Annotated in this window: 53 protein-coding genes, 1 tRNA gene and 1 pseudogene; 20 read left to right on the plus strand and 35 right to left on the minus strand. The window is 66.4% G+C overall.

Going from position 1 to position 54,433, the window contains the following annotated elements:
- Nucleotides 1-293 precede the first annotated feature (293 nt).
- Entirely contained in the window at nt 294-806 is a 513-nt protein-coding gene (locus tag ACFQ4G_RS02820; protein WP_238208575.1) for a helix-turn-helix domain-containing protein, read from the plus strand.
- 727 nt (nt 807-1,533) lie between these two features.
- Here ACFQ4G_RS02820 and ACFQ4G_RS02825 read toward each other — a convergent pair.
- Both ACFQ4G_RS02825 and ACFQ4G_RS02830 read right to left on the minus strand, forming a co-directional pair.
- Complete coding sequence (locus ACFQ4G_RS02825) at nt 1,534-4,527, minus strand: SdrD B-like domain-containing protein (protein WP_238208576.1); 2,994 nt, start codon at nt 4,525-4,527, stop codon at nt 1,534-1,536.
- 646 nt (nt 4,528-5,173) lie between these two features.
- A tRNA-Glu gene (locus tag ACFQ4G_RS02830) sits at nt 5,174-5,248 on the minus strand.
- A 157-nt stretch (nt 5,249-5,405) separates the two neighbouring features.
- On the opposite strand from ACFQ4G_RS02830, the gene rlmB reads away from it, so the two are divergent.
- Nucleotides 5,406-6,224: a 23S rRNA (guanosine(2251)-2'-O)-methyltransferase RlmB gene (gene rlmB, locus ACFQ4G_RS02835; RefSeq protein WP_238208601.1), complete on the plus strand. Its 819-nt coding sequence runs from the start codon at nt 5,406-5,408 to the stop codon at nt 6,222-6,224.
- Between the two features lie 30 nt (nt 6,225-6,254).
- Nucleotides 6,255-7,319, plus strand: a complete 1,065-nt coding sequence (locus ACFQ4G_RS02840) for a hypothetical protein (protein ID WP_238208577.1) — start codon at nt 6,255-6,257, stop codon at nt 7,317-7,319.
- 27 nt (nt 7,320-7,346) lie between these two features.
- Here ACFQ4G_RS02840 and ACFQ4G_RS02845 read toward each other — a convergent pair whose 3' ends face one another.
- Complete coding sequence (locus tag ACFQ4G_RS02845) at nt 7,347-8,894, minus strand: CYTH and CHAD domain-containing protein (RefSeq protein ID WP_238208578.1); 1,548 nt, start codon at nt 8,892-8,894, stop codon at nt 7,347-7,349.
- Between the two features lie 210 nt (nt 8,895-9,104).
- Between ACFQ4G_RS02845 and ACFQ4G_RS02850 the strand changes: the two genes are divergently transcribed.
- From ACFQ4G_RS02850 to ACFQ4G_RS02860, 3 genes are all read left to right on the plus strand, one after another.
- Nucleotides 9,105-9,851: a TlyA family RNA methyltransferase gene (locus ACFQ4G_RS02850; protein ID WP_238208579.1), complete on the plus strand. Its 747-nt coding sequence runs from the start codon at nt 9,105-9,107 to the stop codon at nt 9,849-9,851.
- 119 nt (nt 9,852-9,970) lie between these two features.
- Nucleotides 9,971-11,173, plus strand: coding sequence for a class I SAM-dependent RNA methyltransferase (locus ACFQ4G_RS02855; RefSeq protein WP_238208602.1), 1,203 nt, complete (start codon nt 9,971-9,973; stop codon nt 11,171-11,173).
- A gap of 155 nt (nt 11,174-11,328) precedes the next feature.
- Nucleotides 11,329-11,484: a hypothetical protein gene (locus ACFQ4G_RS02860; RefSeq protein WP_238208580.1), complete on the plus strand. Its 156-nt coding sequence runs from the start codon at nt 11,329-11,331 to the stop codon at nt 11,482-11,484.
- Between the two features lie 27 nt (nt 11,485-11,511).
- On the opposite strand, the gene ACFQ4G_RS02865 is transcribed toward ACFQ4G_RS02860, so the two are convergent.
- From ACFQ4G_RS02865 to ACFQ4G_RS02890, 6 genes are all read right to left on the minus strand, one after another.
- The gene (locus ACFQ4G_RS02865; RefSeq protein WP_238208581.1) at nt 11,512-12,273 is read right to left on the minus strand and encodes an SOS response-associated peptidase; all 762 of its coding nucleotides are present in this window, start codon (nt 12,271-12,273) and stop codon (nt 11,512-11,514) included.
- Between the two features lie 86 nt (nt 12,274-12,359).
- On the minus strand, nt 12,360-13,364 hold the full coding sequence (locus tag ACFQ4G_RS02870; RefSeq protein WP_238208582.1) for a magnesium transporter CorA family protein: 1,005 nt from the start codon (nt 13,362-13,364) through the stop codon (nt 12,360-12,362).
- Nucleotides 13,365-13,374: 10 nt separating this feature from the next.
- Nucleotides 13,375-14,241, minus strand: coding sequence for an SDR family oxidoreductase (locus tag ACFQ4G_RS02875; RefSeq protein WP_238208583.1), 867 nt, complete (start codon nt 14,239-14,241; stop codon nt 13,375-13,377).
- 10 nt (nt 14,242-14,251) lie between these two features.
- On the minus strand, nt 14,252-15,091 hold the full coding sequence (locus tag ACFQ4G_RS02880; RefSeq protein WP_238208584.1) for an SDR family NAD(P)-dependent oxidoreductase: 840 nt from the start codon (nt 15,089-15,091) through the stop codon (nt 14,252-14,254).
- 11 nt (nt 15,092-15,102) lie between these two features.
- On the minus strand, nt 15,103-15,858 hold the full coding sequence (locus tag ACFQ4G_RS02885) for an enoyl-CoA hydratase-related protein (protein WP_238208585.1): 756 nt from the start codon (nt 15,856-15,858) through the stop codon (nt 15,103-15,105).
- Nucleotides 15,859-15,937: 79 nt separating this feature from the next.
- Complete coding sequence (locus ACFQ4G_RS02890) at nt 15,938-17,704, minus strand: acyl-CoA dehydrogenase (RefSeq protein WP_238208586.1); 1,767 nt, start codon at nt 17,702-17,704, stop codon at nt 15,938-15,940.
- Nucleotides 17,705-17,890: 186 nt separating this feature from the next.
- Between ACFQ4G_RS02890 and ACFQ4G_RS02895 the strand changes: the two genes are divergently transcribed.
- Nucleotides 17,891-18,883, plus strand: a complete 993-nt coding sequence (locus ACFQ4G_RS02895; RefSeq protein ID WP_238208587.1) for an L-threonylcarbamoyladenylate synthase — start codon at nt 17,891-17,893, stop codon at nt 18,881-18,883.
- Between the two features lie 217 nt (nt 18,884-19,100).
- Here ACFQ4G_RS02895 and wrbA read toward each other — a convergent pair whose 3' ends face one another.
- Nucleotides 19,101-19,700, minus strand: coding sequence for an NAD(P)H:quinone oxidoreductase (gene wrbA, locus ACFQ4G_RS02900; RefSeq protein ID WP_238208588.1), 600 nt, complete (start codon nt 19,698-19,700; stop codon nt 19,101-19,103).
- 142 nt (nt 19,701-19,842) lie between these two features.
- Here wrbA and ACFQ4G_RS02905 point away from each other — a divergent pair, with 142 nt between their 5' ends.
- A complete protein-coding gene (locus ACFQ4G_RS02905; protein ID WP_238208589.1) occupies nt 19,843-20,712 on the plus strand; it encodes a LysR family transcriptional regulator in 870 nt (289 codons plus the stop codon).
- Between the two features lie 2 nt (nt 20,713-20,714).
- Here the strand turns inward: ACFQ4G_RS02905 and greA are convergent, their stop codons facing one another.
- The 8 genes and pseudogenes from greA to ACFQ4G_RS02945 form a co-directional block, all read right to left on the minus strand.
- Nucleotides 20,715-21,176 carry a transcription elongation factor GreA gene (gene greA, locus ACFQ4G_RS02910; protein ID WP_238208590.1) on the minus strand — a complete coding sequence of 154 codons (462 nt, stop codon included), beginning with the start codon at nt 21,174-21,176 and terminating at the stop codon, nt 20,715-20,717.
- A gap of 42 nt (nt 21,177-21,218) precedes the next feature.
- A complete protein-coding gene (gene acuI, locus ACFQ4G_RS02915; RefSeq protein WP_238208591.1) occupies nt 21,219-22,205 on the minus strand; it encodes an acrylyl-CoA reductase (NADPH) in 987 nt (328 codons plus the stop codon).
- 112 nt (nt 22,206-22,317) lie between these two features.
- On the minus strand, nt 22,318-22,926 hold the full coding sequence (locus ACFQ4G_RS02920; RefSeq protein WP_238208592.1) for a hypothetical protein: 609 nt from the start codon (nt 22,924-22,926) through the stop codon (nt 22,318-22,320).
- Between the two features lie 207 nt (nt 22,927-23,133).
- Nucleotides 23,134-24,084 carry a cell wall hydrolase gene (locus tag ACFQ4G_RS02925; RefSeq protein WP_238208593.1) on the minus strand — a complete coding sequence of 317 codons (951 nt, stop codon included), beginning with the start codon at nt 24,082-24,084 and terminating at the stop codon, nt 23,134-23,136.
- Nucleotides 24,085-24,285: 201 nt separating this feature from the next.
- Nucleotides 24,286-24,513, minus strand: coding sequence for a hypothetical protein (locus ACFQ4G_RS02930; RefSeq protein ID WP_238208594.1), 228 nt, complete (start codon nt 24,511-24,513; stop codon nt 24,286-24,288).
- 244 nt (nt 24,514-24,757) lie between these two features.
- Nucleotides 24,758-27,436 carry a pyruvate, phosphate dikinase gene (gene ppdK / locus ACFQ4G_RS02935; protein WP_238208595.1) on the minus strand — a complete coding sequence of 893 codons (2,679 nt, stop codon included), beginning with the start codon at nt 27,434-27,436 and terminating at the stop codon, nt 24,758-24,760.
- 368 nt (nt 27,437-27,804) lie between these two features.
- Nucleotides 27,805-28,446 carry a L,D-transpeptidase gene (locus tag ACFQ4G_RS02940; RefSeq protein WP_379039665.1) on the minus strand — a complete coding sequence of 214 codons (642 nt, stop codon included), beginning with the start codon at nt 28,444-28,446 and terminating at the stop codon, nt 27,805-27,807.
- Nucleotides 28,355-28,858: pseudogene (locus ACFQ4G_RS02945) on the minus strand (N-acetylmuramoyl-L-alanine amidase); the annotation flags it as partial. The pseudogene ACFQ4G_RS02945 and the gene ACFQ4G_RS02940, both read right to left, overlap by 92 nt.
- Nucleotides 28,859-28,937: 79 nt before the next feature.
- Here ACFQ4G_RS02945 and ACFQ4G_RS02950 point away from each other — a divergent pair.
- Nucleotides 28,938-29,381 (plus strand): VOC family protein, encoded by a 444-nt coding sequence (locus ACFQ4G_RS02950; protein ID WP_238208597.1) that lies wholly within the window; start codon nt 28,938-28,940, stop codon nt 29,379-29,381.
- Between the two features lie 10 nt (nt 29,382-29,391).
- Here the strand turns inward: ACFQ4G_RS02950 and ACFQ4G_RS02955 are convergent, their stop codons facing one another.
- On the minus strand, nt 29,392-29,835 hold the full coding sequence (locus tag ACFQ4G_RS02955) for a cyclic nucleotide-binding domain-containing protein (protein WP_238208598.1): 444 nt from the start codon (nt 29,833-29,835) through the stop codon (nt 29,392-29,394).
- A gap of 331 nt (nt 29,836-30,166) precedes the next feature.
- Here ACFQ4G_RS02955 and ACFQ4G_RS02960 point away from each other — a divergent pair, with 331 nt between their 5' ends.
- Nucleotides 30,167-30,361, plus strand: a complete 195-nt coding sequence (locus ACFQ4G_RS02960) for a KGG domain-containing protein (RefSeq protein ID WP_026597129.1) — start codon at nt 30,167-30,169, stop codon at nt 30,359-30,361.
- A 159-nt stretch (nt 30,362-30,520) separates the two neighbouring features.
- Here the strand turns inward: ACFQ4G_RS02960 and ACFQ4G_RS02965 are convergent, their stop codons facing one another.
- Nucleotides 30,521-30,817, minus strand: a complete 297-nt coding sequence (locus ACFQ4G_RS02965) for a hypothetical protein (protein ID WP_238208599.1) — start codon at nt 30,815-30,817, stop codon at nt 30,521-30,523.
- 534 nt (nt 30,818-31,351) lie between these two features.
- The gene (locus tag ACFQ4G_RS02970) at nt 31,352-32,152 is read right to left on the minus strand and encodes a response regulator (protein ID WP_019904850.1); all 801 of its coding nucleotides are present in this window, start codon (nt 32,150-32,152) and stop codon (nt 31,352-31,354) included.
- Nucleotides 32,153-32,332: 180 nt separating this feature from the next.
- Between ACFQ4G_RS02970 and ACFQ4G_RS02975 the strand changes: the two genes are divergently transcribed.
- The gene (locus tag ACFQ4G_RS02975) at nt 32,333-32,569 is read left to right on the plus strand and encodes a NepR family anti-sigma factor (RefSeq protein ID WP_379039669.1); all 237 of its coding nucleotides are present in this window, start codon (nt 32,333-32,335) and stop codon (nt 32,567-32,569) included.
- A gap of 147 nt (nt 32,570-32,716) precedes the next feature.
- Here ACFQ4G_RS02975 and ACFQ4G_RS02980 read toward each other — a convergent pair whose 3' ends face one another.
- The 3 genes from ACFQ4G_RS02980 to ACFQ4G_RS02990 all read right to left on the minus strand — a co-directional run bounded on the left by ACFQ4G_RS02980 (nt 32,717) and on the right by ACFQ4G_RS02990 (nt 36,371).
- Nucleotides 32,717-32,893: a DUF1328 domain-containing protein gene (locus ACFQ4G_RS02980; RefSeq protein ID WP_007568853.1), complete on the minus strand. Its 177-nt coding sequence runs from the start codon at nt 32,891-32,893 to the stop codon at nt 32,717-32,719.
- Between the two features lie 565 nt (nt 32,894-33,458).
- A complete protein-coding gene (locus tag ACFQ4G_RS02985) occupies nt 33,459-34,847 on the minus strand; it encodes a carbohydrate porin (protein WP_379039671.1) in 1,389 nt (462 codons plus the stop codon).
- A 177-nt stretch (nt 34,848-35,024) separates the two neighbouring features.
- Nucleotides 35,025-36,371 (minus strand): Nramp family divalent metal transporter, encoded by a 1,347-nt coding sequence (locus tag ACFQ4G_RS02990; protein WP_238203697.1) that lies wholly within the window; start codon nt 36,369-36,371, stop codon nt 35,025-35,027.
- Nucleotides 36,372-36,707: 336 nt separating this feature from the next.
- Between ACFQ4G_RS02990 and ACFQ4G_RS02995 the strand changes: the two genes are divergently transcribed.
- Together ACFQ4G_RS02995 and ACFQ4G_RS03000 are read left to right on the plus strand one after the other, a co-directional pair.
- Entirely contained in the window at nt 36,708-37,715 is a 1,008-nt protein-coding gene (locus ACFQ4G_RS02995; protein ID WP_238203695.1) for a DUF2865 domain-containing protein, read from the plus strand.
- Between the two features lie 86 nt (nt 37,716-37,801).
- Nucleotides 37,802-38,749: an MBL fold metallo-hydrolase gene (locus ACFQ4G_RS03000; RefSeq protein WP_238203694.1), complete on the plus strand. Its 948-nt coding sequence runs from the start codon at nt 37,802-37,804 to the stop codon at nt 38,747-38,749.
- On the opposite strand, the gene ACFQ4G_RS03005 is transcribed toward ACFQ4G_RS03000, so the two are convergent.
- Entirely contained in the window at nt 38,742-39,521 is a 780-nt protein-coding gene (locus ACFQ4G_RS03005) for a DUF1499 domain-containing protein (RefSeq protein WP_238203692.1), read from the minus strand. The two genes, ACFQ4G_RS03000 and ACFQ4G_RS03005, sit on opposite strands and share 8 nt — an antisense overlap.
- A 154-nt stretch (nt 39,522-39,675) precedes the next feature.
- On the opposite strand from ACFQ4G_RS03005, the gene ACFQ4G_RS03010 reads away from it, so the two are divergent.
- On the plus strand, nt 39,676-40,155 hold the full coding sequence (locus ACFQ4G_RS03010; RefSeq protein WP_238203690.1) for a MarR family winged helix-turn-helix transcriptional regulator: 480 nt from the start codon (nt 39,676-39,678) through the stop codon (nt 40,153-40,155).
- Between the two features lie 19 nt (nt 40,156-40,174).
- On the opposite strand, the gene ACFQ4G_RS03015 is transcribed toward ACFQ4G_RS03010, so the two are convergent.
- From ACFQ4G_RS03015 to ACFQ4G_RS03025, 3 genes are all read right to left on the minus strand, one after another.
- Entirely contained in the window at nt 40,175-40,351 is a 177-nt protein-coding gene (locus ACFQ4G_RS03015) for a hypothetical protein (RefSeq protein ID WP_238203688.1), read from the minus strand.
- Between the two features lie 138 nt (nt 40,352-40,489).
- Nucleotides 40,490-41,233, minus strand: coding sequence for an HAD family hydrolase (locus ACFQ4G_RS03020; RefSeq protein WP_238203686.1), 744 nt, complete (start codon nt 41,231-41,233; stop codon nt 40,490-40,492).
- Nucleotides 41,230-41,757, minus strand: a complete 528-nt coding sequence (locus tag ACFQ4G_RS03025) for a hypothetical protein (protein ID WP_238203685.1) — start codon at nt 41,755-41,757, stop codon at nt 41,230-41,232. The genes ACFQ4G_RS03020 and ACFQ4G_RS03025 overlap by 4 nt, the downstream gene beginning before the upstream one ends.
- 126 nt (nt 41,758-41,883) lie before the next feature.
- On the opposite strand from ACFQ4G_RS03025, the gene ACFQ4G_RS03030 reads away from it, so the two are divergent.
- The 3 genes from ACFQ4G_RS03030 (at nt 41,884) to ACFQ4G_RS03040 (ending at nt 44,910) form a co-directional block, all read left to right on the plus strand.
- Nucleotides 41,884-43,269, plus strand: coding sequence for an aminotransferase (locus ACFQ4G_RS03030; protein WP_238203683.1), 1,386 nt, complete (start codon nt 41,884-41,886; stop codon nt 43,267-43,269).
- A 321-nt stretch (nt 43,270-43,590) separates the two neighbouring features.
- Nucleotides 43,591-43,806 carry a hypothetical protein gene (locus ACFQ4G_RS03035; RefSeq protein ID WP_238203681.1) on the plus strand — a complete coding sequence of 72 codons (216 nt, stop codon included), beginning with the start codon at nt 43,591-43,593 and terminating at the stop codon, nt 43,804-43,806.
- A gap of 165 nt (nt 43,807-43,971) precedes the next feature.
- A complete protein-coding gene (locus tag ACFQ4G_RS03040; RefSeq protein ID WP_238203679.1) occupies nt 43,972-44,910 on the plus strand; it encodes a metallophosphoesterase in 939 nt (312 codons plus the stop codon).
- Nucleotides 44,911-45,143: 233 nt separating this feature from the next.
- Here the strand turns inward: ACFQ4G_RS03040 and sfsA are convergent, their stop codons facing one another.
- Nucleotides 45,144-45,860: a DNA/RNA nuclease SfsA gene (gene sfsA / locus ACFQ4G_RS03045; protein WP_238203677.1), complete on the minus strand. Its 717-nt coding sequence runs from the start codon at nt 45,858-45,860 to the stop codon at nt 45,144-45,146.
- Between the two features lie 139 nt (nt 45,861-45,999).
- On the opposite strand from sfsA, the gene ACFQ4G_RS03050 reads away from it, so the two are divergent.
- From ACFQ4G_RS03050 to ACFQ4G_RS03060, 3 genes are all read left to right on the plus strand, one after another.
- Complete coding sequence (locus ACFQ4G_RS03050) at nt 46,000-46,755, plus strand: competence/damage-inducible protein A (RefSeq protein WP_238203675.1); 756 nt, start codon at nt 46,000-46,002, stop codon at nt 46,753-46,755.
- 58 nt (nt 46,756-46,813) lie between these two features.
- Complete coding sequence (locus ACFQ4G_RS03055) at nt 46,814-47,671, plus strand: formate/nitrite transporter family protein (RefSeq protein ID WP_238203673.1); 858 nt, start codon at nt 46,814-46,816, stop codon at nt 47,669-47,671.
- 155 nt (nt 47,672-47,826) lie between these two features.
- A complete protein-coding gene (locus ACFQ4G_RS03060; protein WP_238203671.1) occupies nt 47,827-48,351 on the plus strand; it encodes a hypothetical protein in 525 nt (174 codons plus the stop codon).
- A gap of 25 nt (nt 48,352-48,376) precedes the next feature.
- Here ACFQ4G_RS03060 and ACFQ4G_RS03065 read toward each other — a convergent pair whose 3' ends face one another.
- The 6 genes from ACFQ4G_RS03065 to sucD form a co-directional block, all read right to left on the minus strand.
- Nucleotides 48,377-48,556, minus strand: a complete 180-nt coding sequence (locus ACFQ4G_RS03065) for a hypothetical protein (protein WP_238203670.1) — start codon at nt 48,554-48,556, stop codon at nt 48,377-48,379.
- Nucleotides 48,557-48,630: 74 nt separating this feature from the next.
- A complete protein-coding gene (locus ACFQ4G_RS03070) occupies nt 48,631-49,065 on the minus strand; it encodes a GlcG/HbpS family heme-binding protein (protein ID WP_019904875.1) in 435 nt (144 codons plus the stop codon).
- Nucleotides 49,066-49,118: 53 nt separating this feature from the next.
- A complete protein-coding gene (locus ACFQ4G_RS03075) occupies nt 49,119-49,406 on the minus strand; it encodes a hypothetical protein (protein ID WP_238203668.1) in 288 nt (95 codons plus the stop codon).
- A 71-nt stretch (nt 49,407-49,477) separates the two neighbouring features.
- Complete coding sequence (locus ACFQ4G_RS03080) at nt 49,478-50,452, minus strand: HpcH/HpaI aldolase/citrate lyase family protein (protein WP_238203666.1); 975 nt, start codon at nt 50,450-50,452, stop codon at nt 49,478-49,480.
- 131 nt (nt 50,453-50,583) lie between these two features.
- Nucleotides 50,584-53,343 (minus strand): phosphoenolpyruvate carboxylase, encoded by a 2,760-nt coding sequence (locus tag ACFQ4G_RS03085; RefSeq protein WP_238203664.1) that lies wholly within the window; start codon nt 53,341-53,343, stop codon nt 50,584-50,586.
- Between the two features lie 185 nt (nt 53,344-53,528).
- A complete protein-coding gene (gene sucD / locus ACFQ4G_RS03090; protein ID WP_238203663.1) occupies nt 53,529-54,422 on the minus strand; it encodes a succinate--CoA ligase subunit alpha in 894 nt (297 codons plus the stop codon).
- Nucleotides 54,423-54,433: the final 11 nt, after the last annotated feature.

Genomic DNA, 54,433 nt, shown 5'->3' on the forward strand with positions numbered 1-54,433 from the left:
GCCTCTGGTACCCCATCGTCATCGCCATCGCGACCGCCATCATCGGGGCCCTCTTCCTCCCCGAAACAAAGGATCGCGACATCTTCACCTACGACGAGAACCCAGTCCGCTGAGACCGAGTGCCGGAGCCCCACGCATGTGGGGCTCCGGCTACCGATACACCTGCGTTCCGCATTCCGAGAAAAGTATTCGCTCGTCTAAAGATTATAAAGTCTGAACGTTAAAAGCGATGAATTCAAAATGTTGTGGTTTGTAGCTGCCTATTGACGTTCAAAGATAGAGGAGGCTTCGCGATGAGAAAAGATGATCACGATCACGAACCGCTCCCGGAGCTCTTCCCTCATTGGCGTGACAGGATGAGCGATGATGTCGAGGCATCGGTTTCCCATGCCGACATCGGAACGGATTCGACTGAAACACGCGGATCATACCCTCGGGCAACGATCTACGAACTTCCTGAAAGCCTGCGGCATCAGACGGATGACCGCCTCCTGCATGAGATCATAAAGAACATTCATGAGCTTGCGAGCAGAAGAGAGCTTTCGAACATAACGTTGCTGAACGACACGATAACACCGGAATACATTCGCTCCGCACGAGCGATGCTTGGATGGTCGATATCGGATATCTCGGAGAGAAGTGGGCTTTCCATATCGACGATCAAGCGTGTCGAGGGAGAAGCGCATTGTGTCAAAGAGCAAAGTTATCAGCTCGTCATCAACACTCTGAGGACCGGCGGAATTCGCTTCTTCAAGCTGAACGACGGCACGATCGCTTTGGCAAAGGCCAGACGATATTCCTTATAACAACGATATTATTGTAAAAATTGACGACAAGATCGAGGGAAATTACGGCTCTTAGAGTCTGTTTGATCTGATTGATTTGCAGATTCTCATGCGAAATTAAACCATCCCATCGGACTACGTCATCCTGAGATGCACTTTACAAGAGCAAAGGGCTTTGAGAGAGCCCTCCAGACACCAAAGCGATCCCTGGAAGCCTCCTTCGAGGCCGCTATGCGGCACCTCAGAATGAGGTAAAGCCTTGGAAAAACAACTCAAACAGGCTTTTATAAATTTTGCAGATGAGCCGAAGTCGGACGTGGAGCTGGCTGGGCTGCTTCCGCTCGTGGACGCTGCCACTCGTGGACGCTTCCGCCTTCACGACGCGCGTGGCTTCGGATGCGTGACATGCGGCCTTCGAAGTCCTCCACACGCCGCTCCGCATGGATCAGGCGGTAGCGAGGCTGGTGCTCCGGACGGAAAGCGTCGATGCGGACCGATCATCGTGAGCCTCGGCCTCTGCCTGCCTCGCGAGGGCAGCATGCCGGCCGATCCCTCCCGCACCGTTTCAGGCTCGATCCGTCACACCCCATGCCGGGATCCGCGCAAGGGTGAACTCCGCCTGTCATGGCGCCCGCTTCGCGAGCTTGGGAGCCTTCCGGGAACTTCGCGCGGTTCAATGGCCGCACGCGCCTGGTGGTGGAGCGGAAGCGAGAAGCCTCCGCTCCACCGATTCGGACTGGATACCGTCTCAGATCATCCAGCCATGGGCGGAGCTCAGGTCCACGCCCTCGAGCAGGATGATGGCACCGTCGCGCGTGTTGGTGATGACCGTGCCGTCGAAGTCGGCCGTTTGCGTGTGAGCGGCCTGCCAATCCGAAAGACGCCCGTACACGTTCAGCTTGTCGCCGCCGAGACCGTCGAAATCGTGGATCACGTCGGCGGTCGTCATCGTCGTCCCCGTGTCTCCGGCTCGGAACTGGAACTGGTCGATGCCGTGGCTCGCGGTCATGTGGTCGACACCGGTTCCGCCGGTCACCACCGCTTTCCTCAGGCTGACGTGCGAGAGATCGATCACGTCGTCGCCGCTGCCGGCATTGATCGAGACCACCGTCGTGCTGCCGTCCTGCACGCCGTCTCCATTGTGAATGGCATTGGCCTTCTCGAGCCAGTTGCCGATCCCCGTGCCGGCATTGTCCTTGTTGCCGTTGTAGAACGCGAGCGTATCGTTGCCCTCGCCGGAATTCGCCGAGATGGAGCCGCCGCCGTTGGTCAGCAGGCTGACGACGATCTTGTCGTCCCCGCCGCCGGTCGTGAGAATGCCCTGCTTCAGGTTCTCTACGGTGAGCTGGGAATCACCGGTCGTGTTGAGCAGCGTGACATCGGCCCGGACGAAGTCCTTGAGAGAGAGGGTCTGAGCCGTCTCGGAATTGATGACGACGTTCTTCACGCTGTTCCAGGCGCCCTCGACATCGAACGTGGTGCCATTGTAGGCGTCCTGCGCGCCGTGGACGACGCCGGCGCCCTTGATGACGGCGATGTCGCCGCTCACGAAGCCGGCCATGTCCACCGCCTGCGTCGTATTGCCGTTCAGGAAGGCCACCGCCAGTGACGGTGCACCTGTATCGGCGGAAACGCCGAGACCGCGCGGATCGACCCAGATCGGCATGCCGTTGTCGTCGTAGATCGCGTTGCCGTTGCCGATCTCGTTCTGGTTGATCGCGAGCCGGTCGCCGCCCCAGGCGTAGAACACCTTCCCGTCGGCGGGCACCGCGCGGTCGAAGGTGATCCTGATGTGGGTCTCGTCGACGATCTCCGCCTTGACGCCCTGGGCGTCGGCGGTGGGATCGTCGTAGCCCGAGCGGATGCTCCATCCGATGCCGCGATCGGCCGTCAAGTTCAGCGGCAGCATGTGGTCGGCATTGTCGTGCTCGACCGTCAGCAGGAGCTGGTCTGCGCGGCCCGCGACGGCATCGGCGCGCACCACCTTCGGACCCTCGTCGTCGATGTCGCCCTTCGCGATGGCCATCGGCGAGCCGGGGAGCGCCGAGGCCTTGAACTGCTCGGCGACGGCCTGGGCGATGCGGTTGATCGTCTGCTGCGCATCGGTGATGTTCATATGGATGCCGCCCGGGGTATAGGGCGCATCACCGTTCATGGTGGTGTCGCTGCTCTGGTTCTCCACGAAGGCTGCGTTGAAGAATTTGTCCTCGGTGAGTTGGGTCTGTCCCACCCGGATGGTCTGGTTCAGGATCGGCTGGAGCGGCTGCCCGAAGATCGGGAAGGCGATCGCGTTGACGAAGAGGTAGGGCGTCGTGCTGGCGTCCTGGCCGAGGATACCGCGCACGAGGCCCGCCTCGTAGCGCACGGCGCTCTCCCACATGTCCGTCGTCAGCTCCGTGTTGAGGCCGTCGAACTCGTTGTGCAGGTAGATGATGCCGGTGGGCGCAGCGCGCTGCGCCTCGGACAGCTTGCCGATGGCGCTGAGCAGGCCGAGCTCGACCGGTGTCGCGTTCCAGCCCTTGGTGTAGTCGCCGTCGACCGGGCGCAGCCAGTCCTTGGTCAGCGCGGTGGCCCCCACCTGGGTGTTCGCACCGTCGGGCTGATTGTTCGTGCCGAGGAAGTTGACCTTCTGGTTGATTCCGTCGAAGCCGAGCAGCTTCTCGACCTGCTCCTTCAAGGACGGCAGGAGGCCGTAATTCGTGATGTACTGCGAGTTGGACTGCCCGCGCAGGATGAGGTTGATCTCCTGCGTCTGCGGGGTCGCCTCCGTCTTGTTGAAGACGGCATCGCTGTGGAACCCGACGTCGAGATCATTCTTCACGGAGCCGGCGGCAAAGGTGCCGGTGGCGATCGTAGCGGGGCTCGTGGCCTTCAGGCCATCGGGGGTCGCCACCGTGACCCTGTAATTGCCGGCATCAAGGCCGTTCAAGGCGTAATGGCCCGAGGCGTCGGCGACCGTCGTCTTGATGGCATATCCGGCACTGTTCTGGACCACCACGCTGGCCCCGGCCAGTCCGACCTCACCCGCTCCCTGGATGCCGTCCCCGTTCTTGTCGAGGAACGCGGTGCCGGAGAGGCTGACCGAGGTCGTCGTGTCGCGGAGTGCCTGGTTGAATCCCAGGATGTCATCCGTGGCGCCGATCTTGATCGTCTGCGGATTATAGCCGGTGGCGACCTGGCCGGTCGGAGTGACCATCTGCACCACGTAGCTGCCGGGCTTGAGATTGTAGAAGCTGTAGACGCCGTCGGCGCCGGGCAGGCCCCGATCCGCGTTGCTGCTCGTCGTCTCGTAGAGGAGCTCGCCGGACGTGCTGAGAAGCTGGACCTTGACGCCGTTCATCGCCGTCTCGCCGCCGTCCATGCGGCCGTTGCCGTTGCCGTCCTGGAAGGTGAAGCCCCGCACGTCGTTGTTGAAGAGGTAGAATCCCTCGTCGAGCGTGACGGCCGCGCTCTCTGCGACCTGGACGTCCTTGATCAGGTCGTAGCCGTTGGCCAGCTGCACCCCGGCATTGCCGCGAAACCCGCCGGCCGCGTGGAACTGAACCGAGTAGGTGCCGGCGGCGAGGTTGCCGAAGCTGTAGGCGCCCTGGCCGTCCGTCGCCCGCGTGGCCACGATGGTGCCGTTGGCGTCGATCAGGTCGACCGTGAAGTTGCCGACGCCGCCTTCCCCCGAGTTCTGGATACCGTCCGCGTTCCCGTCGAAGAAGGCTTTTCCTGAGATGCTCGCGTTCGAAACTGCCATGTTCGTCTCTTCCCTATGACGATGACGTCACGATGCGCTCTTGCGGCGCATTCACGACTAAGAACTCGATCAGTTCAGGCGTGAGCTAAAACAGCTCATCTGGAAAAGCATGCGGCTAATGCCTGCCTCATCGGAGTTGCCATCGCCATAGCATTTGATGAACCGAAACATAAGTTCAAAATTCGGTATGGAAGTTACATATCAGGTAGAATATTGCACCGCCTGGACATGCGCGATCTTACGCATAGTACGTATTTCGCGCGCGGCCCGGTTCGGGAGAGGCTCGATGTGTCGGCCAGGTGGATCCTCGGGCATGCGCTGGCGGGGACGGCTCCTGCGCGGCGAAGACGGCGATCCGCCGGACCGGGCACAGCGCAGGTTCACCGATCCGCGACGGAACCGCCTCGACCTCGACCTCACGATCGAGCGGCGCTGCGTCCCACATCCCCGTTCGATCATGACACCCAGACGGGCTGTCCACGAAAGCCGTCAGCGGGCCACGCCCGGCGACTGTCTTAGACCCCGCCGGGGATGCGGATCGCGCAGGAGTGTCGCGAGAGGGATTGCGCCCGCTTTCCGTGCGAGCACGGATCGAAGATCACGGTGATTTCGGGGAGTTCTGCCGCACCAGCTATGTGAAGCGTGATGGCGCGCCCTGCGGGAATCGAACCCGCCTTTTCAGCGTGAAAGGCTGACGTCCTAACCGATAGACGAAGGGCGCGTGTGCTCTGGAGCGAGGGTTCTATAGGCGGCTTCCCCCGGCAGGGCAACCGCCGTTTCGTGGTGTTTGCGGCTTGACGAACGGCATGGCGGTCGCTTTGTCGCTGCTCAGCAGCGATGCGGCGGTCACGCCGTGCCTCGGGACGATGGACAACACCATGAACACGCGACGCGACGGGCCCGGTGGGCCCCGCACGAGCCGGCCCGGCGGCCCCCGCGACCGCTTTCGCAACGGTCCGCCCTCCTCCGGGCCGCGGGGGGCGAGCGGCGACCACGTCGTGCTCTACGGCTGGCACCCGGTGTCGCAGGCGCTGGCCAACGAGGGCCGCGGCCTGCACCGGCTCCTTGCCACCGAGAATGCCCTGGCGCGCCTGACCGAGGAACTCGGACCTCTGCGGATCGACGCCGAGCTGGTGCGCCCCAACGCCATCAACGCCCTGCTGGGGCCGGATGCGGTGCATCAGGGACTCTATCTCGAAGCCGATCCCCTGCCCGGCCCCGAGCTCGACGAGCTTCCGGACGATGCCCTGCTCCTTGCGCTGGACCAGATCACCGACCCGCACAATGTCGGCGCCATCGTCCGCACCGCCGCGGCCTTCGGTGTGGCCGGCATCATCACCACGGCGCGGCATTCGCCCACCGCCACCGGGGTCCTGGCGAAATCGGCCTCGGGTGGGCTCGAACACGTGCCTCTGGTGATCGTGCGCAACCTCTCCGATGCGCTGATCGACCTCGGCAAGCGCGGCTTCACCCGCATCGGCCTCGATTCCGAGGGCGAGACCACCCTCGATGCCGTGGGCCCGCAGCGGCCGGCGGTGATCGTGCTGGGCGCCGAGGGCAAGGGCTTGCGCCAGCGCACGCGCGACAATTGCGACGTGCTAGCGCGCATTCCCTTCAGCGGGGAGATCCGCAGCATCAACGTCTCGAACGCGGCCGCGATCACGCTCTATGCGTTAAGTGCAAGGTCAAAGGATTAGTTTTATTCCTAGTTCTTGATTGAGGTATCAATGACTTTAATTTCATTATTTTCTGGTGAAGATGGATTTGCCTTCCTTGGCGATTCTCTTTTGACATCTAATTCAAAAGATTATTTTGATCATCCTCTTCCTACTACCCCATTACCCAATGAAAACAATAAAGTTGTCGGAAGAGATTTTTATGTAAGCGGGATGGCAAGAAAAATATCACCAATTACTGATGAATTGTGTATAGCGGCTTCGGGTAATATATCTGAAATTGGTCAGATTATAGAAAAATTAGTAAAAATTTCCCGACCAGGACTTTATGGCACGAAAGATCTTGGAGATTTATATATGGAATCTGGATTGGCGGAGAGCAAATTCAGTAGCGTTCTTGCTTCCTCTGGCGACGGGCAAGCGTATTTCATACCGACGAAGATGCATATGCAAGAGCATGGAAAGGGGAGGCGTGTCTTCGTCGGAGGGACAGGTCAAAGTTCATTCAACAAAAATTATCTAAAGTTTTTTAGGAAGAAAAAGACAAATATTATAAAGACAATCAATAATTCCATCTCCATGTGCGCGACGATGATGATAGCGCAAGATAGAACTGGATATGGGCTCGATAAGCGATATGGAGGATTTTTTGAGACTGTATTTAGTGGAGAAAATAAATTTGAGCCAGTAACCAATATCTTGTATATATTTCGCAATTGGTGGTGGGACAAAAACGATAAATATAACTATCTTGCTAAAGAAATATATCATACATCTGGCATATTTCACAATGTTGATGCAATGCTATACGCAACTCACGTCGGAGATAACATTTTCGTAATACGTTGGCTCAGTGGCGATATACGGGTATCAATTATTCCCTCTCTTACTCAGCATAGATTTGTACCGCTGTCCCGGTTTTTTAATAATATTGACCATGTCGTTGAAACACTACTTCACGGAAGTGGTAAATATGCATTTCAAGTTTTTCCTAGCAAAGAACAGCATTCTAATAATTATTCTCTGAAGATAGACGATGTAAATTGTGCAGCGTACATACCTAATAAATTATCAGAAGAGATGATCAAGCAAATAGGTATGTTTCCAAAGATATAACTCCGTAGAAGCCAAATTATTCTTATGTCAGCGCCAGAACGGCGTCACGTCGAGCAGCGCCTCGTGCGCCTCTTCCGCCGCCTTCAGCAGGTCCGTCGTGCGGGCCTCGCCGTCCGCGGCGGTGAGGCCGGCGGCGAACAGCGCCCGGTCGTCGCCGTCGGACGCCTCGCCCTGGCCGGTCGTGAACAGGCTCGCGATCACCGAATGGGCGGTGGCCAGATCGTTGAGCGCGCCGAGATGGTCCTGCAGGTCCGAGAGGGCGGAGACGAAGGCCTTGTGGCGCTTCTGCGCCTTCTTCTCGGCATAGAGCGAGGCGAAGAATTCCGCGCCGTAGCGCAGCTTCTTCGCCTCGATGCGCACTTCGTGGCGTTCTTCCGCGTCGAGGCGATGGAGATGGCGGCCGCGCTTGCGGATGCGGCGGCGGGCCTTGTCGAGGACCTCCTCGGCATAGTCCCTCGCCGAGACCGTGCTCTGCCGCTCCTCGCTCCGCCAGGGCCCGGTCTCGATCCACGCCGACAGGTCGAGGATCAGGCTGCGCCAGGACTGGGATTCCAGGATGGTGAAGACGGCGTCGTAGGCCCGCTCCCGCTCGGCTTCGAGGCGGAGGCGCAGATCGTCGAGCCCCGGCTCGTCCGGTCGGCGCGCCATCTCCTCGGCCAGGGTCTCGCTGAGGAAGACGTCGAGGTTGCGGGCTTGCCCGAACGGCTCGGTGACGCGCTTGATCTCCTCGCGCAGATGCGACGCCGCCGGATCGCCGGCGAGGATCGGCTTGAACAGGGTGAAGGCCGAGCGCAGGCGCCGCAGGGCGACGCGGATCTGGTGAAGCCCCTCCGCGTCGCGGGTCTTGAGGAAGACGTCCTCGTTGAGGCGCAGATGGGTGAGGCAGGCGAGGGCGATGATGCGGAAGGCATCGACCGCCGAGCCTTCCCGGGCGAGGGTGACGGAGCCGGCCTTGCTCGGACGGCGCAGGGTCTTGCCGAGGAGCCTGAAGCCGCGCTCGCTCTTCGACAGCACGCCGAGGCGCAGCGGCACCGTCTCGGCGAGGGCCTGCGCGAGGGAGAACAGGTCGCCGGGCCGGCCCTCGACCAGTTCGAGTTCGAGCTCCCACAGGGGCACGTCGCCGGCCGGCGTCTGCACCCGTCCCTGATCGAGGGTGGCGGAGATGCGCGAGGCGCCGTGCGTGACCGCGCGGGTTGTGCGCTCGATGACGGTCGTGACGACGGGCACGAGGTCAGGCGACGCCGCGTTGCCGAGCACGTCGGGAACCGGCGTGTCCTCCAGGAGAGACAGGTCCGGAAGCGGGCCGTCCACGGACCATTCCCATTCCGGACGGTCGAACAGCCCGGCGGCCGAGGAAGCGGACTTCACCGTCTGGACGTGGCGCTCGCCGTGGCGGCGGACCCGCAGGGTCAGGCCCTGGCGGTGGAGATCCCGCTCGGCGGTGTCGTAATAGGTGGCGGTGAGGAATTCGGATTCCGTCGGCTCGGCGACGGCGAGAAGCGGGTGGCGCGCCAGCTCGGCCAGCTCCGCGGCGCCGCAATCCAGCTTCAACTCGACTTCCCTCGGGGTACTCATCGAACGTCCTGTCTCTGATACGGAATCTCGGGCGCCAACGCGCGAGGACCGTGTGGGGATCATCCATGGGCTTCGTCTGCCACGCAAGCGCGCCATGCCGCAGCCCGGATAGACAAACCGGAGAAATCCCGTAGCTGGAACGGCATGGCCGGGCTGATCCGGCAGCCGATCCGCTCCATGGGATCATAGGCACGGGATCATAGGGTTTCGATGACGACGGACCGGGTGAGGGCCGACCGGCTCCTGGTCGAGGGCGGCCATTTCGAGAGCCGGGCGCGCGCCCAGGCGGCGATCGAGGCCGGACTCGTCACCGCCGACGACCGCCCGGTGACCCGCGCCTCGGACAGGCTCGATCGCCATGCGCGCATCGTGGCGAGCGCGCCGCATCCCTTCGTCTCGCGCGGCGGGCTGAAGCTGGAGGCCGCGCTGAGCGGGTTCGGCCTCGATCCCTCCGGGCTCGTCTGCCTCGATGTCGGCGCCTCCACCGGCGGCTTCACCGATGTCCTGCTGAAGGGCGGGGCCGCGCATGTCTACGCCGTCGATGTCGGCCGGGACCAGCTGCATCCCTCGCTGCGGCGCGACCGCCGGGTGACGAGCCTTGAGGGCCGGGACGTGCGCGGCCTCGATGCCTCGGTGATCCCGCGCCCGCCCGCCCTCGTGGCGATCGATGTCAGCTTCATCGCGCTTCGCCTTGTCCTGCCCGCAATCGTGCCGCTCATGGCACCGGGTGCGGCTCTCGCGGCACTGATCAAACCGCAATTCGAGGCGGGGCGGGACCGGGTCGGCCGTGGCGGCATCGTCCGCGACGAGGCCGTCCATCGGGCGGTCTGCGAGGAGGTGACGAACCTCGTGGCGGATCTCGGTCTCACGGTCCTCGGCCTCATCCCCTCCCCCGTCGCCGGCGGCGACGGCAATCGCGAGTTCCTCATCGGGGCACGCTCGACGGTGCGTCCATGACGGAAAACTCCATGCCCGAACATTCCAAGACCGACCATTCGAAGTCCGACCCTTCGAAGACCGACCCTTCGAACCTTCGCACCGTCGAGATCACCCGCCTCGGCCTGCGCGGCGACGGCATGGCCGCGGACGGCACGATCGTCCCCCATGCCCTGCCCGGCGAGCGGGTCTCGGTTCGCGGCGAGGGCGCGCGCACCGCGCTCGTCGCGGTGGAATCTCCGTCGCCGGACCGGATCGATCCGTTCTGCGGCTATTTCGGGACCTGCGGCGGTTGCGCGGTCCAGCATCTCGCTCACGCGCCCTATGCGGCCTGGAAGCAGGGCAACCTCGTGCAGGGCCTGGCCCAGGCCGGAATCGATACCGCTTGCGAGACCATGCGCGACGCACACGGCGGAGGCCGCCGCCGGCTGACGCTCCACGTGCGCGAGATCGAAGGCAAAGGCGTCGCCGGCCTGATGGCGTCACGCAGCCACGACCTCGTGGCCATCGACCATTGCCCGATCACCGTCGAACCCCTGCACAGGGCGCCCGCCGTGGCGCGGGCGCTGAGCGCGCCCCTCGGCCATGGCCGCAAGCCCCTCGACGTCGCCTTCACGGCGACGCAGGCCGGTCTCGACGTGGACCTGCGCGGGCACGGCCCGGTGAGCGAAGGCCTCCGCGCCACTCTGGTGCGGCTCGCCGGCGAGCTCGACCTGGCGCGGCTCTCCCTCCACGGCGACATCGTGGTGGAGCGCCGCGCGCCGGCGATCACCAGCAGCGGCCTACGCCTGGTGCCGCCGCCGGGCGGCTTCCTGCAGGCGACGGAAGCGGGGGAGGCGATGCTCGCCGAACTCGTGGTCTCCGCCCTGGACAAGCGCGTGAAGCGCGTCGTCGACCTGTTCTCCGGGGCCGGTCCGTTCACCCTCGCCATGGCCCGTACGCGGGACGTCCATGCGGTGGAGGGCGAGGCCGCCGCCCTCCTCAGCCTCGACCGCGCCTTCCGCGCCACGCCCGGCCTGCACCGCGTGACGAGCGAGAAGCGCGACCTCTTCCGCCGCCCGCTGCTGCCGATCGAGCTGGAGACCTACGACGCCGTCGTGTTCGATCCGCCGCGCGCCGGAGCGCAGGTCCAGGCCAAGCGCATCGCGGAATCGAAGGTGCCGCTGGTCATCGGCGTCGCCTGCGACATCGGTTCGTTCGCGCGGGATGCGGCGACCTTGATCGAGGGCGGCTACCGGCTCGAACGGGTGATCCCGGTCGATCAGTTCAAGTATTCGAGCCATCTCGAGATGGTGGGCGTGTTCCGCCGCGAGGTGGCGAAGCGTCGGCGGCTGGTGACGTAGGCCCGTTCGCCGAAGATCCGGAGATTTCGGTGCGTTCCGGCACGCGGCACGGCCGCCCGACGGCATGGCAGCCTCGCTCGCACGGCCATGGCCCGACGGGGCGGAAGGGGCCATCTTCGAGGAACACACAGCCTTCGAATTCAGGACCCTTCGTCGTGGACGTCTTCACCGCCAAGCTGCTGGTTTCCGCAGCCATCGTCACTTCCGTCGCCGCCTTCTCGCTCCTGACCGCCGGATGGGCGATGCTGGATGCCTATCAGGACTTCCGGCGAGGGGTCGAAGAACGCGCCGCCTCGCAGCCGCGGGCCTGAGCTTTTCGCGACCGGACGGGGCCTCGATCAGAACAGGGTTCCCTGGGCATCCTCGTCGCTGGAGAGCGGGCGCCGCTCGCGCGGAGTGTCCGATACCGGTTCCGGCTCGGGCCGACCGACCGGCACGACGAGGTCCGGCCCATCGTTGCGGGCGTCGTTGACCCGCGCACTCACGACATCGAGGGTCAGCCACGCGTCGGGACAGGGCCGGCACAGGCCGACCGCCTCCCGCGGTTCGGTGCCGAGATGGTCGAGCCACGGTTCGATCGCCTCCGGCGGCAGGATCGCCGGCATCCGGTCGTGGATCGCCGCCATGGTGCCGTTGGCGCCCGTCGTGACGATGGCGGCGGTGTCGATCTCCGAGCCATCGGCGCCGAGCCAGTTCTCCCACAACCCCGCCAGCGCCATCGGCGCCCCGTCGGCCCTGCGGATCATGTAGGGTGTGCGCGTGGCGTTGCGGCCGGTCCCCTCGCGGCGCCATTCGTAGAAACCGTCGGCGAGGAAGACGCAGCGGCGGTGTCGGATCGCTCCGCGGAAGGTCGCCTTCTCCTGCACCGTCTCGACGCGCGCGTTGATGATCAGCGGAAAGCCCTTCGGATCCTTCAGCCAGCCCGGCAGAAAACCCCAGCGCATCAGCCGGAAGTGGCGCTCGCCGCGCTCCGCCATCACGATCGGCACCGGCTGGGTCGGCGCCACGTTGTAGCGCGCCGGGAAATTCGGCCGCTCGGGATAGCCGTAGAACAGGCGATAGATCTCGGGAGCCTGAAGGGCGAAGAAGCGACCGCACATTGACGCATTTTCCGCAATCCGCCCCGGGATGCGGGGCCTGCCAAATGTCGCTGTCCAAGCAGAGCAGAGCCGATGCGCTGCCGTCCCTACAGCCACTTCTTCCAGCGGAAGAAGACATACGGCAGCACGGCGGCGACGACCATCATCACCACCGCCATCGGATAGCCGAGGTTCCAGTCGAGTTCCGGCATCGCCTTGAAGTTCATGCCGTAGATCGAGGCGATGAGCGTCGGCGGCATGAACACCACCGCCATGACCGAGAACAGCTTGATGATGTTGTTCTGTTCGAGGTTCACGAGGCCCAGCGTCGCGTCGAGCAGGAACTGGATCTTCGAGGACAGGAAGGTCGCGTGTTCTTCCAGCGATTGCAGGTCGCGCAGGGTCGAGCGCACGTCCTCGCGCAACTCGCGCGGGGCCTTGGCGGTGCGGTAGGTGGCCGAGAGCGCGAGCAGGATGCGCTCCATCGAGACGAGGCTCTCGCGCTGCTTCGAGATGAGGTCGCCGTGGCGGCCGAGGGCGCGGAGCGTGTCCTGCAGCGCCGTGTTGCGCGCGGACGGGTCGGCCTTCTCCTCGAAGATCTTGCCCGAGAGCCGGTCGATCCGCTCGCCCTGGAGCTGAAGCACGTCCGCCGCCCGGTCGATCACGGTCTCGATCAGGCCGGCGAGGATGGTCTCGCCCGAGGGCGCGGCCGAGGGGCCGTTGCCCGTCGAGCGTCCGGCCCGCTGGGTATACATGCGGAAGGCCTGCGGCTCCTCGTAGCGCACGGTGACGAGGCGGTTGCCGCGCAGGATGAAGGTGATGCCGGCAAGCCCCGGCTCTTCCGCCTCGCTGACCTTGCTCAGCACCCGCCCGGTCATGTAGCGCGCCCCGTCCTCCACGTAGAGGAGTTCGGACGGCTCGATGTCCTTCATCTCCTCGCGCGTCGGCACGGAGATGCCCATGAAGGCTTCGACCTTGAGGTCTTCCTCCCGCGTCGGGCGGATCATGTCGAGCCACACGGTCTCGTCGGGGATGGCGTCCTGCAGTTCGAGGGGGCGGCGGTCGAGCAGGGTATGCCCGGGTCCGGCGATCGGCTGATGGATGAAGATCACGCTTTACGTCTCAGGCGAGGGCCCCGGAAGGCGGTGTGTTCGCATCCGGCACGAAGAAGTCCGGCGCAAGGGGTATGCCGGGTGTGACGCGGTATTGTGTGAAGTCCGTGACACCTTGCTCCGCGAGGAAGCTGTCGTCGATGAGGAAACGGCCGGTGACCTCGCGGGACGGTTTCAGGAACAGGGCATGGGCCGCATCGGCGATGATCTCCGGCGTGCGGCTCGCCTGGATCAGCGCCTCGCCGCCGAGGAGGTTGCGCACCGCTGCCGTGGCGATGGTGGTGCGCGGCCACAGGGCGTTCACCGCGATGCCGGAACGGCGCAATTCGCCCGCCAGTCCCAGCACGCAGAGCGACATGCCGAACTTCGCCATGGTGTAGGCGAGATGCGGCGCGAACCACTTCTCCGCCATGTCGAGGGGCGGCGACAGCATCAGGATATGCGGGTTCGCGGCCTTCTCCAGATGCGGGATCGCGTATTTCGAGACCATGTAGGTCCCGCGCGTGTTGATCTGGTGCATCAGGTCGAAGCGCTTCATCTCCGTCTGCGGCGTGCGCGTCAGCGCGATCGCGCTCGCATTGTTCACGACGATGTCGATCCCGCCGAACGTCTCCGCCGTCCGGGCGATGGCCGAGGCGACGCTGTCCTCGTCGCGCACGTCGACGAGGAGCGGCAGGGCCCGCCCGCCCGCCGCTTCGATGGCGGCGGCTGCACTATGGATCGTGCCCTCCAGCTTCGGGTGCGGCGTGTCGGTCTTGGCGGCGATGGCGACGTTGGCGCCGTCACGCGCCGCCCGCAGGCCGATGGCCAGCCCGATGCCGCGCGAGGCGCCGGTGATGAAGAGGGTCTTCCCCTTCAGCGACTGAAAATCCGTCATGGCCGTCTCCTCACGATCCGAGTTGGAAGCGCGGCGGCGTCGAGCCGTCGGCATCGGTGAAGCCGTACTCGGCGGCGAGATCGCCCGCGTGCAGGATGCGTCCGGCTTGGGCCTGGACGTTCGGATCGGCGGCGAGCGCCGCCAGCGCCCGTCCCGCATAGAGCGGGCTTTCCGTCGCCCGGTCGGCATGGCCGTTGTCCCGCGCCCGTTCGGTGCCGACGAAGCCGGGCGAGAGCCCGAGCGCCGTGACGCCGTGGGGCGCGAGTTCCTGGGCGCAGGCGAAGGCGAGCCGGTTGGTGTTGGCCTTGGCCAGATCGTAGAACACGTCGCCGAGATAGCCGGCCTGCGTGTCGAACGAGACCAAGGCGATGAGGCCGCGCTTGGCCGAGACCATGGCCGGTGCGACGGCGCGGGCGAGGAGCAGCGCCGGATACGGGCCCGTTTCGAAGAAGCCCGAGAACGGCTCGGCGGACCGCCGCCAGAACGGCGTGCCCCATTCGGCTCCGTCGGCATAGCGCTCGCCGTCGAACCCTTCGTTGCCGCCCCAGACGCTGGAGACGGCGACGTCGATGCGGCCGAAGCGGCGCAGGGCCCAGTGGACGAGGCTGTCCACCGCCCGCTCGCTGGTATGGTCGCAGAGATAGTGATGTCCATGGCCGCCGGCGGCATCGACCTCGCGGGCGGTGTCCTCGATGGTCTCCCGCCTGGCCTCGGTGCGCGGCCCGGTCTCGCTCGACCGGGCGGTGACGATCACCGTGGCGCCGGCTTCTCCCAGCCCCCGGGCGATGCCGCGTCCCACCCCGCGCGAGGCGCCGGCCACGAGGCAGATCGCCTTGCTCAGGTCGGGCATCGTTCGCCCGCTCACGATTTCGCCCTGCCGAGGAAGCGTGCGAACGCCTCCTGCGCCTCGGGCGCCCGCAACCGCTCCTCGAAGGCGACGGCCTCGGCCTCGAGGGCGGCCTCGACATCGGCCTGATCGCCACGGATGAGCCTGCGCGTCGCGGCCACCGCACCGCGCGGAAGGGCGGCGATGCGCGCGGCCTGGGCCAGGGCGTGGTCGAGCAGGAGGTCGCTCGGCGCGATGGCGTTGACGAGGCCGAGCCGCAGGGCTTCGTCCGCGTCGAAGGGCTGCGACAGGAGCAGGAATTCCGTGGCCTTCGGCAAGCCGATCCGGCGCGGCAGCAGGTAGGACGAGGCCGCTTCCGGCACGAGCCCGAGTTCCACGAACGGCATCCGGAACCGCGCCGCCGGGCTGGCATAGACGAGGTCGCAATGCAGCGTCAGCGTCGTGCCGATGCCGACCGCGATCCCGTCCACCGCCGCCACCATCGGTGTCGTCGTGCGGGCGAGCTGGCGGATGAATTGGAGCGCCGGCGCTTCGGTGAAGGGCTTTCGCGATCCGGCGACGAAATCGGCGATGTCGTTGCCGGCGCTGAACGCACCGGGCATTCCGGCAAAGACGATCGCACCGACGGCATCGGAGACGTCCGCTCCTTCGAGCGCGAGGCGCAGGGCGTCGTACATGGCGCCGGTCAACGCGTTCTTCTTCTCCGGCCGGTCGAGGCGGATGAGGCGGACGCCTTCGGGCGTGTCCTGGATCGCGACGTGCTCGCTCATGTGGGTCCTCGCTGTCCGGTGATCTTCCTCCCGGCTGGCCGCTCCCCCCTCCCCCGCAGAGGGGGGAGGGTTTTCGTACTCACCCCGCCAGAGCCAGCATCCCGTCCTGCGTGAAGCCGCCGCCATCCACGACGCTCTGTTCCAGGCCGCTCGCCGCGGGGAGCAGGTTCTCGGCGAAGAACCGCGCCAGGGCGATGCGGGCGCCGTGCGCCGGATCGGTCTCGCCGGCCTTCAGGGCGGCGTTCGAGGCCAGAGCCGCGCGGGCGAGGCAGGTCGCGCCCTGTGCGAGGCCGAACAGGCGCAGATAGGGCGTCGCCCCGGCCTGGGCCTCCTCCGGCCGGTTGGACGCCAGGGCCTTCAGGAGGAAGCTCGTCGCCCGGTCGAGGCTCTCGATCCCGGCGCGCAGGCGCGGCCCGAGATGGCCGAAGGCCGGCGTGGCGTCCTTCTGGACGGCTTCCGCCACCCGGCGCATCGCGGCGAGCTGCGCCCGCACCGTCGCCCCGCCGTTCAGCGGCAGCTTGCGCGCCACGAGATCGATGGCCTGGATGCCGTTGGTGCCCTCGTAGATGGCCAGGATGCGCGCGTCGCGCATGTGCTGGGCCGCGCCCGTCTCCTCCACGAAGCCCATGCCGCCATGGACCTGAACGCCGAGGGACGTCACCTCGTTGGCGATGTCGGTGGAGAAGGCCTTGGCGACGGGCGTCAGCAGCGAGGCCCGGTCGAGGCCCGCCTTGCCTTCCGGTCCGCGCGCCGCGTCGAGGGCTTCGGCCGTGAGGTAGCAGATGCCGCGAGCCGCCGCCGTGTAGGCCTTCATCGTCAGCAGCATGCGCTGGACGTCGGCGTGTGCGACGATGGGGCTGACGGGATCGGTCGAGCCCGCCGCCTTGCCCTGGCGCCGGTCGCGGGCATAGGCCAGCGCCTGCTGGTACGACCGCTCGGCGACGCCCACCCCCTGGAGCCCGACATTGAGCCGGGCCGAATTCATCATCGTGAACATGCAGGCGAGACCCCGGTTCTCCTCGCCGATGAGCCAGCCGATGGCTCCTCCCCCGTCGCCGAAGGCCATGGAGCAGGTCGGCGAACCGTGGATGCCGAGCTTGTGCTCCAGCCCCGAGCAGCGCAGGTCGTTACGGCTGCCGTCGGGCAGGATCTTCGGCACCAGGAACAGCGAGATGCCGCGCGTCCCGGCCGGCGCGTCCTTCAGCCGGGCGAGGACGAGGTGGACGATGTTGTCCGCCATGTCGTGCTCGCCATAGGTGATGTAGATCTTCGAGCCGACGATCCGGTAGGTCCCGTCGCCTGCCGGCTCCGCCCGGCTGCGCAGCAGCGACAGGTCCGAGCCCGCCTGCGGTTCGGTGAGGTTCATCGTGGCGGTCCACTCGCCGGAGACGAGTTTCGCGAGGTAGCGCTCCTTCAGCTCGCGGGAGCCGTGCTTCGACAGGGCCTCGATCCCGCCGGCGGTGAGCAGCGGGCAGAGGGCGAAACTGATGCTGCCCGCATTCCACATCTCGCTGCAGGCGGCGTTGAGGAGCAGGGGCAATCCCTGACCGCCGTAATCGGCCTCGGCACTGAGGCCGTTCCAGCCGCCCTCGATCCAGGTGCGATAGGCCTCGCGCCAGCCCGGAGACGTCGTCACCGCGCCGCCCGCGAGGCTGGCACCCTTCCGGTCGCCGACGGAGTTGAGCGGCGCGATCACCGCATCGGCCACCCGGCCCGCCTCCTGCAGGATCGCGTCCGCATCCTCCATCGTCAGGTCGCCATGGGCGCCCGCGGCGATGGCGGCGTCGAGCCCCGCCACGTGGCGAAGGGCGAAGCTGATCTCGGCAACTGGCGTGCGATAGGACATGGCCGCATCTCCCGCGTCGTCTCGAGCGACGCTTCTCCCGTGTTTGACGCGCGAGCCGGCCCGGCGATAGGGCCTGTCGCGCCTTGCGCCCACAGGCATAGGCAAGACGGGATCGCAGGGATAGGCACATCCCCGAGGGGATCCGGCGCGACGCGAGGCGCCGTTCGGACAGGGGATAGTTTAGATATGAACCATCTCGGGTCAATCCCCGGAGAGACGGTCAGGCTCGGCATCGACCCGGCGGGAATCGAGCATGCGGCGGCTTTGCTGCGGCAGGGCGGCCTCGTCGCGTTTCCCACCGAGACGGTCTACGGGCTCGGCGCCGACGCGTCCGATGCCGAAGCCGTCGCGCGGATCTACGCCGCCAAGGGGCGGCCGAGCTTCAACCCGCTGATCTCGCACGTGGCCGGCCTGGAAGAGGCACGGCGCGAGGGCGTATTCGATGCGGTCGCCCTGCGCCTCGCGGAGGCGTTCTGGCCCGGCCCGCTCACCCTCGTCGTCCCGGCGGCACTCGGCGCGACCGTCAGCGACCTGGCCCGCGCCGGTCTTCCCAGCGTGGCCCTGCGCGTCCCGGCCCATCCGGTCGCCCTGTCCCTGCTCGAACAGGTCGGACGGCCGGTGGCGGCGCCCTCCGCCAATCGCTCCGGTCGCGTGAGCCCGACATGCGCCGAGCATGTCCTCACCGATCTCGATGGCCGTATCGCCGCCATTCTCGATGGAGGAAGCACCCTGGTCGGCGTCGAATCGACGGTGATCGCCTGTCTCGACGGCAAGGCGCGCCTGTTGCGGCCGGGCGGGGTCACGCGCGAGGCGGCCGAGGCGATCCTCGGTGTTTCCCTGGAGGAAGGGCCCGATGCCGGTGCGGCGCCGATCGGCCCGGGCCTCCTCGCCTCGCATTACGCGCCGAGAGCCGCCGTGCGGCTGGACGCATCGCGGGTCGAGCCCGACGAGGCGGTGCTGCTGTTCGGGCCCGTCGATCCGCCGGGAGCGGAATCCGCCAAGGCTCGCTTCAACCTGAGCGAGGCCGGAAATCTGCAGGAGGCGGCGGCCGTTCTGTTCTCCGCGCTGCGTCGCCTGGATGCGGCCGGTACCCGAACGATCGCCGTCGCGCCCATTCCGGCAAACGGTCTCGGGGAAGCGATCAACGATCGGTTGCGCCGAGCCGCGGCGCCCCGTTGAAAATAATTTCGAAAGTCGTGGAACCGCTCCGTATCGACCACGTTGAATGGTTCAGAAGGTCAGTTCAGCCCCCAATGACCTTCTCCCTTTCAAGGCTCGGAGCGATCCGAGCCTTTTTTCTTGCGCGCTTTCCAGTGCCGCTGAAATTCCGTCCCGGTCCACCAAGGCCCGCCGAGGCGGGCCTTTCGAGACGAGATCCGGGACGAAGGGCTTCCGTTCAGCCCGCGAGCTTGGCCGCGATACCGGCCACGTGCCGCCCCTGATAGCGGGCGCCGTCGAGCTCCACGGCGATCGGCTGGCGGCTCCCGTCACTGTCGGCGATGGTGGAAGCGCCGTAGGGCGTGCCTCCCTTGACCTGTTCGACGCCGCTCTGCCCCGGGAAGGCGTAGGGCAGTCCGACGATGACCATGCCGTGATGCAGGAGCACGGTGTGGAAGCTCGTGAGAGTGGTCTCCTGTCCGCCATGCTGGGATGCGGTAGAGGTGAAGACCGAGCCGACCTTGCCGATGAGCTTGCCCTGGGCCCAGAGGCCGCCGGTCTGGTCGATGAACTGCTTCATCTGGGCGGCCATGTTGCCGTAGCGCGTCGGCGTACCGAAGATGATCGCGTCGTAATCGGCCAGCTCGTCCACCGTGGCGATGGGCGCCTGTTGGTCGAGCTTGTAGTGGAACTGCTTGGCGACCTCGTCCGGCACCAGTTCCGGCACGCGCTTCACGCTGACCTCGGCCCCGGCCTCGCGGGCGCCCTCGGCGACGGCATTCGCCATCTGCTCCACATGGCCCCAGGACGAGTAATAGAGGACCAGAACCTTCGCCATTTCCTGCACTCCAGATCGAGGGTGGCTGCAAAGCAGCCTTTCGCCGAACCCGATATCGTCGTCCTGAGGGCTTGCGGAAATGCCTCGATCTGCAAAGGCTGTTTTGCATTGCTGCAAGGTCGCGTGAGGAGCTCAGCGAAGCGTGTCGGACTGGGATGATTTTCGCTTGGTGAGGGCCATCGCCGAGCAGGGCGGCCTGACCCGTGCCGCCGATCATCTCGGCATCAACCATTCGACGGCGTTCCGCCGCCTCGGCAATATCGAGGCGTCGATCCAGGCGCCGCTCTTCGAGCGTCACAGGTCCGGCTACGTCCCCACCGAAGCCGGCCGCGCCATGGTGCTCGCCGCCGGGCGGATGGACGACACCGTGGCGCAGTTCAACCGGGAACTGGCGGGACGCTCCTCGGAGCCCGCCGGCGACCTGCGGATCACGGCGCCCGCCGGACTCGTCACCGCGATCCTGATGCCGATCTTCGCCGGGTTTCGACGGCGCTACCCGCGCATCCGGCTCGATCTCGTTCTGGCCGAGGAATCGCTCAATCTCTGCAGGGATGCGGATGTGGCGATCCGCGCCAGCGACCGCCCTCCCCCGAGCCTCGTCGGGCGGCGCCTCGCCACCATCAATTGGGCTATCTACGGAACGCGGGACTTCGTAGGACGGCCCTTATCCGAATGTCCCTGGATCTGCCCGAGCGAGGGCGTGGCCGGCGGACGGTTCACCGCCTTCGCCAAGACCCGGATGGGACCCGACGGGCTCGCGATGTCGATCAACACCGTTCTCGGGCTGCGCGAGGCGATCGAGGCCGGCTGCGGCGTCGGTCCGCTGTCGCGATGGGACGCGGACATACGGCCGAACCTGATCAGATTGTCCGACAACGAGCCCGAACTGGCGACCTCGCTGTGGATCCTGACGCATGCCGACCTGCGTCATGCGCCGCGCGTCCGCGCCTTCATGGACGCCATGGCCACTGAGATCGGGACCATGCGCCCGATGATCGAAGGCACAGAATAGGATCAGCCGATCGATTCGATCTCGATCTCGTGGCCGTTCACCTCGACGGTGTCGCCGGCGCTCTTGCCGGTGAGGGCGCGTGCCATGGGCGACACGTAGGAGATCGATCCCTTGGCGGGATCGGCCTCGTCCTCGCCGACGATGCGGAAGGTCTGCTTGGTGTCGTCTTCCTTGATGATCGAGACCGTCGAGCCGAAATGGACCTTGTCGCCGTCCATGGGAGCCACGAGCTCGGCCGAGCCGAGACGGGCGGTCCAGTAGGCGAGATCGCGCGTGACCCGGGCCTCGTCCGCCTTGGCGTCGGGCTTCAGCGCCGAGAACTCGGCCTGCAGCCGCGCGACCTCCGCTTCGATCTGCGCGAGCCCCTCGGGGGTGACGAAATTCGGATGGGGCGAAAGCGGACGATCGGGGAGATCCTCGAAGGCTTCGCCGCCTTCACGCTCTTTGACGAATGCACTGCTCATGAAGGCGGCAATGCTTCGGACGCCGAACGGTTCCGCTTTCCCTCATCCGACCGTCACGACGGTCCGGCCGCGGGTCCGCCCTTCGAGGATGTCTTCGGCGAGCTTTCCGACCTCGGAGAGCGGCACCGTGCTCGTCATCGTGGCGAGGAGATTCCGGTCGAGGTCGCGCGCGATCCTGGCCCATGCCTCCCTGCGCTTGGGCAAGGGCGTGGTGACGCTGTTGATGCCGAACAGCGTCACCCCGCGCAGGATGAACGGCGCCACCGAGGTCGGCAGGTCCATGCCGCCTGCCAGACCGCAGGCGGCGATGGCGCCGTCGGCCTTGGTCGAAGCGAGGAGATTGGCGAGGGTCGTCGACCCCACGGCATCGATGCCGGCCGCCCAGCGCTCCTTCGCCAGGGGCTTGCCGGGATTGGAGAGCTCGGCGCGGTCCAAAATCTCGGCGGCGCCCAGCGATTTCAGGTAATCCGCTTCGCCCGCCCGGCCGGTGACGGCGATGACGTGCCAGCCGGCCTTGGCGAGGAGCGCCACGGCCACCGAGCCGACGCCGCCGGATGCGCCGGTGACGATGGCCGGCCCGTCGGACGGCGTCAGGCCATGGGCGTCGAGGGCCATGAGGCAGAGCATGGCGGTGTAGCCGGCCGTGCCCACGGCCATCGCTTCCTCGGGCTTCAGCCCGTCCGGCAGCGGCACCAGCCAGTCGCCCTTCACCCGCGCGCGTTCGGCATAGGCGCCGAGATGGCTCTCACCGACGCCCCAGCCCGTGAGCACCACGGCATCGCCGGCCTTGTAGCCGGGATGGTCCGAACGCTCGACGATGCCGGAGAAGTCGATGCCGGGGATCATCGGGAAGCGGCGAACGACGGGCGAGCGCCCGGTCATCGCCAGCCCGTCCTTGTAGTTGAGGGTCGAGTGGGTGACCCGGACCGTGACGTCCCCGTCCATGAGGTCGGCCTCGTCGAAATCCGTGAAGCGGAGCGTCTGGCCCGCTTCGCCTTTCTCGACCACCCATGCCTTGAACGTCGCCATGTCGGTGCATCTCCTCTCGGTTCTGGGGAGACCTGTGGCGCACCTGGCCTGAATCAAGACGGCCCCGAGCGCGGATGCGCCCGGGGCCGTGGCGGCGATCTGGCTCGTTGGCTCAGTAGCCGTCGTAGATGCTGCCGCTGGAGAAGCCGAGGCCGACGCCCACATCGGCCGAGCTGGCGCCGGCGATGCTCAAAGCGTCCGGGAGCGAGCTGCCAAGGCGGGGGCCATAGGAGCCGGCATAGCCGCCGCCGTAGCCGCCACCGCCATAACCGCCGCCGCCATGGGCCGGAACCCAGCCGGACCGGCCGCGCGCGACGAGGACGGTGCGCTGGACGCTGGCATACTCGGCGGGGATCGTCTCCGGGATGGTCTGGCCGGGCTGGGCGAGGACGCGGCGATGGCGCACGGCGAAGCGCGGCGGGATGTTCACCCAGCAGCCGATCATCTCGCCATAGGCATCGCGACGAGTCTGCCAGACGCGGCCGCCCGGCGAGACCTGGACCTGCTCGGCGACGGTCTCGAAGACCGGCGGGATGGAACGGTAGACCGTCCGCGCGGGCCGGACGAGAACGCGCTCGGACACGGTGTCGTAGACCGGCGGGGTGTTGACATGGCGGTAGCATTCGGCGCCGCCGCAGCCGCCGGCCTGGGCCGATGTGGCGAGGACGGAGGCACCGAGGGCGGCGGCGAAAAGGGTCAAACGGGCGACCGGCGCGGTCATGACGGAATCCTCGACACTGAAATGCGATGTGATCGGTGCGCGGCCACTGACGGCACGCACCCCTCGACGCATTAGAGGCGGTCAAGTTGCGCTCGGAGCAAGCTGTATCGGAGATCAGGGTAAAATTAACCCTGGCTTAAGACTACGCAGATCTGACTCTGCTTAAGTAAAGCCGTCGCTCAAGATTCACGCGTGGTTAAAGCGATCTCAGGTCTGGCCGCGTTTGAGCTGATAGAAGATGTGCCGGCCGATCACGTCCATCTTCTTCAGGCGCCGCGACCAGCCGGGCTTCACGTAGTCGGCATGGTAATGCGTGGCCCCGCCGACCTCGCTGAGATACGTGCGTCCCTCGATGACCGCGCTGGCGATCCGGGTCGCGCTCTGCCAGGACGGGCCGTCGGTGATGCGCAGCGACTTGCCTTCGCAGGCGAAGGAGAATTGGCAGCCCATGTAGCGGTGCCGGTTCTGGTAGACCACGCCGCAGACATTCGACGGGTAGAGCCCGCTCTTGACGCGGTTGAGGATCACCTGCGCGACGGCGGCCTGCCCGTCCTCCGGCTCGCTGCGCGCCTCGAAATAAACCGCCTCGGCGAGGCAGCGCTGCTCGCGGTCCATGGCGTCGGGGACGATGAGGTCGGCGTAGCGATGCCGGGCGTCGTCGGGCGTGGTTTCGGCGCCGCCGATGCCGAGATCCTTGCGCGGCGAGAATCCCGGGATCATCAGACTCGCGGCGGCCACCTCGATCGGCGTGGCATCGGCCGGTGCCGGTGTGGTCGAGGACAGGGCGATGGCGCGCGGGATCGCGGGCGTGGCACCGTCGGAAGGCTCCTCGCCCTCCTCGGCACCGTTCGCTTGCGAGGGTGGCATGAAGCCGTTGGTCGGTTCGAGATCCGGAGTCCAGATCGCGGAGCCGGGGATGAGGCGGTCCGCATCCATCTCGGTCAGACCGACATTGAGCAGGGTCGCCGCAGTGTCGTGCGGCCCGCGCGCGGCATGGTTCGGATAGAGCCGCTCCGTCGCCTTCGCATCGGAGCGTCGACGGGTGCCGGGGGTGTCGGGCGAAAGCTGCAGGGCGATCCGTGCCCCATGCGACTCCTCGCGGCCGTGAAACGAAGTGTCGGTCCCGGCCGTGGCGGTGAACGACACGACGAAACCCATCGCCAATGTCCAGGGGACCGTTGAAGCCCGGAGCCAGTGCCTGCGGGAAGGACGGCGAACGCGTCTCGTACTCACGACCAACCCAACCCACCCATGGACCACGACGCGTCGGTCCCTGCTTCGGGGAGCGACGAGAATGATCCGAACTATCGGGTGTTATGGTTGCGAGTGTCTTAAGACGATCCGTTCGACCCGGATCGGTCAGAAGCTTCCCGGTCGTCCATGGGTCACCGCCAGGGCCCCCACGAGGGAATGGACGCTGGACCGCCCCTTCTCGCCGGAGATCCGCTCGGCATCGGCACTGCTCTGGGTCGCGACGGCGAAGACCAGGAGCGCGACTGTCGCAACGCCGCCCAGCGTCGCGACGAGCCAGAGATAGGCCTGCTGCACCGCCCGAGATACGGGGACGGAGACAGGGGTCTCGTTCATGAATAAGGGGGTCGGGCTCGAGTCGCTCATGGTCGGCATTCCCGCGCGTATTACTCGCCGTCCCACCAAGCCGGGAGCGTCGTCGCGCTTCGGTCTGGCACTAGCACTCAACGTGCCCGCACGACATCGGTTCACCGGGTTTTCAAAGATTTGTTCAACGAAATCTTTCGCGGCAGGATTCGCAAGAAAAAGGGCGGCCTGGAGCCGCCCTTCCGTCGCATGGTCGCTTCGAGAGTCAGGCCGATCAGCCGGCCGTCTTGTTCCGGCTCGCGAGAGCGGCCTGGGCCGCCGCGAGACGGGCGATCGGCACGCGGTAGGGCGAGCAGGACACGTAATCGAGCCCGACTTCCTGGCAGAAGCCGATCGAGGCGGGATCGCCGCCATGCTCGCCGCAGATGCCGAGCTTGATGTCGGGGCGGACCGCCCTGCCCCGCTCGACGCCGATACGGACCAGCTCGCCCACGCCTTCCTGATCGATCGAGATGAACGGGTCGGCGGTGAGAATGCCCTTCTGGGTATAGGCCCCGAGGAACGTCGCCGCGTCGTCGCGCGAGATGCCGAGCGCCGTCTGCGTCAGGTCGTTGGTGCCGAAGGAGAAGAACTCGGCGGTCCTGGCGATGTCGCCGGCGCGCAGGGCCGCGCGGGGCAGCTCGATCATCGTGCCGACCTGATAGGACAGGGTCGCGCCGGTTTCCTCGGTGACGGCCTTCGCCATGGCGTCGATGCGCGCCTTGACGATGTCGAACTCCATCTGGGTGAAGACCAGCGGCACCATGATCTCGGCCGTGACGGGGGCGTCCGTCTCCTTGGCGGCCTGCACGGCGGCCTCGAAGATGGCGCGGGCCTGCATCTCCGCGATCTCCGGGAAGGCGATGGCGAGGCGGCAGCCGCGGAAGCCGAGCATCGGGTTGAACTCGTGGAGCTCGGTCATCCGGCGGCGGAGCTTCTCCTCCGACACGCCGGTGCTCTTGGCGACGTCCTGCACCTCGGCATCGGTATGCGGCAGGAACTCGTGCAGCGGCGGATCGAGCAGACGGATCGTCACCGGAAGGCCGGACATGATCGTGAACAGCTCGACGAAGTCCTGGCGCTGGTAGGGCAGGATCTTGGCCAGTGCCGAGCGCCGGCCCTCGACGTCGTCGGCCAGGATCATCTCGCGCACGGCGACGATGCGGTCGCCCTCGAAGAACATGTGCTCGGTGCGGCACAGGCCGATGCCCTCGGCGCCGAAGTTGCGGGCGGCGCGGGCGTCGGTGGGCGTGTCGGCATTGGTGCGCACCTTCATGGTGCGGACCTTGTCGGCCCAGCTCATCAGGGTCGCGAACTCGCCGGAGAGCGAGGGCTCCAGCATCTTCACTTCACCGAGCAGGACCTGTCCGGTCGAGCCGTCGATGGTGATCTTGTCGCCGGCCTTCAGGGTGGTGCCCGCCACCGTGAGGGTGCCGGCCTTGTAGTCGACGCGGATAGTGCCGCAGCCGGAGACGCAGGGCTTGCCCATGCCGCGCGCGACCACGGCGGCGTGCGAGGTCATGCCGCCGCGGGTGGTGAGGATGCCTTCCGAGGCGTGCATCCCGTGGATGTCCTCGGGGCTCGTCTCGATGCGCACCAGGATACACTTGCGCTCGGCCTTGCGGGCGGCCTCGGCATCCTCGGAATTGAACACGATCTCGCCGGTGGCGGCACCCGGCGAGGCCGGCAGGCCGGAGGCGATGACCTTGCGCTCGGCCTTCGGGTCGATGGTCGGATGGAGGAGCTGGTCGAGGGCGGCGGGCTCGACCCGGCCGATCGCCTCCTCCTCGGTGATCAGGCCCTCGGCGGCGAGATCCACGGCAATGCGCAAAGCCGCCTTGGCGGTGCGCTTGCCGTTGCGGGTCTGGAGCATCCAGAGCTTCCCGCTCTCGATGGTGAACTCCATGTCCTGCATGTCGCGGTAATGGGTCTCGAGGAGACCATAGATCCGCACCAGCTCGGCATAGGATTCGGGCATCGCCCGCTCCATCGACGGCTTCTCGGACTTGGCCTCGATCCGCGCCTTCTCGGTAATGTCCTGCGGCGTGCGGATACCCGCCACCACGTCCTCGCCCTGGGCGTTGATCAGGAACTCACCGTAGAGCGCGCGCTCACCGGTGGAGGGGTTGCGGGTGAAGGCGACGCCGGTGGCCGAGGTGTCGCCCATGTTGCCGAACACCATGGCCTGGACGTTGACCGCCGTGCCCCAGCTCTCGGGGATGTTGTTGAGCTCGCGGTACTTCTTCGCGCGGGGGATCATCCAGGAATTGAACACCGCGCCGATGGCGCCCCAGAGCTGGTCCTCGGCGCCCTGCGGGAAGTCCGAACCATGCTCGTCGCGGACGATCTTCTTGTAGAGACCGATCATGTGCTTCCAGTCCTCGGCACCGAGTTCGGTGTCGAGATTGAAGCCCTTGGTCTCCTTGTAATGCTCCAGCGCCTCCTCGAAGGCGTGATGCTCCACGTCGAGCACCACGTTCGAGTACATGGTGATGAAGCGGCGGTAGGAATCGTAGGCGAAGCGCGGATCGCCGGCGCCTTCGGCCAGGGCCTCGACGGTGACGTCGTTCAGGCCGAGATTGAGCACCGTGTCCATCATGCCCGGCATGGAGGCGCGGGCGCCCGAGCGGACCGAGACGAGGAGCGGGTTCTTCGGATCGCCGAAGCCGCGGCCGGTGAGTGCCCCGACGGCGTCGAGGGCGGCCTGGACCTCGGATTTCAGTTCCTGCGGATACTGACGACCATTGTCATAGTACCAGGTGCAGACTTCCGTCGTGATGGTGAAGCCGGGAGGAACCGGCAGGCCGAGATTCGACATCTCGGCGAGGTTGGCACCCTTGCCTCCGAGGAGGTTGCGCATGGACGACTGGCCTTCGGCCTTGCCGTCGCCGAAAGAGTAGACCCACTTCGCCATCGTCATCGATCCGCTTGCAACAGTGAGGGACGCAGTGCCCGTTGACGCCCCGTTGGACCATCCCATGCTGCAATGCAAGATGAACGCCTGAGCCCGGCGCCTCCGCTGTACACCACGGTGAATCCGCCCGTCATCGAGTGGCCGCGAAACCCAGGTCCATCCACAGGGTCCGGCCATGTCCTACGACACTGCGCGCAAAACGCCCAGGCGTTCGCTCAGGCTCGGATGAGAGAGACCACCACATTGTAACGGGCCGATCACCGCGCGAGCGGGGTCCGGACTTCTACGCCCCCGCAGAGGACATGGAAGATCGAGGATCGTCGCCCGCTCCGCCGAGCGGGTCCGATCACATCATCTCGGCGATCTGTTCAGACCCGATACTTGCCGTTGCGCTTCACCAGGACCCGCGTGCCGACGGGGACACGTTCGAACAGGTCGACGATGTCCTCGTTGAGCATGCGCACGCAACCGGACGACATCTGCTCGCCGATGCTCCAGGGCTCGTTGGTGCCGTGGATGCGGAACAGGATGTCCCGGTTGTTCTGGTAGAGGTAGAGCGCGCGGGCGCCGAGCGGGTTGTCGACGCCGCCCTTGCGGGTCCGCGGCAGGTCGGGGTTGAGCGAGACCATCGTGGTGGTGGGGCTCCAATCCGGCCAGGTTCCCTTGCGTCCGACCTTGGCCTCGCCCTTCCAGGAAAAGCCGAGCTTGCCGACACCGATGCCGTACTGGCGGGCGGTGCCGTCCTCCTGAACCAGGGCGAGCTGCCGATTGTCGATATCGACCACGATCGTGCCCGGGCGTTCCGCGCCGGTGTAGCGGACGACCTGCCGGCGGTATTTCGGGTCGAGCCGGGACGTGTCCACCAGCGGAACGTCGAAGGGCTTGTCGGGCATCGAACCAGTATACCAGGCCGCCTCGTCATCCTGCGCGACGGTCATCGGGCCGCGGGAATTGCACGCGGCCAATGGAGCGATGACGAGCAGGCTGAGAAGAACGCGGCGGATATGCATCGATGGCTCCACGAGAGTGGTCGTCGGGCGGATCATTGCCCTCATGACTACCCGCCGTGGACCGCCGATGTTGTGTCTTTCCCGCCGCAGCCGGTGGGAACCTGTCCATCCCACCGGGTTTACGAGAGGTCGTGTTCGTGGATCCAGCCCGTCCAGCTCGGCTGGGCTCGCGTATTCGGCACGCTGACGCCGAGCCATCTTCCCTCCCGCTCGATCGGTTCCACGAGGGTCCCGGCGGGCAGCAATCCGACCAGCGGAGAGGTCGTGCGCGATCTGAGATCGAGCCCTTCGCCGACGGCGACCGTGGGGCCGGTCCCGTGTCACGCAGCTTCGGTTTTCCGGCATGCCACGCCACTTTGTCGAAGCTCAGGCATTGGATCACCGACCCGTCGCGGTCGATGACGAGGTGAGCGGACGAACCCTCGTTATCCTTGCGGCGGGATCATTCGGCGCTTTTCTGCGCGCCGCCGCCAGACAGGAAGGTTTCAGCGATGGCCGATACCCAGACCCTCACCGTCTCCGACATTGAGGAATCGCTCGCCGCCCTGGGGCCGGCCATCCATCTCGACCATTGCGTGATCCACGTGTCCGATTGGGCGCGGTCCACCGCCTTCTATCGCGACGTGATGGGGGCCGAGATCGTGCCGAACGGGAAGGGTTTCGTCTACCGGTTCGGCGGCGTGCAGTTGAACGTGCACGGCCCCGGCCTGTCGCCCAAGCCGCTGGCAGAACATCCGGTCATGCCCGGCGGCAGCGATCTCTGCTTCCGCTGGTCGGGCCCGATCGAGGGCGCGATCGCCCATCTCGCAGCGAACGGCGTGCCGGTGGAGCTCGGCCCCGTGGAGCGCAACGGCGCGGCCGGGTCCGGGATCAGCGTCTATTTCCGCGATCCGGACGGGTCGCTGATGGAGTTCATCACCTATCCGGCCGAATGAGGGCGCCGGCTCATCCGCGGCGTTCGGCCAGTTGCTGATTGGTGTGCTCGAGTCTCAAAGCGAGCTCGCGCATGACGGCGATACTGATCTGCGGGAACTGCGCCAGCAATTCGAGGAAGACGGTGCGGTCGATCCGCAGGGCCGTGACGGCGGTCTCCGCCTGGACGGTGGCCGAGCGGGGCTGGTCCGCGAGGATACCCATCTCTCCGACGAGGGCGTTCGGCCCGAGAAGCGCGAGGCGGAACGAGCCATACGACCCGTCGATGGTGACGGCGGCCGAGCCCTCCAGGATGAGATAGGCAGCATCGGCGACGTCGCCGCGGGCGAATAGCTGCTGATCGGCCTCGAAATGGACCCGCTCGCTGGTGAAGGCGAGGAGTTTGAGACGCGATGGCTCGACCCCGCGAAACAGCGGCACCTGGCGCAGCGAGGATACCTCTGTATCGAGTGTCATTCTGAACGCTCCGGTCGCGGGCGCCGCGTGGCGGCCGCCTTCATCGCGCGCATCCATGCGGGTTGCCCGGGCATTGTCCAGCCCGGTTCGAATTCGAGGCACACCGCCGTCTGATCGGGTACGGCCGTGAACGGCTTGGCCATAGGGATCCCGGCGGGTTCCGCGTTCCAATCCAGCACGCACGTTTTGCCGCACCCGAATCGATGACGACCAATGATGGAGCGCGCTGGGCGAGATGGAGAATGGCTTTTGTCTTCGGCAACGCTCGCAGAGGAACCATCGATATTGGCGAAGGTTGTCCTGTTCGAGAACCCATGCTGAGGAGGCGCTGATGGCATCAGGAAATTCTACCTCGAAGCGAGGTTTTGCATCGATGGATCTGGAGCGGCAACGCGAGATCGCGAGCAAAGGTGGTCGTAGCGTACCTGCGGAAAAGCGTTCTTTTTCCCAGGATCGCGAACTGGCTTCTTCGGCTGGACGCAAGGGCGGACAGTCGACTGGTCCCGGACGGCCCGGCGAAGACTAGCAGACTTATTCTGAGACGAGCGAGGCGCGCGCCGGTTTCCGGCCCGCGCCTTTCTTTTTGGCTATGCCGTTCCGTGAGACTGAGGCTGCAACGAAAAAACCCTTCGCTCGACGCGAAGGGCTATCGATAGACCGGAACCTGCGGGTACGTCGCCGAGGTTTAGGCGATGCAACGTCCGGGGATCATGCGCCGCGCTTCCGGGCCGGCAAGCGAGCTGATCGCACCTTCGCAGCCATCGCGCATCGTCCGGCGAGGCTTCAATGCGGGCTTCTCGTTCAGAACCGTGTTCTGATCTTCCGAGACCGCCGGGCTCTTCCGCTCGGTCGAGCGGGCGGTCGCTTCACGAACGGTCGTCGCCGCCGAGATGGCAGGTTGCTGGGAGATGTAGGCTGTCGCGAAACTCGTCTTGCTGACAGAGATCGGTGGCGAGCGAAGGTCGGCTTCGCGCTGGATCACCGGATGCATCAGCGTTGCGATGAGGGCAGCCGGTCCAGTGACGCTGAGGATGAAGCCAGACCGAAGCATCGTCGTAATCTCCAAACGGAGCTTGACAGGATGCTCGACAACGCAGCCAAATCCTCGCCGGTTCCTCGACTGGTCTAAAAACTTTACGGTCAGTAAAAATAGGCTTCGATATTGCAAAAAATCTCGGCCATTCGCGAGTCGTTCGGTAAAGGATGTGACTGAAAAACCACGTCAATCCGTAAAGCGAAGGGTATCGCATTTTTTGGAACCGTGTTGCATTCCATCCGTTAACAGATCACCCGGCCGCCTGGTCCTCCCCCCGCATTCCCCTTGTGCATTGGCCGGAAACTTTTCACGGGCCGGACATCTGTCCGGCCCGTTTTTCGTCGGGCCAAGTCTTCCGGCGTTCACTGGCCGAGCATCTTGGAACCGGCCTCGCGAAAACGAAAAGCCCCGGCTCCGTGCCGGGGCTTCCGTCGATCGACAGTCAAGGACCGCCTGGGTCCGGCGGTCGGTCGCGCAGGATCAGGCCGTCTTCTCGCGCCGACGGGCACTCTGCTGGAAGAACAGCGCCTGGCTGATCACGGCGGAGACGTTGGCGGGCTGGAACGGCTTCGCGATCAGGAAGGCGGGCTCCGGCCGCTCGCCGGTGAGGAAACGCTCCGGATAAGCGGTGATGAAGATCACCGGAACCTCGAACGTCTTCAGCAGATCGTTGACCGCATCGAGGCCGGACGAACCATCGGCGAGTTGAATGTCCGCGAGGATGAGACCGGGACGTGAGCCTTCCGAAGCGATTTTGATCGCCTCGGTCCGCGTCCGGGCGACGCCGATCACGTTGTGGCCGAGACCCTCCACGAGGGCTTCGAGGTCCATCGCGATCAGCGGCTCGTCCTCGATGATGAGGATTTCGGTGGCCATGTCGGCCGCGAGTTCGCGGCCGGCCTCGTCGACGAGGTCGCGCACTTGGCTGACGTCGACTTCGAGGATGACGGCCGCGTCTTCTTCCGAGAAGCCTTCCAGGCACGACAGCAGGAATGCCTGGCGCGGCAGCGGCGTGATCTGGCCGAGGCGCACCTCGGCGGGGAGATCGTGCTGAACCTGATCGCTCTGGCCGTTGACGGAAAGGGAATTCCAAATGCGCGTATAGACGCGGAAAAGGTCGGCCTTGACGTTGGTGCTGCGTCCGAGCGTATCCGGCTCGTTGACGAGCGTCTCGAGCGTCGCCGCCACATATGCATCGCCGGCGACCTGGCTGCCGGTCAGTGCCCGCGCATACCGGCGCAGGTACGGCAGGTGTTGCACGACGAGTTGAGCTGTCGACATTAGATCCCCTTGGCTCTGCCGTTCTTTATGATCGCCACCGCCACAACGCGGACCGATCGGCTCTGTTCCGCAAGCCCGGAACCGATTGTATGGCACCGCGTTGCAGGTGCAGCCATGACTTATGTCAAGCCGCAAAACAATCGCGGCGATGCCAGCCGATGGCATCGAGGGGATAACCGAATGGACGACGACGAGACAGGCCGTGTCTCCATCACGGAGATGCGATCAGAGCGGGAACATGAGGTGAAGCAGGACAACACCGAGCCCCACCGATTGAGCGACCTGACTCAGAAGCGGATCGGTATGCACCTGCGCGCCATGTACGACACCATCGTTCAGCAGCCGGTTCCGGATCGCTTCCGTGACCTGATCGCTCAGATGGATGAATCCTCCAGTCGATCCCTCGACGAGGTTTGAGTTACGGCAGTCCCGCCAAGGCAGAAGTGCGCATCGGCACAGTGTAGATCTGCAGAGCCGCGGGAACTTGAGAAAGCCGCCGGATCGATCCGGCGGCTTTCCCTTTCGTTCAAGCCTTCGGCACTCCCATGCCGATGATCGTGATCGTCAAAGTGTCGGCGAGCGGCCGCGCATCAGGCCGACGACGGCCGATATGGCGAACAGCACGATGGCGACGAAGAAGACGAGCTTCGCGGCTTCCATCGCCGTGCCGGCAATACCGCCGAAACCAAGCAGAGCGGCCACGAGAGCCACGACGAGAAATGTTACGGCCCAACCGAGCATTTGCGTAATCCTTGTGACGCTGGCGCGACCTGTGCCGCGACCTCATGACAGCAATAACGCCAAGTTATCCGCCCGGTTCCTGACTTCGACACAAAGCCGACACGATTGCTTTTCCGAGGTGGGGAGACTCGCGCCGGACCGATATGGTTACTTCGGATGCAGGGATGTCGGTGCCGGGAATTGTCTCCTGTCCCGGCATGCGGCCGACGTCATCGTTCGCCAGATCGCCGGGTAACAACAGGTCGTCGTCCCGGCCACCGCACACGCGAGATGCGTCAAATCGACGGGTATATCGACGGGTATCTTGCAGGCGCGCGAGGGATCACCCCAGATAGCTGTTGACGCGGATGTGGAACCCGGTGTCCGATGTCGCGTTCGTCACCTGTTCCCGAGCACGGATACGTTACGATGAGAGAGTCGACGGCCGGATCCCTAGCAAGGCGCTTCCTCGATGCAGTCGCTGCCGCGGCCCGTGGAATTGTCCAGGCGGTCGAAGGTACTCTTCCTGCGCCGCAACCGGTACCGGTCCGCGTCCGTCCCCAGCGTCGGCGCTGATCCTCGTAGATCAGTAGGTCAGTGTGGAGCGAAGACCGAAGACCGCTCCACCCTTGATCCGCTTGTTGGGAAACGACGGGTCCACGATCCCTCCGCCCGGATTGAAGACGTATTGGATGTCGGGCTGGATGATCCAACCCGGCGCCACCGCGATCTGATACGTGACTTCGATCGTCGCCTCGTAGCTGCGAACGAGTTGGAAACCGGCGTCGAGAAAGACGCGATCCTGGTTGGAGCGCCGGGCGCTGTCACTGATGCGTGCGTAGATGAAGCTGAGGCCGAATGCGTCCTTGGGGCGGCCCGGCACCATCCCGGCGACCACCACTCCACCATCCGCCCACAGATCGATGAGGTTTCGATCCGAAGGACTCGACGAGATACGCGTATAGGCGAAGATGCCATCGCTCTCGCTGCCTCCCTCGGGTCTGTACAGTTGCTGGTCGACGACCGCATAGACGCCGCTCGTGCCGGCGTGGCGTCTGACTGTGCCGGTGCTGCGAGGGCTTGCGAGAGGCAGTCCCGCGCGATCGTAGCGATAATCGTCGAAGCGTCCGAAGTGCTGGTATCCGCCGAGCTTGATGCTTCCCGGGAGTTCGTCTGTCTTCGAGGTCGAGCGCAATTGCACTTCGCCCATGACCAGGGGCGCATCGTTGAGCCGAAAGTTCAGTCCGGTCCGATTGACGCTCGCCTGATCGCCGGGATCGCCGTTGAAGACGGCGAGGAGCGCGCTCACCGAGGCGTCCGGCGTCCAGCGAAGCCGCATGCCCGGAGTCGAGAGCGGATAGGCCGGACCTCCGCTCGGCAGGTTGGCCCCGGTGATGGTCGGCCAGTCGTTGCTGAGGAAGATCTTGCCGGTCTCGGAAGAGAAGAATTCGCCGTCCGCCACGAGTTGGCCGATGCGTAGGCTCAGCTGCTGGTCCGCCGAATTCCGCTCCAGCCAGAGTTCCGACAGGCGCGTCGACGGATAGGCTTCGATGTTGCTGACCGTGATCAGCCGCTGGAAGCTGCGATCGCGCAGGCCGCCCGTGTCGTGGATCTGGAAGACGTTGGCAAAGCCGCTCCAGCCCGTCCAGCCGGCAAGGCGGTCGAGATCGAGGGTCACGGCCGCCTCGAACTTGCCGGCATGGATCGGGCCTTGCCGGACGCCGCCGGCCACATTGCCGAGAACCTCGTTCGTGTAGAGCAGGTTGTAGGTGATGCCGCGTGCCGCGAGCAGGCTGCGGAACCCGCCGGGGTCGCCGAACGCGCCGAGGGAGGACTGGATCGAGGGCGGACGGTCCGGCTCGAGGGGCGCCGATTGCGCCGGTCGATCGTCCAGGGCCCCCGTCTCGACAGGCTCGGAGCGAGCGGAGGAGGCCGCGAGGATGATGGCGGCCGCCACCATCCCCTGCCGTCTCATTCTCCGAAATTCGACCCTCCCGATACTCATCATTACTGCCTCGTCGCGATAGTATAGCTGGTGCTATATTGTTGGGCAAAGCTCTCCCTCCCGATGCCGCGATGCGGTTCGGTCGGGACGTCGCGGGACTATCTCCGCCCGCCTGCCTTCAGGGCAGCGGGCGGTCGCTCGGGCCGATCAGGCTCCGGTGACGACGTCGACCAGGAGCTTGATGTTGAGGACGATGATGATGCCGGCGATCACCCAGGCGGTGAGTTTCAGCCAGGAGGGGATCACCAGCGCTCCCATCTTCTCCCTGTCCGAGACGAAGCGGACGAGGGGAACGACGGCGAAGGGCAATTGCATGGACAGGACGACCTGACTGAGAACCAGCAGGCGCGCCGTTCCCGCCTCGCCGTAGAGGCCCGTGACGATGACGACGGGCACGATGGCGATGCCGCGCGTGATGAGGCGCCGGGCCCAGTCGGGAATGCGCAGGCGCAGGAAGCCTTCCATGATGATCTGGCCGGCCAGCGTCGCGGTGACGGTGGAGTTCAGGCCGGAGGCGAGAAGGGCCACGGCGAACAGCGTGGATGCGATGCCGGCCCCGAGCAGCGGCGATAGCAGCTCGTAGGCCTGCTCGATCTCCTGGACATCGGTTCGCCCGGTGGAATGGAACACCGACGCGGCCATGATCAGGATGGCCGCATTGACGAAGAGCGCGAGCATCAGGGCGATGGTCGAATCGGTCACCGCGAAGCGCAGGGCGCCGCGGCGGCCTTCCTCGGTGCGGGGATAGGCCCGCGTCTGCACGATGGACGAATGTAGGTAGAGGTTGTGCGGCATCACCGTCGCGCCGATGATGCCGATGGCGATGTAGAGGGCGGCTGGGTTGGTGACGATCTCCGACGACGGGATGAAGCCCGCGAGTACGGCCTGGATCGGTGGCGCGGCGAGCGCGATCTGGATGCCGAAACAGACGAAGATCACCAGCAGCAGCGCGATGACGAAGGCTTCGAGCGCCCGGAAGCCACGCTTCATCAGGAGTAGGATCAGGAAGACGTCGAGGGCGGTGATGATTGCCCCGATGACGAGCGGAATGCCGAAGAGCAGCTTGAGGGCGATGGCGGTGCCGATCACCTCGGCGAGGTCGCAGGCGATGATCGCCGCTTCGCAGGCGATCCACAGGACGAAGCTCACCGGCCGGGGATAATGATCGCGGCAGGCCTGGGCGAGGTCGCGGCCGGTGGCGATGCCGAGCCGGGCCGACAGGGCCTGCAGCACGATCGCCATCAGGTTCGAGAGCAGGATGACGGCGAGCAGCGTGTAGCCGAACTGCGAGCCGCCCGCGATGTCGGTGGCCCAGTTGCCGGGGTCCATGTAGCCGACGGAGATCATGTAGCCCGGACCGAGGAAGGCGAGCAGGCGCCGCAGCCAGCTTCCATGGGTCAGCACGGGGACGCTGGCGTTCATGCGGCCGAGGCTCGGCTGTTCCCGGGTCTCGCGGCTGAAGCGCCACGCCCGATCGTCGTTGAGCCTGTCCATCCGTGGAAATCCGCCGAGCTGAGCCATGAGCGCTGCACTGCACCCGAATTGCCGTATAGCATCGGCTATAATGAAAAACAAAGGCTAAGAACGCCGGCGGACGTCGTGCCTCACCTGTCGGGCCGGCAGGGTTCCGGGGATGCCGAAACTCCCTCTCCCTTGCGACGTTCAGCATGTCCTGAGAACGACCCGGGATCGCGCCCGTTTGCCCACCGGACTCTTGCCCCTCGGTGGTCTGCCCCCGTTGCGAAGCGACCAGTGCGGGCCTTACGCAAGACGAGCGTCCTGCCGAGGGATTGCCGAAGGGTTGGGAAGACGATGCGGGTGACTGGCCCTGTGAGCACGAAGACGATCTTTGCGGCGCACAAGCGGGTCGCGGCTCCGGTGGTGGCCGGGCTCATCCTCGGCATCGGCGGGGTCGTCGCCGGGTCGAGCCTCGTTCAGGCCTCGGAGCGGGGCGGCATCTTCAGCTTCTTCGAGGAGATCTTTCGCGGACCCGCGGTCCAGCCCCAGGCCGCCCCGGCGCCCGTGGCGCGTCCGGCCCGTCCGCGCTACGCCTCTCTGCCCGATGCGCGCCGGGTCACGGTCGCCCAGTCCTTTCGCCAGACATATCGTCAGGCGCGTATCAAGCGCCCGGTCTCTCCTCGCCTGAGCCGTACGGCCTCGGCCGCCCTGACGGCCTCCGCGCTCGGCGCCCGTACGGTCTGCGTCCGCGCCTGCGACGGCTACCTGTTCCCGCTGGGGCGCCTGGCGTCACGCTCCGACGTTCCCGTCCACGAGGCGGCCTGCGCGGCGGCCTGCCCGAACGCCGCCATCAGCCTCTACACCCTCGGTGCCGGCGAGACCGATCTCGACCGCGCCATCGGCCTCGACGGGCGGCCCTATCGCACCCTTCAGGTGGCCAATCTCTACCGCACGAAGCGCGTCGACCAGTGCTCCTGCCAACCGGAAGGCGTCGCCGCCACGCCGCTGGCGATCGAGCATGATATGACCGCGCGGGTCGGCGATGTGGTCGCCACGCCGTCGAGTGCCCGCGTCGTCGTCTCCACCCGCCCGGGCGGGTTCAAGGTGGTGGATTTTCGCGAAGCGAGCGTCCTGTCGCGGCGCCAGCGCCGCAACATCGACCGTAAGATCGACGTCGTCCGGCGCGAGGCGGATGCCCGTGGCTCGGCGCAGGATATCCGTCAGGCCACCCGGACGCTCGACCGCGCCCCGCGCATCCGGGTCGCACAGATGGGCGACGTGAGCGGAACCGGCGGCTTCGGCATCGTTCAGCGCAGCCAGGACGACGACGCTGGATTCGCCGTCGTTCGCGTCGTGGTGCCCTCGCCCTTCACCCGTTGAGGCCTGGTCCGTTGTGGCAAGATCCGTTGTGGCATGCCGCATGATGGCTTAGGGGCGGACGCGACAGCGAACGTTCCGGGTACCGCATGACGAAGACCAGCGACGAGGGCGATACCAGGGCCGATCCGGGCTTCGACGGCGCGGCGCCGGCCAGCGGTGAGACGGTCGTCCTGACGCCGCTGGTGCGTCGGCGTGTCTGCCCGAATGGCAGTCCGTTCACGTCGAGCGGCACCTGCAGCTACATCGTCGGACGTGGCGAGGTGGCGATCATCGATCCGGGCCCCGCCGATCCCGCTCACGTCGCAGCCCTGGTCGCTTCGATCTCGGGTGAACGCCTCACCGCCATCGTCGTCACCCACACTCACCGCGATCATTCGCCCGGCGCACGGCTGCTCCAGGCCGCCACGGGGGCGCCCATCGTCGGTTGCGGTCCGCACCGCGCCGCGCGGGTCCTGGCCGAGGGCGAGTTTCCGCATCTCGATGCCAGCGCGGATCGCGACCACGCGCCGGATCGGCAGATGGTGCAGGGAGACATTCTGGAGGGACCGGGCTGGACGCTGGAGGCCGTGGAGACGCCCGGCCACACCATGAACCATCTCGCCTTCGCGCTGCCGGAGGAGACGGCCCTATTCTCGGGCGATCACGTGATGGCATGGTCCACCACCATCGTGGCGCCGCCCGACGGTTCGATGCGGGCCTACATGGCGTCGCTCGAGGCCCTGCGCGCCCGCGACGAGACGATCTACTGGCCCGGCCATGGCGGCCCCGTGCGCGATCCACGCCGGTTCGTACGCGGCCTCGCCGCCCATCGGCGCCAGCGCGAGACCGCGATCCGCGCACGGATCGAGGCCGGAGACCGCGACATCCGCGCCATCGTCGGGGTGATCTATCAGGGTCTGAGCGCGGCCCTGCAGGGCGCCGCGGCGCTCTCGGTCTTCGCCCATCTGGAGGACATGGTGGAACGGGGGATCGTGGTCACCGACGGTCCGTCGCGCCTCGACGGCGTCTACGCGCCGGCCTCGCCGCTCATTTGACGGCGATGGCGAGGTTGGCGACCTCGTCGAGATAGGACCTGATGCTGTCGGCATTGGCGCCGAAATCGCGGTCGCCGATACGGGAGGCCGAGCGCACGTCGATCCGCGCCCCGTCCGCTCTCGGCCGGACCCGCACGGTGACGTCGTTGGCGAGGTTCAGGATCAGCCCGCGCGTCACCGCCTCGATCCGCCCGTTTCCGACCCTTCCGCCCGGGCGGATCGCTTCGACGATCTGCCATTTCCGGTTCACCGCGGCCTTGCGGGCGAGTTCGAAGGCGGCGTTCGCGTCGAGGTCGAGGGTCAGCGGCGCGATCTGGACATAGGTCGCGCGCTGGGCCGCGCGTGCCTCCGGCCCCGGATCGGGCGGATAGCGGCCTTCCCGTGCGGCGAAGGCGGCCCGTGATCGCGAGAAAGCGGGGGGATTGTCGATATCGGTGGTCACGTCGGCGATGGCCGGAAGCCGCAGGCTGCGGATTCCGACGTAGGCCGGGTAGCCGAGGACGACGAGGGCGAGGAACAGGCCGGCGAGAGCGCCGCGCAACCCACGCGCGCCTTCGCGCCAGACCCGGACGAACGCGAAGAGCGAGAATGCGATGGCGATCAACGCCAGGACGAGGCCGGACCCCAGCGTCACCAGAGCGGGTCCCTCCTCCGCCCGCGGATCGCGCACGAGGACGAGGGCGAACAGAGTGACGAGGACGGACAGGATGGCGGTGCCGCGCGAGAGCGGGCCGGCGCGGGTGATGGGCTCCTCGATGAGCGAACGACGCATGATACGGATGAGATCGCTGTCCGGGAGATCGCCGCGCAGTCGGTAGATGGTATCCGCGCCTGGGCCCAAGCTTTACCGGGCCTCGCATTCCGACGCCACCCGCGAGTTGCGTCGGGCTTTCGATGCCGCCCGGTTCTGCTATAGCGGCCTTGACATGAGCCTCACCGCAGCGACCTGCACTCACGTGACCGACGGGCAAGCGGGAGACCCGCTGAGGGTCTGGTTCCGCTTCATCCGGCTCAACCGGCGGGTCACCGCAGCCATGGCGGCCGAATTGCGCAAGCTCGGCCTCTCGATCCCGCAATTCGACGTGCTCTCCACGCTCACCGAGCGCGAAGGACTGACGCAGCAGGACCTCGCCGCGCGGCTCTACGTCACGAAGGGCAACGTCTCGGGGCTGATCGACCGGCTCGTGGAGGCCGGCTTCGTCGAGCGTCACGCCATTCCCGGTGACCGGCGCTCGCACGCCCTCCACCTCACCCCGGCGGGCACCGAGATCGCGGCGCACGGCATCGCGGCACAGAAGGCCTATGTCGCCCGCACCCTCGGCACGTTGCCGCAGGAAGACATCGCGGCCTTCGAAGATCTCGTGCTGAAATGGCGCGACGTCGCCCGCGCCGATTCCGACGACTGATCCTCGAGATCCCCGGATTTCAGAGTTCCTGGCGGATCACCGGCCGGCCCTCCGGCTGCGCGAGCGGGTCGATCTGACGGGCGGCGCGAAGCTTGCAGAACGCGTCGGAGGCGCCGATCCCTTTGACGAGGTCGCCCACCGTGACGTTGTCGTAGCGGGTAAGGGAATCCGGGTCCGGCCAACGCGAATCGCGCACGGAATCGGTGTCGAGACCTGCCCGGTAGAGATAGCGGTTCAGGCTGGTCGCGACGCCGACGTTGCGCTCCTCGCGCGATACCGGGTCTGGCGAGCCGGGCCGCAGGTGGCGCGGGATCCCGCTTTCAACCCGCGAGCGTCACGCGTCCTGTTCGGCGATCCGCTCGAGCAATCCGGCGAGGTCGGCGATCGAGCCGATGACATGGTCGGCGAGCGGCGCCATGACCTCGCGCGCCGCCTCGCCCAGCGGACCGCTGAGGACGGCGATGGTCACGGCACCGGCGGCGCGCCCGGCCACGAGGTCGTAAGGCGAGTCCCCGACCATCGCGATCCGGTCGCCGCCGACCCCCAGATGGACGGCGAAAGCGCCGACCATGCCGGGTTCCGGCTTGGCGCCGTGCCCGGAATCGTAGCCCGCCACATAGGCGAGGTGCGCGGTCAGTCCGAGCGCATCGCCCTGCGCCCGGGCGGACGCTTCGGAATCGTTGCTGGCGATGCCGACCGCGTAACCCGCCTCGGCGAGATGCCGCGCCGTTCCGGCCGGGTCGCCGATCGGGCGGACGTGCCTCAGTCCCTCCGTCCGGAACAGCCTGTCCATCTCACCGTAGAAGGCCGGTCCCGCCGGCCGGCCGAGCACCTTCGCCCAGAGCGGGCCATAGGCGGCCGACGACCCGGCGATCAGTGGCGATGTGGACAGGAAGCGCCGCTCTTCCTCGACATAATGGCTCACTGCCATCAGGTCTTCGAGACGGGCGCGGTCGCCGCCGGTGAGGGATTCCATCACTGCATAGACGGCGGGTCCCCAGGTCCGGTCGAAATCTACGAGGGTCCCGTCCTTGTCGAACAGGATGCCGGCGAGGTGCCGCGGTCGATGGGAACTCACGCGCCGGCACTCACCTTCTCGACGTCGAAGGCGCCGCCGCGCTCGCGCCGCACGATCCGGTCGCCGGGCTCGAACACGCCAAGCGCCACGTCGCGGTCCGGCAGGATCACGGTGGTGGATTTGTTGAGGTGGACGAGAACGAGGCGGTCCTGCGCCAGGGAGGCGGCGGCCCAGCGCCGCAACTGTCCATGATACGGCTCGCGCCGCCAGGCATTGGGCTGTCCCGGATCGACCTGCACGTTCATGTTCTTCGTCACCGGATCGAGGGCGAGCACCATCTTCGCCCGTTCCGGCTTCCATTCCGGCCCCATCCAAGCCTCGGTCATCCAGAGGCAATGGAAGGCCCGGCAATGGTCAGGCCGCGTCGGATGGATGGCGCAGCCCCTGCCCTGCCTGGTGTGCCGGCACCATTGGCCGGCGACGCTCTCCACCGCCGGGACGTCGTAGACCTTGCAGCACAGGGTGCAGGTCCCGCAGGAGCGGCCGGGCGCCGGATGAGCCACGAAGGTTGCGGGGTCGAGCATGCGCGGGACAATCATGCGTAAAAAGGCGGAGACGGAACGGGTTTATGCGGGCGCACCGGGTCGCTAGTGTGGCACCGCGTGAACACGGGGCCGAACCGGCCCGATCCTCCAGGCAACGGCAGGCCCATGCTCTCGAACCTCGCGACCCGCGACGTCGAAACGCTGATCCATCCCTACACCAACCTCTCCACCTTCCGCGAGACCGGACCCCTGGTCCTGGAGCGCGGGCACGGCGTGTGGGTCTATGACAGCGACGGACGGCCCTATCTCGAAGGCATGGCGGGCCTCTGGTGCACCGCGCTCGGCTATTCGAACGAGGAACTGGTGGAGGCCGCGAGCGAACAGATGTCGCGCCTGCCCTTCACCCACCTGTTCTCGGGCCGCAGCCACGATCCGGCGATCGAGCTCGCGGAGACGCTGAAGGAGCTGATGCCGATCCCGACCTCGAAGATCTTCTTCACCTCGTCCGGGTCGGAGGCCAACGACACCCAGGTGAAGCTCACCTGGTACCTCAACAACGCGCTGGGCCGCCCGGCCAAGAAGAAGATCATCTCGCGGATCAAGGGCTATCACGGCGTCACCGTCGCCTCGGCCTCGATGACCGGGCTGCCCGCCAACCATGCCGATTGGGATCTGCCGCTTCCCGGCTTCCTGCATGTGGGCTGTCCGCACCATTACCGCTTCGCGGAAGCCGGCGAGACCGAGGAGGCGTTCTCCCAGCGCCTCGCCGACGAGCTCGAAGCCCTGATCCTGCGCGAGGGGCCGGACACCGTCGCGGCCTTCGTCGCCGAGCCGGTGATGGGGGCCGGCGGCGCCATCGCCCCGCCGTCCGGCTATTTCGAGAAGATCCAGGCGGTGCTCGACCGCTACGACGTGCGCTTCATCGCCGACGAGGTGATCTGCGGCTTCGGGCGCCTCGGCACCTGGTTCGGTTCCGAGGCGCTGGGCATGCGGCCCGACAGCCTGTCCTTCGCCAAGGCCGTGACCTCCGGTTACATGCCGCTGGGCGGCGTCAGCATCGACGAGCCGCTTTACAAGGCGCTGGTGTCGCAGAGCGCCAAGCTCGGCACGTTCGGGCACGGCACCACCTATTCCGGGCATCCCGTCGCCTGCGCCGTGGCGCTGAAGACCATCGAGATCTACAAGCGCGACCGCATCGTCGAGGGTGTCGCCGAGAAGGCACCGCATTTCCAGGCCCGTCTCTCGGCGCTGGCCGAGCATCCGATCGTTGGCGAGGCCCGCGGCATCGGGCTCATCGGCGGGCTGGAGATCGTCGCCGACAAGAACTCCAAGCGTCAGTACGATCCCAAGGCCGGCGTCGCCGCCCGTTGCGTCGCCTTCGCGCAGGCGGAGGGGCTGATCGTGCGATTTCTGGCGGGCGACAGGATCGCCGTCTGCCCTCCCCTCGTCATCTCGCCCGACGAGATCGACACGCTGTTCGACCGTCTCATCTGCGCCCTCGACCGCACCGAGGCCTGGATCGCCTCGGAAGGACTGACGGCGACGCCGTGAAGCGTTGTGCCACGAAAAAGTCCAGATCTGCTGCGGCGCATCCAAGGTGAGATTGCGCCGCGGCATTGTATTTTATATTTTGGTAATGTTTCCTCAGTGTGTTGCACATCACTCACCATGATCAGCCGTGAGCTTTACCCTGGTCAACTCGGGGTTAGCCTTAAGCTCCCGTTCATGATCCTTCGCCGCATATGGATCGCGTGCCGCACAGCGTCGGTCCGGGTCGAGCCCATCGAGGGTGCCCGAGAGACCGGCGTGAGCGCCCATCGGACGATCGAGGATCCGATGGCGTTCCGACACCGCGAAACAGGACCCGTTCCCATGTCCCGCCCCGACCAGAACCAACGCGAGGCCATTCCGTCGACGCGTCTCGCGTCCGGATTGGTACCCCACCGCGAAGGCTTCCGCCCCGTGGCACTCCCCGCCCTCGCCGCCGCCGTTCATGTCGCCGCAGCTGCGGCCAAGGACGCGGCCCTGAAGGTCGCCGCCCGCCGTCAGGCCTCCCGCTTCCAGCACGAGGACGCGCCCCTCGTCTGAGGCTGCCCGAGCCGTTTCGGGCTTGGTCGAACGAACTTGGCCGCGCCGGTTTCTTCCCCAGATAGGACGTCGAAGCCGCGCGGAATATGCTCCGGGCTTCCGCTTTAGGTCGGCCTTTGCGGTACGTGGTCGCCACGTCTCGGGCCGAGGCTCGGGGACGAAGCCATGCTGATCTTGCCGACGCGACGGCAGCTGCTGACGGGGATCGGCGCGACCACGGCCCTCGTGACGGCAACCGGGGCCTATGGCTTCGTGATCGAGCCGCGCCACAGGCTTGTCGTGACCCGCTACGCTCCGATGCTGCCGAACTGGACGGCTGGGCTGAACCTCACAGTGGCCGTCCTGGCGGATTTCCACGTGGGCGAGCCGACCATGCCGCTCGACCGGATCGCCGAGATCGTCGACGCGACGAACCGGCTCGAACCCGATCTCATCCTGCTCCTCGGCGATTATCCGTCAGGCCCCAGCGTGACGTCGCGCAAGGTGCCGCTCATCGACTTCGCCCGCGTCGTCGAGGGATTGCGGGCGCCGCTCGGCATCCACGCAATCCTCGGCAACCACGATTGGTGGGACGACAGAACGGCCCAGGCCACGCGGCGGGGTCCGGTCGAATCGCAGCGTGTTCTGGAAGCGCGCGGGATCCCGGTGATGGAGAATACGGTCCTGCGGCTCGTGAAAGACGGCCATCCGTTCTGGATCGCCGGTCTCGGAGACCAAGAGCCGTTCCTGCTGCGGGGCGATCGCAGGGGGCGGGACGATCTGCCCGGCACGCTGATGCAGGTCAACGACGACGCGCCGATCATCCTGATGGCGCACGAGCCCTGCATCTTTCCGAAAGTACCCGAACGCGTGTCCCTCACCCTGGCCGGCCACACCCATGGTGGCCAGATCCGGCTCTTCGGAACCTCGCCGCTGATCCCGTTCGTGCGCGGCAAGGACGTGTCCTACGGCCACATCGTCGCCGAGGGCCGGCACATGATCGTCTCCGGCGGCTTCGGCGTCAGCCGGGTCCCGATCCGCATCGGCGTGCCGCCGGAAATCGTCCTGCTCGAACTCGGAAAGGCTCTGCCAGGAACGGCAAGCGGGGCCCTGCGCCCCGCCTGACGAGACGTCGGACGCTACTTCTTGGCGCCGATGCTGACGGTGCCCTTGGTCGAGGGCGCTGCGGCGATCGTCTTCACGACGGGCTTCTTCGGCTTCTTCGCTTCGCGGCCACCGCGTGGTTTCTCAGTCGCCATGATCGTCTCCTTGGGTCGTCGGGAGCGGAGCATGGCACGAAACCGGCCGGCGAGCCCATGAAATTGTGGATCCGGAAGGACGCGGGGCGGTGTCCTCGTTCAAACCCGCGATACGACCGGAATCGGGTCCGCGATGGTGATCTCCGTCGGATCGATCCGGCAGCGATAGGCATGGATCTCGACCCCACCCGAAGCGGCCCTGGCAAAGGCCCGGTCGAAGGCCGGATCGAGGTCGCGGGCCACGTCGAACCGCTCGGCCTGCATCTGCACGACGATGATCAGCATGGCCCGGCCCCCCTCGGCGACGACCTCCGTCAGGTCGTCCATGTGCCGCGCGCTGCGGGCGGCGACGCAGTCTGGAAACTCGGCGAGGCCCGGCTCGCGCAGGAGGTGGCAGTTCTTCACTTCCGCATGGCACGGAGGGACATCCTCGCCGGTGGCCAGGAAATCGACCCGGCTGGCGCGGCCGTAGCGGACTTCCGGACGCAGCGACGCGTATCCCGCCAGCGGCGCGAGACGCCCGTCCGAGAAGGCCTCCGCGACCAGGGCGTTCGGCCTCATCGTGTTGATGCCGACCCATTGCAGGCCCCCTGGCAGATCGGCTTCCACCAGTTCCCATGAGAAGCCGAGCTTTCGTGCGGGATTGGTCGAGGCCGAGAGCAGGACGCGCGACCCGGGCAGGTTGAGGCCGAGCATGGCGCCCGGATTGGCGCAATGCGCCGTGACGAGACTGCCGTCCGCCAGTTCGATATCGGCGAGGAAACGCTTGTAACGCCGGACCAGCCGGCCCTCGATCAACGGCCCTGGAAACTTCATCGGCGGGAACTCGATTTTCGAGTGGACGGGTCCCGCCCTAGCAGCCGGCCCTGGTCCCGGCCAGGGACACCGCCATGGTCAGTTCGGCAGCGCCGCGCTACCTCGTCGTCATCGACAGCTCGCGCCCGCCCGGAACACGATGACCGAACCCACCTCCCCCGCCATCACCGCCGCCATCCTCGTCATCGGCGACGAGATCCTGTCGGGGCGGACCAAGGACAAGAACATCGGCACCATCGCCGATTACTGCACGGCCATTGGCATCGACCTCAGGCAGGTCCGAATCGTCCCCGACGAGGCGGCGGAGATCGTGGAGGCGGTCAACGCGCTGCGGGCGCGCTACACCTACCTCTTCACGACGGGCGGAATCGGCCCGACCCATGACGACATCACCGCCGATTGCGTGGCGGCGGCTTTCGGCGTCACTATCGACGTCGATCCGAGGGCGAAGGCCATGCTGCTGGAGCGGCACAAGCCCGAGGACCTCAACGAGGCGCGGCTGCGCATGGCGCGCATTCCCGCCGGTGCCGATCTCATCGCCAATCCGATCTCCAAGGCGCCGGGCTTTCGCATCGGCAACGTCTTCGTCATGGCCGGCGTGCCCGCCATCATGCAGGCCATGCTCGACCAGATCGGCCCGACCCTCGATACGGGCGCCCGAGTCCTGTCGGAGACGATCGAGGCCGGCAACCTGCCCGAAGGCAGCTACGCCTCGGCCCTGGCCGAGATCGCGAAGGCGCATCACAGCGTCTCCATCGGCTCCTATCCGTCGATGACGCAGCAGGGCTTCGCCAACCGCATCGTGGTGCGCGGCAAGGATGCCGAGGCGGTCGTGCGGGCTCAGGCCGAGGTGGAACGGCTGGTGGCGCGGCTGAAACAGGGAACCGCCGGCTGATTGGCCGTTTCCCTCTTCCAGGCCGGCGAAGAATCCGGCCACGATCGAGGAAATCCCGATGAGCCGGCAAGAGGACCGCCCCGCGGACACTTCCTCGGAGGGCGAGGCGGCATCCGAACAGGGTGTGGCGAGGCCCGACGCCTTCCTCCTCCACGAAGTCATTCGCAAGGAGGGCGACGAGGAGCTGCGGCGGACCGGCGGGGCGCTGTTCCTGTCGGCGATCGCCGCCGGCCTGACCATGGGCTTCTCGCTCATCGTGCCCGGCGTTCTGAAAGCCCACCTGCCGGAGGCGGCCTGGGCCGACCTCATCACCAGCATCGGCTACGCGACGGGCTTCCTCATCGTGGTGCTCGGCCGCCAGCAGCTCTTCACCGAGAACACCCTCACGCCGATCCTGCCGCTGCTGCATGACCGGAGCATCGCGACCCTGATGCGGGTCCTGCGGTTGTGGAGCATCGTCCTCGTCGGCAACATCCTGGCGACCGCGGCCATCGCCGCCGTGCTCGCCGGGACGGAGGCCTTTACCCCGCATGTCCGCGAAGCCTTCGTGACGATCAGCCATCACACGATCGAGGCGCCGTTCTGGACCACGACGATCAAGGCCGTGTTCGCCGGCTGGCTCATCGCACTGATGGTCTGGATGCTGCCGGCGACGGGAACGGCCGCGCCGTTCATCGTCATCCTGATGACGTGGCTCGTCTCGATGTGCGGCCTCGCCCATATCGTCGCCGGCTCGGTCGACACGTTCTATCTCGTCTTCACCGGCCATGCCTCCCTGGGCGATTACCTCTGGCGCTTCTTCGTTCCGACCCTCCTCGGCAACGTCTTCGGCGGCACCGCCCTGGTCGCGGTGCTGAACTTCGGACAGGTCGCGCCGGAGGTCGAGGAACAGAAGGCGGCCGACGGCGAGGCGTGAGCGTTCCGGATCGCAGGACGGATCACAGGAGACCGGCCGGGCCGAGATGAATACTTCCCGAGCGTAGGCGTGCGCTCCGGTTCAGTCGCCTCGGCCCAGGATGATCCGGTGCCGCGAACCCATGGCGGGTGCGGTCATCTCTCCGGAGACCTTCCGTGGCCCCAAACCCGTTCCCGTCGTCCACCAGGCGCCGCATGCCGCGAATCCTGTCCGGATTCGCCGCTCTGACGCTCTGCGCTCTGCCCGCCCTCGCCGCCGATTTCCCGGAACCGGGCCCCTACGGACCGCCGCGCGAATTCCAGGGTGAGCGGCGACCCCCGCCTCCGAACGCGGAGTTCGGTTTCGAGCGTGGGGCGCCGCGCACCATCGAGCCGTGCCGGACGGTGATCCGGCGGCGGCTGACGCCGGAGGGCGAGGAGGTGATGAAACGGGTGACGGTCTGTGAGGAGCGCCCCGAACGCCTGCCGTTCGAGCGGGAGGCCGAGGACGGATATCGCGAGCCGCGGCCTGTCCCGCCGAGATTGCTGCCGCCTCGCGGCATTCCGTCCGACTACGGGGCCGAGGATGGTCCAGGCAGGGACGGCGATGTGGATGGCCGCTCCGCAGAGCGGTTCTCCGGTGAGGATCGGCTCTCCGAAGAGCCGCCTCTCGATGGGCGCGGAACGGATCCGGGCTACTGAACCCCGTGTCGCGGGCGGGTTCGGTTCAGGCCCGGACGACGGGCTTGGCCTTCACGGCGGCGGCCAGTGCCTTCAGCTGGCGGTTGAGATCCGCCAGCTCGTTGAGGGCGATCGTCCGATGGCCGTCCTTGACCGCTCGCTCGATGTCGGCGACCTGCGCAGTCGCCATGCGCTTCAGTTCGGCGGCGAGTTGGTCCCGGGTCATCGGCGCTCCTGTCACGGCTCGGAATGGTCGGACCGTGATAGGCGCGCATGCTTAACCGAGGGTTCTCATACCCCTCATGTGCGCCAGGGATGGGCCGGCAGTTCCGTCGCACCGATGCTGCTGGCACCGGCCAGAGCGACCGCGTGGTCGTTCTCGACGCTGGACCCGCTGACGCCGATGGCGCCGGACATCTCGCCGTCCTTGTCGACGATCGGGATGCCGCCTGGGAAGGTGATCAGCCCTTCGTTGGAATGCTCGATGCCGAAGAGCGGGCCGCCCGGCTGCGACAGCTGGCCGATCTGCCCGGTCATCATGCCAAAGAACACCGAGGTCTTGGCCTTCTTCTGAGCGATGTCGATGGAGCCGACCCAGGCGCCGTCCATCCGGTAGAACGCCTTCAGGTTGCCGCCGGAATCGACCACGGCGATACACATCTGGGTATCGAGCTCCACGGCCTTGGCGCGGGCGGCCTCGATGGCTTTGTGGGCGTCTTCGATGGTCACGTGCATGGGCGTGTCTCCTTGGTGTCCCGCCCCGTTTCGGGTGCGGAAGCGCAAAAGCGTCAGGGATGGCGGATGGTTCCGGCATCGGCGCGGCGGATGAGCCACGTGACCGATGCGAAGGCGCCGAGCCAGGAGCCGAGGGCGGCGAACACCACGTAGAGCGCGTTCTGCGTGTAGCTGATCACCGCGAAGGCGGAGAGCAGGTACCAGATCGCGCTCCAATTGGCGGCGCGTATGCGCTGGCGGGCCCCGACGGCGGCGTTGAAGAAGACGTAGGCCGCATCGGTCACCGCCGTGGCGAGGACGACGCCCGCGGCGATGAGCGGATCGATGGACATGACCAGCATGGGCCGCCTTCCTCCATCGTGAAGCCGACCGCTCCGAGATGGAGCGACCGGCCGTGTCGTGTCGGCTGCGATCAGCTGGCGGCCATCGCGTTGGCCTTCTCGATCAGCGCCTCGGCCATGCGGATCGAGGCGATGTCGATGAGGCGGCCGTCGAGGGAGACGGCACCCTTGCCGGCTTTGGCGGCGTCTTCCATGGCCGCGAGGATGCGGCGGGCCTTGGTCACTTCGGCCTCGGAGGGGGTGAAGACGTCGTTGGCGAGATCGATCTGGCTCGGATGGATCGCCCACTTGCCCTCGTAGCCGAGAGCCGCGCAGCGGCGGGCGGCGGAGATGTAGCCGTCCGGATCGGAGAAGTCGCCGAACGGACCGTCGATCGGGCGCAGGCCGTAGGCGCGGCAGGCGACCATCATGCGGGCCTGGGCGAACAGCCACGGATCCTGCCAATGGGTCTGACGGTTGCCGGCCTCGTCCTTGTCGGTGAGCACGCTGTAATCGTGGTTCACGCCGCCGATCACCTGCGAGCGGGCGCGGGTCGAGGCGGCATAGTCGGCCACGCCGAAGGACATGGCTTCGAGGCGCTTCGAGGAGGTCGCGATGGCTTCCACGTTGGCCATGCCGAGTGCGGTCTCGATCAGCACTTCGAAGCCGATCTTCTTCTCGCGCTTCTTGGCCTGCTCGATCTGCGTCACCATCACGTCGATGGCGTAGACGTCGGCGGGCACGCCGACCTTGGGGATCAGGATCATGTCGAGGCGCGGACAGGCTTCGACGATGTCGACCACGTCGCGGTACATGTAGTGGGTGTCGAGACCGTTGATGCGGATCATCATGGTCTTGTTGCCCCAGTCGATCTCGTTGAGCGCCTGGATGATGTTCTTGCGGGCCTGCTCCTTGTCGTCGGGAGCGACCGCGTCTTCGAGGTCGAGGAAGATGACGTCGGCCTTCGAGCTGGCCGACTTCTCCATGAAGGTCGGGTTGGAGCCGGGAACGGCGAGTTCCGAGCGGTGAAGGCGCGGGGTGGCCTGCGGGATCAGGGTAAAGCTCATCGGGAAATCCTTCCTCTAAGTTCGTTTCTGGTCGTTGGTTGAGACCGCAAGAGCCGGTCCACATACCGGTCGGGATGCGCGTTTGCGCGAGCCCAGGGTCGTGGTCGACCCTCGGTATCCTTACAAATCCATCAGCCCGTCGCTCCGAAGCCGACGGCGATGCAGTTGATCGACAGCAGCAACGCGGATTTCACCGCCTCGCGCTTGTCCTCGTCCTCCTCGGCCCGGAACCGGCGCAGCAGCTCCACCTGCTCGCGGCTGACCTGGTTGATCGTCGGAAGCCGTCCGTTGAGGCGGTCGCGGAACTGCGGGTAGCGCTCGGCGAGTTCTCGGTCGCCGCTGACACGCAGGGCCATCTCGCGGGTCAGCTCGTACTCGGCCTCGATCAGCGGGAAGATGCTGTTGCGGGCGGCCTCGTCGGGCACGAGGCCGGCATAATCCTTGGCGATGGCGAGATCGACCATCAGCAGGGTCTTCTCGACCTCGTCGAGGATGAGGCGGAACGGCTTCGATTCGGCGAAGAGCCGCTTCAGCTGGGCCTCACCCTGCGCACCACGCACGTCGAGGAAACTCTTCAGGCCGGAGCCGACGCCGTACCAACCGGTGATGACGTGCCGGTTCTGCGACCAGGCGAAGACCCAGGGGATCGCGCGAAGATCCGCCAGGGACCGGGCGCCGAAGCGCCGCGCCGGACGCGAGCCGATATTCAGCAGCGCGATCTCGTCGAGGGGGCTCGCGGCCTGGAAATAGGTCACGAGGTCCGGATGCTGGATCAGGTTGACGTAAGCCGCGCGCGACGCGCCCGACAGCGCCTCCAGCGTGTCGTCGAACTCGTTGCGCGGGATCTTGGCCGCCTCGTGCTCCGATTTCAGTGCGTGATCGAAGACCGAGGAAGCCAGGAGCTCCATCTGATAGGCGGCGGTGCCGCGGTTGGCGTATTTGAACGAGACGACCTCACCCTGTTCGGTGGTGCGGAAACGCCCGTTGATCGACCCCGGCGGCTGGGCGGCGATGGCCCTCGCGGTGGGGGCACCCCCGCGGCTCACCGAGCCGCCGCGACCGTGGAAGAACGCGATCGGCACGCCGGACGACTTGCCGAGCTGGGTCAGCTTGTCCTGCGCCTTGTACAATTCCCAGTTCGAGGCGACGAAGCCGCCGTCCTTGTTCGAATCCGAGTAGCCGATCATCACCTCCTGGACCCCGCCCTGCCAGCGGGTGGAGCGGCGCACCACCGGGATCGAGAACAGCTCCTTCATGATCGCGGGCGCGGCGCGCAGGTCGTCGATGGTCTCGAACAGCGGCACGATCGGCAGGCAGCAGATCTCGGTGCCGCTGGCATCGAGGAAGTTGCCGGCCTCCTTGGCGAGCAGGTAGGCGCCGAGGATGTCGGGGACCGAGCGGGTCATCGACAGGATGAACGAGCCGAAGGCCTCGCGGTCGAGCTGCTCGCGCATTTCGCCGACGAGGGCGAAGGTCTCGAGCGTCTCGCGGGCATCGTCCGGCAGGCTCTCGAACGACCGCTCGCCCTTCATCGGCTTGGCGAGTTCCGAGAGCAGCCAGTTCTTCCACTCCGCCGATTCGAGGCCGGGCGGCGTCTTGTTCTGGCCGTTGGCCTGATGCCACAGCGCGTGGAGCGTCTTCGTGGTGCGGGTGGTGTTCTCGCGCAGGTCGAGGCGCACCGTGGAGAAACGGAAGATCTCGACCATGCGGCGCACCGGCCGCACCAGGTCGGTCGCCAGGGACGGGCAATTGGCGTCGCTGAGGCCGGCCTCGAGATGGCGCAGGTCGTTGATGAGGCCGTCCGCGCTCGGATAATCCGGCCCGCTGGCGCGCTGCCCCTTGTTGCGGGTGATCGTCGCCTCGAGCTTGCGCAGGATGCAGGTGAGGAACTGGCGGTAGGCCTCGCCGGGGTTGCGGCTGGTGATGGCGCGCCCGTCCCCGCTCTCGGCGAGAAGCTGGGCGAGTTCGGACTTGAACGTCTCAGGCACCGGCAGCGAGCGCTCGGTGAGAGAGAGCGTGCGGCCCAGCGCGGTGACGCCGTCGCGGTAGCGCCGCAGGGAGGCGAGCGCGTTGCGCTGGAGCGTAGCGCGGGTCACCGACGAGGTGACGTAGGGATTGCCGTCGCGGTCGCCGCCGATCCATGAGCCGAACTGGAAGAAGGCGGGGACTTCGAACTTCTCGTCCGGATAGTATTCGGCCAGCGATTCCTCGAGCGAGTAGAGCACCTCGGGAAGCATCTCGAAGAGCGTCTCGTCGAAGAAGTGCAGGCCCCAGGCGACTTCGCGCTCGACGGTGGCCTTCTCCAGATGGAGCTCGCCGGTCATCCAGACGAGTTCGATCTGGTCGCGCAGCTCGTTCATCAGGCCGTTGCGCTCGCGCTCGGTCCAGCGCGGCAATTCGAGCTCGCGCAGGACGAGGTAGATGCGTCGGAACTTCTCGAGCACCGTCACGCGCTTGCCCTCGGTGGGGTGAGCCGTGATCGTCGGGCGGATGCGCAGATCCTTCAGCAGGGCGTGGATCTCGGGCGCCTTGATGCCGTTCTTCACCGCTTCCGCCAGGACCGCGCTGAAGCTGCCACCGAGCTCCGCCCGTCCTTTCGTCCGCTCCAGGTGCCTACGCCGGCGCATGGCGGCGTTCTGCTCGGCGATGGAGAGGAGCTGGAACCAGATGCCCTGCACCTGGAGGGCGCGGGCGAGGAGTTCGGGCGAGAATTCGGAGATGTTGGCCTTGCCCAGAAGCACGGCCTCCAGTTCCGGCTCGTGCCGGCGGGCGACTTCGAGCAGGGCGTGGAACAGGATGTCGAGTGCTTCCTTCGACGACGTGCCGGTGATGACCGGCGGCGCGAAGGTATGGTCGAGCGACCCGACCGGGGCGTGGAGGGTATCGGTCATCGGATGGCCACCTCGAACAGAGTTGAGCCGATGGCCGCTGGGGACGCGCGGGCAACGGTAATGAAGCGAGCCGCCCCGGCAGCGTGGGACGCCGCGCCGGAGCGATCAAGGGGTAGTTTCTGTGGACGATCCATCTCCCCGGACGCCCGTAGCGAAGCGGAGGGCGCCCAGGAAAGAGCGGCGTCTCAGGCGGCGAGCTTGCGCATGACCTGCTCGACCGTCGAGCCGAAATCGCCGGGGCTGGGGGCGACCGTCAGGCCATAGGAGCGCATGATCTCGGCCTTCTCGGCGGCGCTGTCGCCGGTGGCGGAGATGATGGCGCCGGCATGGCCCATGCGGCGGCCCTTCGGGGCGGTGAGACCGGCGACGAAACCGATGACGGGCTTCGTCATGTTCTCCTTGATCCAGGCCGAGGCCTCGGCCTCCTGCGGTCCGCCGATCTCGCCGATCATCAGCACCGCCTTGGTCTCGGGATCCTGCTCGAACAGGGCGAGATGGTCGAGGAAGGACGAACCGTTGATCGGATCTCCGCCGATACCCACCGAGGTGGTGATGCCGATGCCCTTTTCCTTCATCTGCGCGGCCGCCTCGTAACCGAGGGTGCCCGAGCGCGAGATGACGCCGACATTACCCTTGAGGTAGATGTGGCCGGGCATGATGCCGAGCATCGACTTGCCGGGCGAGATGATGCCGGCGCAGTTCGGGCCCACCACCATGGTGCGCTTGTCCTTGGGGTAGCGGCGCAGATAGCGCTTCACCCGCATCATGTCCTGGGCCGGGATGCCGTCGGTGATCGAGCAGATCAGCGCGAGGCCGGCATCGGCCCCTTCCATGATCGCGTCGGCCGCGAAGGGCGGAGCGACGAAGGTGATCGAGGTGGTGGCGCCGGTGGCCTCCACGGCCTCCTTGACGGTGTTGAACACCGGCACGCCGAGATGGGTCTTGCCACCCTTGCCAGGGGTGACGCCGCCGACGACGTTGGAACCGTATTCCAGCATCTCCTTGGCGTGGAACGTACCCTTATCGCCGGTGATGCCCTGGACGATGATCGGGGTCTTCTCGTCGATCAGAATGCTCATGACGTATCCTC

The organism is Methylobacterium marchantiae (genome assembly GCF_042679825.1).
GTDB classification, from domain to species: Bacteria; Pseudomonadota; Alphaproteobacteria; order Rhizobiales; family Beijerinckiaceae; genus Methylobacterium; species Methylobacterium marchantiae.

What these genes read in the sequence shown, in the direction of transcription:
- ACFQ4G_RS02820 (WP_238208575.1), top strand. Translation starts at nt 294, where the DNA reads ATGAGAAAAGATGATCACGATCACGAACCGCTCCCGGAGCTCTTCCCT.
- ACFQ4G_RS02825 (WP_238208576.1), bottom strand. Translation starts at nt 4,527, where the DNA reads ATGGCAGTTTCGAACGCGAGCATCTCAGGAAAAGCCTTCTTCGACGGG.
- rlmB (WP_238208601.1), top strand. Translation starts at nt 5,406, where the DNA reads ATGAACACGCGACGCGACGGGCCCGGTGGGCCCCGCACGAGCCGGCCC.
- ACFQ4G_RS02840 (WP_238208577.1), top strand. Translation starts at nt 6,255, where the DNA reads ATGACTTTAATTTCATTATTTTCTGGTGAAGATGGATTTGCCTTCCTT.
- ACFQ4G_RS02845 (WP_238208578.1), bottom strand. Translation starts at nt 8,894, where the DNA reads ATGAGTACCCCGAGGGAAGTCGAGTTGAAGCTGGATTGCGGCGCCGCG.
- ACFQ4G_RS02850 (WP_238208579.1), top strand. Translation starts at nt 9,105, where the DNA reads ATGACGACGGACCGGGTGAGGGCCGACCGGCTCCTGGTCGAGGGCGGC.
- ACFQ4G_RS02855 (WP_238208602.1), top strand. Translation starts at nt 9,971, where the DNA reads ATGGCCGCGGACGGCACGATCGTCCCCCATGCCCTGCCCGGCGAGCGG.
- ACFQ4G_RS02865 (WP_238208581.1), bottom strand. Translation starts at nt 12,273, where the DNA reads ATGTGCGGTCGCTTCTTCGCCCTTCAGGCTCCCGAGATCTATCGCCTG.
- ACFQ4G_RS02875 (WP_238208583.1), bottom strand. Translation starts at nt 14,241, where the DNA reads ATGACGGATTTTCAGTCGCTGAAGGGGAAGACCCTCTTCATCACCGGC.
- ACFQ4G_RS02880 (WP_238208584.1), bottom strand. Translation starts at nt 15,091, where the DNA reads ATGCCCGACCTGAGCAAGGCGATCTGCCTCGTGGCCGGCGCCTCGCGC.
- ACFQ4G_RS02885 (WP_238208585.1), bottom strand. Translation starts at nt 15,858, where the DNA reads ATGAGCGAGCACGTCGCGATCCAGGACACGCCCGAAGGCGTCCGCCTC.
- ACFQ4G_RS02890 (WP_238208586.1), bottom strand. Translation starts at nt 17,704, where the DNA reads ATGTCCTATCGCACGCCAGTTGCCGAGATCAGCTTCGCCCTTCGCCAC.
- ACFQ4G_RS02895 (WP_238208587.1), top strand. Translation starts at nt 17,891, where the DNA reads ATGAACCATCTCGGGTCAATCCCCGGAGAGACGGTCAGGCTCGGCATC.
- wrbA (WP_238208588.1), bottom strand. Translation starts at nt 19,700, where the DNA reads ATGGCGAAGGTTCTGGTCCTCTATTACTCGTCCTGGGGCCATGTGGAG.
- greA (WP_238208590.1), bottom strand. Translation starts at nt 21,176, where the DNA reads ATGAGCAGTGCATTCGTCAAAGAGCGTGAAGGCGGCGAAGCCTTCGAG.
- acuI (WP_238208591.1), bottom strand. Translation starts at nt 22,205, where the DNA reads ATGGCGACGTTCAAGGCATGGGTGGTCGAGAAAGGCGAAGCGGGCCAG.
- ACFQ4G_RS02920 (WP_238208592.1), bottom strand. Translation starts at nt 22,926, where the DNA reads ATGACCGCGCCGGTCGCCCGTTTGACCCTTTTCGCCGCCGCCCTCGGT.
- ACFQ4G_RS02925 (WP_238208593.1), bottom strand. Translation starts at nt 24,084, where the DNA reads ATGGGTTTCGTCGTGTCGTTCACCGCCACGGCCGGGACCGACACTTCG.
- ACFQ4G_RS02930 (WP_238208594.1), bottom strand. Translation starts at nt 24,513, where the DNA reads ATGAACGAGACCCCTGTCTCCGTCCCCGTATCTCGGGCGGTGCAGCAG.
- ppdK (WP_238208595.1), bottom strand. Translation starts at nt 27,436, where the DNA reads ATGGCGAAGTGGGTCTACTCTTTCGGCGACGGCAAGGCCGAAGGCCAG.
- ACFQ4G_RS02940 (WP_379039665.1), bottom strand. Translation starts at nt 28,446, where the DNA reads ATGCATATCCGCCGCGTTCTTCTCAGCCTGCTCGTCATCGCTCCATTG.
- ACFQ4G_RS02950 (WP_238208597.1), top strand. Translation starts at nt 28,938, where the DNA reads ATGGCCGATACCCAGACCCTCACCGTCTCCGACATTGAGGAATCGCTC.
- ACFQ4G_RS02955 (WP_238208598.1), bottom strand. Translation starts at nt 29,835, where the DNA reads ATGACACTCGATACAGAGGTATCCTCGCTGCGCCAGGTGCCGCTGTTT.
- ACFQ4G_RS02960 (WP_026597129.1), top strand. Translation starts at nt 30,167, where the DNA reads ATGGCATCAGGAAATTCTACCTCGAAGCGAGGTTTTGCATCGATGGAT.
- ACFQ4G_RS02970 (WP_019904850.1), bottom strand. Translation starts at nt 32,152, where the DNA reads ATGTCGACAGCTCAACTCGTCGTGCAACACCTGCCGTACCTGCGCCGG.
- ACFQ4G_RS02975 (WP_379039669.1), top strand. Translation starts at nt 32,333, where the DNA reads ATGGACGACGACGAGACAGGCCGTGTCTCCATCACGGAGATGCGATCA.
- ACFQ4G_RS02980 (WP_007568853.1), bottom strand. Translation starts at nt 32,893, where the DNA reads ATGCTCGGTTGGGCCGTAACATTTCTCGTCGTGGCTCTCGTGGCCGCT.
- ACFQ4G_RS02985 (WP_379039671.1), bottom strand. Translation starts at nt 34,847, where the DNA reads ATGAGACGGCAGGGGATGGTGGCGGCCGCCATCATCCTCGCGGCCTCC.
- ACFQ4G_RS02990 (WP_238203697.1), bottom strand. Translation starts at nt 36,371, where the DNA reads ATGGACAGGCTCAACGACGATCGGGCGTGGCGCTTCAGCCGCGAGACC.
- ACFQ4G_RS03000 (WP_238203694.1), top strand. Translation starts at nt 37,802, where the DNA reads ATGACGAAGACCAGCGACGAGGGCGATACCAGGGCCGATCCGGGCTTC.
- ACFQ4G_RS03005 (WP_238203692.1), bottom strand. Translation starts at nt 39,521, where the DNA reads ATGCGTCGTTCGCTCATCGAGGAGCCCATCACCCGCGCCGGCCCGCTC.
- ACFQ4G_RS03010 (WP_238203690.1), top strand. Translation starts at nt 39,676, where the DNA reads ATGAGCCTCACCGCAGCGACCTGCACTCACGTGACCGACGGGCAAGCG.
- ACFQ4G_RS03025 (WP_238203685.1), bottom strand. Translation starts at nt 41,757, where the DNA reads ATGCTCGACCCCGCAACCTTCGTGGCTCATCCGGCGCCCGGCCGCTCC.
- ACFQ4G_RS03030 (WP_238203683.1), top strand. Translation starts at nt 41,884, where the DNA reads ATGCTCTCGAACCTCGCGACCCGCGACGTCGAAACGCTGATCCATCCC.
- ACFQ4G_RS03035 (WP_238203681.1), top strand. Translation starts at nt 43,591, where the DNA reads ATGTCCCGCCCCGACCAGAACCAACGCGAGGCCATTCCGTCGACGCGT.
- ACFQ4G_RS03040 (WP_238203679.1), top strand. Translation starts at nt 43,972, where the DNA reads ATGCTGATCTTGCCGACGCGACGGCAGCTGCTGACGGGGATCGGCGCG.
- sfsA (WP_238203677.1), bottom strand. Translation starts at nt 45,860, where the DNA reads ATGAAGTTTCCAGGGCCGTTGATCGAGGGCCGGCTGGTCCGGCGTTAC.
- ACFQ4G_RS03050 (WP_238203675.1), top strand. Translation starts at nt 46,000, where the DNA reads ATGACCGAACCCACCTCCCCCGCCATCACCGCCGCCATCCTCGTCATC.
- ACFQ4G_RS03055 (WP_238203673.1), top strand. Translation starts at nt 46,814, where the DNA reads ATGAGCCGGCAAGAGGACCGCCCCGCGGACACTTCCTCGGAGGGCGAG.
- ACFQ4G_RS03065 (WP_238203670.1), bottom strand. Translation starts at nt 48,556, where the DNA reads ATGACCCGGGACCAACTCGCCGCCGAACTGAAGCGCATGGCGACTGCG.
- ACFQ4G_RS03070 (WP_019904875.1), bottom strand. Translation starts at nt 49,065, where the DNA reads ATGCACGTGACCATCGAAGACGCCCACAAAGCCATCGAGGCCGCCCGC.
- ACFQ4G_RS03075 (WP_238203668.1), bottom strand. Translation starts at nt 49,406, where the DNA reads ATGCTGGTCATGTCCATCGATCCGCTCATCGCCGCGGGCGTCGTCCTC.
- ACFQ4G_RS03080 (WP_238203666.1), bottom strand. Translation starts at nt 50,452, where the DNA reads ATGAGCTTTACCCTGATCCCGCAGGCCACCCCGCGCCTTCACCGCTCG.
- ACFQ4G_RS03085 (WP_238203664.1), bottom strand. Translation starts at nt 53,343, where the DNA reads ATGACCGATACCCTCCACGCCCCGGTCGGGTCGCTCGACCATACCTTC.
- sucD (WP_238203663.1), bottom strand. Translation starts at nt 54,422, where the DNA reads ATGAGCATTCTGATCGACGAGAAGACCCCGATCATCGTCCAGGGCATC.